This window comes from Pontibacter rufus (assembly GCF_015694705.1).
Lineage (GTDB): Bacteria > Bacteroidota > Bacteroidia > Cytophagales > Hymenobacteraceae > Pontibacter > Pontibacter rufus.
In genome coordinates this window covers 57,672-115,342 of record NZ_JADQDR010000013.1, presented here as the reverse complement: position 1 = coordinate 115,342, position 57,671 = coordinate 57,672, and the positions used below count along the sequence as shown (strand labels likewise).

The following is a 57,671-nucleotide window of genomic DNA, read 5'->3' as shown; positions in this document are numbered from 1 at the left end:
AACTGCAGCAGAGAAAGATAAGACTGGCCGACGGAATCCTGGAAGAAACCTTTGTCAGAAGATTTCAGCAGCGCCGACTTTGTTATCGGGATTACACGAGCGGTGTATCTGTCAGAGAGCGGAAGAATATTTCCCGCAGCATCAATGTATACATCCTGATCTGATCGTATAATTCTGGCGATAGGCCTTGTCTGTTTTACACTTACATGGATATTTCCATCAAGCTCCCGGTATACCTCGGCATCCTTTACAAATTTATGCGCTTCGAGGCGTTTTTCAAGGTTTTTCAGATCTATATTTTGGTTTGGCAGCCCTTCTAAATTCCGGTCGCCCTCCCGGGTCAGCAGGTCCCGTACTTCCTTATCCCCAATAAAGTAATTGTTGTATTCATTATCAATATTTATCGTCACTTTTTCACAGATCTTTTCCTGCTGCCTGGAAGAAGCAAATCCTGCCAAAGCGCCGATTGTAACCAAGCTGCAACCTGCAAAAATTAGAGATTTTATTTTACCGTTCAAGCTCATATCAGGATTTTTCTAAAAAATTTCTAATCGGCTTTACCAGCGTATCAATATCGCCGGCGCCAATCGTAGCCAGCACATCAAAATCGCCGTTTTTAAACAAATTCCCAAGGATTTCCTCTTTGGGCAGCAACTCCTTTACCGGGCAGTTTACCTGGTTCAGGATAAGCGCCGAAGTAACGCCCGGCAGCGGCTTTTCCCGCGCCGGATAAATGTCCAGCAGCACCACCTCATCGGCCTTGTCCAGGCTTTCGGCAAATTCGGCAGCAAAGTCGCGGGTGCGGCTGAACAGGTGCGGCTGAAACAGCACCTTAATCCGCTTGCCCGGATACAAAGCGCGCAAAGACGTCATAAAAGCATCTATTTCTTTCGGGTGATGTGCATAGTCGTCGATGTATACTTTGCCCTTCCCTTCATATACAAACTCAAAGCGGCGCTTTACCCCCGCAAAGGACGCGACACCGGCACTTATACTTGTTGCCGGCACCTTTAGCACCTGCGCGGCAAGTATGGCAGCCAGCGTATTTTCCACGTTATGGAAACCAAGTACCCCCAGGCGCAGCCCAGTAATGTCTCCCAACGGACTCACCGCATCAAACGCAAACCAGCGCCCATGTATGTGCAGTTGCTGCACATGCGCCTGGCCCTGCTGCAGGCCATACCTGATAACGTATACTCCTGCCTGTACCTTATCGGCCAGGCGTGGATCTGTATCTGCCTGCAACAGCAGGTAACCACCCGGCTTGATTTGGCTGATAAATTGCTGATAAGTGCGTAGCATCTCTTCCTGATTGCCATAAATATCCAGATGGTCCGGGTCTGCGGATGTTACGATGGCAATATCCGGAAAGAGCGTCAGGAAAGAGCGGTCATACTCATCCGCTTCCACTACAATTACCTCATGTTCGGTTTCGCCTTTACCAATCAGCAGGTTGGAATTCAGGTTGGCAGCGATACCTCCTAAAAAAGCAGAACAATCTACCCCCGCCTGGTGCAGCAGGTGCGTCACGATGGAAGAGGTTGTGGTTTTGCCATGTGTGCCGGCCACAGCCACGGTATAAGCCGCAGCGGTGATAATGCCCAATACTTCCGAACGCTTCTTTATCGTATAGCCCTGTGCTTTCAGGTAAGCCCACTCCTCGTGATCGGCTGGGATGGCTGGCGTGAGCACCACCAAAGTCTGCTCTTTATGCTGCAGCACCTGTTCCGGAAGTTGTGCCAGGTTGTCTTCATAGTGCACCATAATCCCTTCCTGTTCCAGTGCTTCGGTCAGCGCAGTACGGGTCTTGTCGTAACCCCATACCGGAAAACCTTTCGCCCTGAACCAGCGGGCAATGGCACTCATACCAATGCCGCCGATGCCGAGGAAGTAGATATATGTATAGTCCTCCAGTTTCACCTGATTATCTTTAGTAGCTCGTTCACAATATCGGCGGCGGCATTGGGCCGCGCCATTTTCAGAATATTCCGGCTTAGGCGCTGCTGTTCCTCCGTGTTGCCGGCCAGTTGCAGCACAGCGGGCACCAGTTTTTCGGCAGCCTCAGCATCGCGCACCAGTATAGCCGCCTGCTGCTGCACCAGCGCCAGCGCATTTTTTGTCTGATGATCTTCGGCCACATTCGGTGAAGGCACCAGCACCGCAGGCTTGCCGGCCAGGCACAGCTCTGAAATAGACAAAGCACCCGCCCTGGAAATAACCACATCAGCCATGGCATAGGCCAAATCCATGCGGCTGATAAAGTCCGATACCCGGATTCCGTGCGCTTTATACTTAGCAGCGAATACTTCCGCTTCCGGCAAAAACAGCTTGCCCGTCTGCCAGACCAGGTTATAACCAGTTTGTACCAGCTGCTCCAGCCCAGCGGCTATACTTTGGTTTAATGTTCTGGCACCCAAGCTTCCGCCTATCACCAGGATTGTTTTTTTATCTCCGTTCAGGCTAAAATGCTGCAGCGCCTCTGCCCTTCTGGTATGGCTGTCCATGATGTCGGCGCGTACCGGATTGCCGGTCAGCACCAGTTTCTCAGCCGGAAAAAAAGCTTCCATGTTGGGGTAAGCCACGCAGATTTTGTCCACACGCCTGCCCAATATTTTGTTGGTAATGCCGGCATACGAATTTTGCTCCTGAATCAGGGCCGGAATTTTACGGGCAGTGGCCGCATACAGCAAGGGACCGCTGGCATAGCCGCCCACACCTACCACAGCATCCGGCTTAAACTCTTTGATGATCCGGTGCGCTGCCCGCACGCTGGAAAGCACTTTGAACGGGAACGACAGGTTGTCCAGTGTCAGGCGGCGCTGCAGCCCGCTGATCCACAGGCCCACAATCTTATAACCTGCTTCCGGCACGCGCGTCATCTCCATACGGCCTTGTGCACCCACAAACAGGATCTCCGCCGCCGGGTCCACCACCCTTAGCTGGTTGGCAATGGCCACTGCGGGGTATATGTGCCCGCCGGTGCCGCCCCCGCTGATGATCACGCGATATGGTCTCTGCGGATTAGGCATTTACAGGTTTATTGGCTTGTATTTTATTGGGTACAGTTTCTGTAGCGGCACGTGTAAACTCGGTATCAGCACGGCTCACGCTAAGTATAATCCCGAGCGAAATACCGGTGAAAATAAGCGATGTGCCTCCCATACTTAAAAGCGGCAGCGGCAAACCCGTAATCGGCCCCAGGCCCACGGCTACCCCCATATTGATCAACGCCTGCATCACAAGGCTAAAGCTTACCCCGGCGGATAGGAGCCCGCCAAAAGCCCCGTTGCTTTTACTGACCGTAACCAGGCCCCGGTATAGGAGCGCCAGGTATAAAAACAGCACCACCACGCCTCCGATCAAGCCATACTCCTCCAGAATAATGGCATAGATAAAGTCAGAATAAGGGTGCGGCAGGATGTCGCGCTGATCGCTGTTGCCGGGGCCTTTGCCCACTACCCCGCCTGTGGCGATGGCGATGTAGGACTGCTCCAGTTGAAAGGCCGTTTTAGTTGGATCCATGAAATCTTCCATCCGGCTGACAGCGGTGTCCAGGCGCTGGCCCAGTGTCAAAGCCGTACCGCCAATGATGCCGCCCGCCACAACCACGGCAGCTAAATATTTTACGGGCACCCGGCCGATAAACATCAGCAGCAGGCACGTGATGAAAAGAAGCACCGCAGTAGAGGTGTTTGTCAGCGCAATTAAAGCGCAAATAGCCACTGTCCAGCCGAAAATCGGGATCAGGGTGCGTTTAATATCATGCAGCATCTGCTGCTTTTTAGACAACATGCTGGCCAGGTATGAAATCAGGGCCAATTTGGCTAAATCTGAGGGCTGGAATGTCTGGTTGATAACCGGAATTGTAATCCAGCGCGAGGCTTCGTTGATGTTAGAACCGTAAAAGTAGGTAACGATCAGCAGCGGTGCCGACACCAGCAGTGCCAGCAGCGACAGCTTAGAATAGTAACGGTAATTGATTTTATGGGCGGCCCACATACACCCCAGGCCAAGCAGGATCAGGGATGAATGCTTGAACAGGAAATATTCTGTATTGCCCTCCATTTTTTTGTAGGCAAGTGTGCCTGTAGCAGAATAGACCACCGCCACGCTTATAAGCGAGAAGATGATCACAATACCCCACAGCATCGGATCTCCTTTTAAATTTTCCTGTAACCACTTTTTCATCATCACCTCCGGTAAAACGGGTTTGTTATTCCTGGTTGTTCTTCAGCACTATCTTTTCTACAGCTTCTTTGAATTGCTGCCCCCGGTGTTCGTAATTGTTAAATAAATCGAAGCTGGCACAGGCCGGCGACAACAGCACCACATCTCCAGGCTCTGCCAGCGAGCGGCTCAGGCGCACGGCATACCCGATAGAGGTAGTTTCGGCAATAATGGGCACCACTTTCCCGAAGGCCTGCTGCAGTTTTTCGTTGTCTTTGCCCAGGCAGATGAGCACCTTCACCTTTTCGCGTGCCAGTTCCTGCAGGGTGCTGTAATCGTTGCCTTTGTCCACCCCGCCCGCTATCCAGATAATGGGCTGTTTTATACCTTCCAGCGCATACCACACCGCTTCCACATTGGTGGCTTTGGAGTCGTTGATGTAGGTAACCCCTTTGGCCTCTCCCACGGTTTGCAGGCGGTGATCTGCATTCTGAAACGTCGCCAATGCCTGAGCAATGGCCGCATCGTCTATACTTAGCAACTTGGCCACGGCTACGGCCGCCATGGTGTTGTACTGGTTATGTTTGCCAATCAGGCTCGATTCAGAAATATCGACGTTGCCTTCATAGTAGGGTAAATTCACCTTTACACGTTGCCCCTCCAGCGTTATTTTGGCCTTTTCAGCGCCTTGCAGCGAGAAAGGCACTGCAGTTCCGCCGAAAGCATTGGATTGGAAGGCCTTGCTGATATTTTCATCATCCGCATTATAAATAAAGAAATCAGTACCCGTCATGTTCTGCGCCACACGCAGCTTGGAAGCGGCATACTTGTCCATACTATACTCGTAGCGGTCCAGGTGGTCGGGCGTGATGTTGGTGAGCACGGCAATATGCGCCTTAAACTGGTACATGTTATCCAGCTGAAAGCTGCTAAGCTCCACCACATAATAATCATACTTGTTTTCGATCACCTTCTCCGCCAGGCTCTCGCCTATATTACCTGCCAGCGCCACGTTTATACCTGCCTCGCGCAGCAGGTGATAGGTCAGCAGCGTGGTAGTGGTTTTACCGTTGGTACCGGTGATGCAAATGAATCTGGCATCGGTATACCTGCCGGCAAACTCTATTTCCGAAATAATTGGGATTTCCCGCTTCACAGCCTCCTGTATAACAGGCACTTTGTCCGGGATACCCGGGCTTTTGATGATCTGAGTCGCCTCCAGAATACGTTCAAACGTATGGCCACCTTCTTCAAAAGGAATGGCTGCTGCCTCTAGTTTTGCTTTATATACTTCCTTTATCTGCCCGCCATCCGACACAAACACTTCCAGCCCCTTTGCTTTTGCCAGCAAAGCGGCTCCCACACCACTCTCTCCCGCTCCGAGTACAGCAAGTTTAGTTGTTCGTTTGTCGTTGTTCGTTGTTCGCATTCAGTTATAAACCTTTGAAATATTTGATCAGGCCGTTTAGCATCTGCTTGCAATTTGTAATCTCATTTATTGTCTGGTCAAAAACAGGTTGCTTCACATAACCTTGGTCTGACGCGACATAAAGCTGCGTTTCCAGTTCGTATAAAGATCCTCTGGCTATATAAAATATTTGTATAGAATCTTTGGCATGCTGCCTGCCACAACCTTCTGCTATATTTGATGATACCGACACTGCGGCTCTTCTCATCTGGCTTGTCAAGCCGAAGACTTCATCTTTCGGAAAAGTCCTTGACAGATTATAAATGCTACTGGTGAGACTTCTGCTCTTCTTCCATACATCCAGTTCCTTGTAGTCCATCATCTTTATACTTAATTTCCAAACAACGATTGACGAACAACGAACAACGACCTTACCTCAGCTTCAGCGTTACCAGCGTAAAAATGGCCAGCATGATGCCCACAATCCAGAAGCGGCCTACTATTTTAGACTCGTGGTAGCCCATTTTCTGATAATGATGGTGCAGCGGCGACATTTTAAAGATGCGGCGGCCTTCGCCATACTTCTTGCGCGTATACTTAAAGTAGCTCACCTGCAGCATCACCGACAGGTTCTCGACCAGGAAGATGCCGCATAGTATTGGTATAAGTAATTCTTTTCTTACAATCAGGGCCAACACGGCGATAATGCCGCCAATGGCCAGGCTGCCTGTGTCGCCCATGAATACCTGCGCCGGATACGAGTTATACCACAGGAAGCCAACGCATGCTCCCACAAAAGCCAGACAGAAAATAGCCAGTTCGCCGGAGTTAGGGATAAACATGATATCGAGGTAATCTGCAAAAATGGTGTTACCGGATACGTAGGTAAAGATGGCCAGCGTGGTGCCAATAATCGCCGAAGTGCCTGCTGCAAGGCCATCGATGCCGTCGGTGATGTTGGCTCCGTTAGAAACTGCTGTTATCACCAGAATCACGAACGGAATATAGAGATAGCAGGACCAGTCCTGGAAGAGCGGGCCGGCAAAGGCAAACAGGTTGCAGTAATCCAGCTCGTTGTTTTTGCGAAAAGGGATGGTCGTGATCATCGATTTTACATCCACAAAGTGCTTGGTAGCATTTACAGAGGAAGTGCCGCCATCCGCAAAAATATACTGGCGCACGGTTACATCGTCAGAGAAATACAGCGTGAGGCCTACGATCAGCCCCAATCCAATCTGGCCTAAAATCTTGAAACGGCCGGCCAAACCCTCTTTATTTTTTCTGAATACTTTGATGTAATCATCCAGGAAGCCGATCATCCCCAGCCAGACGGTAGACACGAGCATCAGCTGGATGTATACATTGTCGAGGCGGGCAAAAAGCAGCACCGGCACCAGTATGGCCATCAGAATTATGAGGCCGCCCATCGTAGGAGTTCCTTTCTTCTCCATCTGTCCCTCCAGGCCGAGATCGCGGATGCTCTCGCCTACCTGCTTGCGCTGCAGCACCTTTATCAGCCTGCCGCCAAAAATCATGGCAATCAGCAGCGACAGCAACGTGGCCATACCTGCCCGGAAAGAGATGTATTGAAATACACCGGCTCCCAGAAAGTCGAATTCGCGGTCGAGGTATGTGAAAAGAAAATATAACATTTATTAAAATCGGTTTCCTGTGCTTATCTGCAAATAACTGGTTTATACTTGTGTCTTCTGCTTACTTTCCTAACTGGGTGAACATCTCCTGCAGCACCTGTTTATCATCAAACGGAGACTTCACGCCTTTTACCTCCTGGTATGTTTCGTGTCCTTTGCCGGCGACGAGTATGATATCATCGGGCCCCGCGAGCATGCAGGCAGTCTTAATAGCCTCCTTGCGGTCCAGCACCGAGAGCGTTTTCTTGTAATCCAGGGGCTTCACGCCTTTCTGCATATCCGCAAGTATGGCCTGCGGCTCCTCAAAGCGCGGATTATCCGAGGTAAGTATCACTTTATCGCTGAAACGGCAGGCGATATCAGCCATCAGCGGGCGTTTGGCGGCATCACGGTTGCCCCCGCAGCCCACCAGCGTAATTACTTTCTGGTTCGGGTTGCGGATGTCCTTTATCGTGAGCAGCACGTTCTCCAGGGCATCCGGCGTGTGGGCATAATCCACAATACCTGTTATTTGTTGTGCATCCGAAACGATGTAATCGAAGCGGCCGGCGGCAGAGTTAAGGCTGGAGAGCACTGTCAGCGCCTCTGCCGGATCTTCGCCCAGCAACACCGCCACGCCATAGGTGCCCAGCAGGTTGTAAGCATTAAAAGCGCCAATCAGCTTGCACCAGATCTCGTGCCCGTTTACATCCAGGTGCAGCCCCTGCAGGGTATTCTCGATGATGCGGGCTTTAAACTCTGCCATTTTGCGCAGGGCAAAGTAATGCACACTGGCTTTGGTGTTCTGCACCATCACGGGCCCGCGCTTATCATCGGCGTTGATAAGCGCAAAAGCGCCTTCCGGCAGCATGTCAAAAAAGGATTTTTTGGCTTTGATGTAAGCATCAAAGGTCTGGTGATAATCCAGGTGGTCGTGGGTGATGTTGGTAAATACACCACCGGCAAAAGTCAGGCCCGCTACGCGCTGCTGCACCATGGCATGCGAACTCACCTCCATAAAGCAATAGGTGCAGCCGGCTTTCAGCATCTGCGCCAGCAACGCGTTGAGGGTTACAGCGTCGGGGGTGGTGTGGGTAGCAGGAATCACCTCCTCGTCTATCTGATTTTGCACCGTGGAGAGCAGCCCTGCATGGTAGCCCAGTTCCCGGAACAATTTGTGCAGCAGCGTAACCGAAGTTGTTTTGCCGTTAGTGCCTGTTACGCCGATTAATTGCAGCTTCCGGGATGGATGATTGTAAAAGGCAGAGGCCATTTTACCCAGTGCTTCGCCTGAATTGGGCACCACCACGTAAGTTACATCCGGCGCCAGTTCCGCAGGCAGGGCTTCGCAGACAATTACGGCCGCTTCTGTCGCTATAGCTTTGCTTATGTAATCATGTCCATCGGTCTGCACGCCGCGCACCGCCACAAAAGCCACACCCGCGCGTACCTGGCGCGAATCGAAGGTAATTGCCTCCACTGAGGCGTTTAGCGTACCTCTGGTATCCAGCACTTTTACCTCTTGCAATATGGTTTGCAGCGATTGCATTAGCTTAGAACAATGGTTATTTGTTTTACTTTATCGATGGCAGCGCCCGGTTCCAGCGACTGCTTTTTCACACGCTTGCCCGTACCTTCCACGTTCACCTCGAAATGCTGATTACCCAGTATGTACAAAGCATCGCGCAGCGTGAGGCCGGTTACGTCCGGCACCTGGCCACCCAGTACCGGATTTGGTTTAAAGTTGAGCGATCTTTTCGCTGCTTCTACCTTCACCCATTCCTCATCGGTTCCTTGCGGATGGTTGCTGATGCCAATTTTATTGCATATCAGTGTCAGGTCATCAAAATTTCCGGCTTTCACATCCGGCAGGCTCTCCTTATTCGGAATCATGCGCTCCTGCAATGGTTTGTGCATGGCTAAGTCGCGCGCGTATGCTTTGTCTGCCACCTCCTTGAACACAGGAGCCGCCACATCGCCGCCATACACGTTCACCCCCTGCGGATCATCAATAATCACGATGCAGCTATACTTGGGGTTATCAGCCGGAAAATAGCCTGCAAAGGATGCCGAGTAAGCCCGTACATAGTGGCCGTTCTTCACCTTTTTGGCAGTACCGGTTTTGCCGGCCACTTTATAGTCGGTGCCCAGAATATTCCTTGCCGTGCCCCGCGCTACCACACCTTCCATCATAGCCTTCAGCTTTTTCAGAGTTTCGTCAGAGCATATCTTGTCTACCAGCACGCGTGTCTGAAAAGCCTGGATTACATTATCTGCCTTGCTGATTTCCTTCACGATGATTGGTTGCACCTTTACCCCGTTGTTGGCCACAGCATTATAAAATGCAAGCGTCTGCAAGGGTGATATTTTCAACTCATAGCCGATGCCCATGGAAGTAAGCGTGGTGCCATACCAGGTCCTGTCGCTGGGACTTTTTATAAATGGCCGCGCTTCTCCTTCCATCTGGAACCCCAGCGTGTTATCCAGCCCAAACTTATGCAGGTAATCCACATAGGCCTGCGGGTTGTTGCCAAAGGTCTTCTCCATGAGTTTGGCCACACCGATGTTCGAAGATTTTTCAAAAACCTCCTGCACTGTTATTTTACCGTTGCCGCCATGTTTGGAATCGCTCATGGTGGTGTTTTTGATGCGGTAAACGCCATTTCCCGTGTCCACGGTGTCGGTCAGTTTCAGGTTGTTGTTGGTATACTCAAACATGGCCATCATAGAAGCCAGCTTAAACGTAGAGCCCGGTTCTGTGCGGCCCTGGCTGCCCACGGCATAGTTATAATCCTCGATGTAGCCGCCGGTAGTTTTGCCCAGGTTCACGATAGCTTTTATTTCACCGGTTTTTACTTCCATCAGAATCACACAGCCATGATCGGCATCCGTCTTCTCCAGCGTTTTGTAGAGGGCGTTTTCGGCCACATCCTGCAGGTTGATGTCGATGGTAGTCGTAATGTCATAACCATGCTGCGGCTGCACTTCAGTGCCATCGTAGATAGGTTTGTTGCCGCCGGCCATGCGTTCAAACAGCGCTTCGCCGTCTGTACCGGCCAAGTCGCTATTGAAACTATACTCCAGCCCGGCGCCGTTCTTGTCTTCATTGATAAAGCCGATGGTGCGGTCTGCCAGTATGCCGAATGGCTTAAAGCGTTTCTCTACTTTCTCGAAAATAACGCCGCCCCTGTTCTTGCCTTCCCTGAAGATAGGCCATTTAGCCATTGTTTTCTTCGCCTGGTAATCTATCTGGTGGCTGTTGAGGCGAATGTAGCGCCGGCCGGCGTGGCGGGCATTCTTGATCTTGCGGCGGTAATAATCTTCGGACCTGTCTTTATAGTAGCGTGAGAGCAGCAGCGACAAGGAATCGATGCCGGCATTAAAAACCTCCGCATCGGCTACCGTGGGGTCAAAAGCAACGCGGTAAAATGGCAGCGAGGTGGCCAGTATACTTTCGTTGTCTGAATAAATGTTGCCGCGCGTGGCAAATACCGGCTGGTAATGTATGCGTCTTTCTTTGGAAATCTTCTTCCATTTGGCGCCATCCATAAACTGGATGCGTACCACCTTGTACACGATGGCGCATGCAAAAAGGCAGATAGCCAGAAAAGCTATCCGCACCCGCAGCAGTATGGATTTTTTAATATTCATCTGCCGGCACGTTTACCTGGTAAGGAGGAGAAGAGCTTTCGATTAAGCCGAGCGGCGCCACATTGCGTGCCACCTCCGACTGTTTGCTAGCCTCCATGTATTCAGACTTGAGGGTAGTATAATCTGCGCGCAGATCCTCCGTCTCTACCTTAACTTTGTCAATCTTGCGGATGGTCTTTTCGGCGAAATGGGTGTTGCCGATATAGAAAAGAGTAATACCTGTCAGAAAAAGAACATGCGGCATGTACTTGAGCGGCACGCCCTGCTCAAACAGGAAGTCAATGTTGGCATACTTATCGAGCAGGGAGAATAAACTGATGCCCCTTGGTTTTGGCTGCGGCAATTGCGGCGCTTTTTCCTCAGGCTTCACACGCACCGCATTCTGCCTGGGTGCGCTCGGTTTCTTCGTCATGAGGTTCGTAGCCATGCTTATACTTGTTTTTAGCTGATAAATCAGCTGTTTATTTATCAATCATTCTTTTCTCTTTTCACTGCTACTCTCAGTTTAGCACTTCTGGAGCGGCTGTTGTCCAGCAGTTCCTGTTCTGACGGCACAATGGGTTTGCGCGTAACGGCCTCCAGCGGTTTAAGCTCATTACCAAACAGGTCTTTTTCCACTTCTCCGAAAAATCTGCCTTTGGCAATAAAATTTTTCACCAGCCTGTCTTCCAGCGAGTGGTAGGATATTACCACCAGCCGGCCCCCGGGCTTCAGCACTTCTGTTGCCTGCTCCAGCATTTCCTCCAGCGCCTTCATCTCGTCGTTTACTTCGATGCGGAGCGCCTGAAACACCTGGGCCAGGTATTTGTTTTCTTTGCCTTTCGGCGTACAGGAACTGATGCCCTGCTTAAACTCGCTGATAGTTGCAAAGGGCTGCCGGGCCCGCTTTTCTACTATCGTTCTGGCCAGCGTTTTGGCATTCTTCACTTCGCCATACATCCCGAAAATGCGGTGCAACTGCTCCTCGGAGTATGTTTCCAGCACTTCTTTTGCCGTAATGCCTGCTTCCGGGTTCATGCGCATATCCAGCGGGCCATCAAAACGGGTCGAAAAGCCACGTTCGGGCACATTAAACTGGTGCGACGAAACACCCAGATCTGCCAGCACGGCATCTACCTGCTTTACCCCGTAAAGGCGCAGGTACTTTTTAAGATCGCGGAAATTAGCGCGTACAAACTCAAAATTTGGCCCTGCCAGCCTGGCGGCCTGTTCTGCAGCATCCCGATCCTGGTCAAAACCATACAGCTTACCGCTTGTAAGCCTGCTTAGGATTAAGGCGGAATGGCCGCCGCCGCCAAACGTTACATCCACATACACGCCACCCTGCTTAATAGCCATGGCCTCAACTGACTCCTGCAGCAATACGGGGCGATGATACTCCATTAGATAAGTGGCTCTCCGGCCGGTTTATCACCTAAAAACTTCTGCGCCAGCTGCGAAAAGTCCTGCTGATCCTTTATCAGGAACTCCTCATACTTATCAGGGTTCCATATCTCCACGCGGTTGCCAAGCCCCACTACAATAGCCTCTTTCTCCAGTTCTGCAAAGCGTGCCATTGTCCTTGGCACAATAAAACGACCTGTTCCGTCCAGCTCAATCTCGGTATTACCCCGGAAGAAGTTGCGCTGAAACTGGCGGTATTCTTCGTTAAACTCGTTCAGACTGGCCACTTTGTCGTAAATCACCTTCCACTCAGCTTTCGGATATAACACCAGGCAAGGCTCGAACCCCCGCATCAGCACCACATGATTGCCCGATTCCTCCGGCAGGTTGGTTTTTATCTTTGCAGGTAAAACCAGCCTTCCCTTCGGATCAATCTTGCATTCATATTCGCCTGAGAGGAAATTCATGCTAATGGGCTTTTGTCCGTATGGATTTCGGTGTCTACAAATGTAGCGATTCAGTAAAACTCAGCAACCACAATCTACCACTTTTTACCACTTTGTGGATAAATTATGGTTATCCACTCCACTTATCCACATTATCCACACATCCTGCACTTATTTTTGGGTATAAGTTTTTTTGCTTCTGATTAACTCTTTGCTTATATACGATCCCCTTCAACATTAACACTCTAGCTCCCAGCACCTTACCCTTCACCAGGTATAGTTTACTTCATACCGAGCAGCTAGCTGCCGCGTTTGTGGCATTAAGTGGGAAAAGTGGGGCAAAGTGGCATAATTATCCAGGTATAAGCCCGAAAGTGGCGCAACCTGCCCCCGGATAGCCGTTGCAATGCCTTCTGCATCTTAAACTTCAGGGCAACAAAAAGGGGAGCTTAAAGCTCCCCTGGAAAACCTTGTTTCAGTTTGTATTAAGTAGCAGGACAAAAGACTTCTAGGTTCAAATTATTGACGCTGAACAGCTTGTATCTTCTTCAGATTTCGTTTATACTTTAAATTGATTCCTGCCGCCTGCTAAAACAAAAAGCTTTTATGTACTTTCCTGCAAAAACGGTTCAAAAAGCAGAGTTCCTTATATCTATAAGCAGGTAAATCCAGGGAAGAGAGATTTCAGGAGCACTGAAAACGTAATGCAGAACCATTCCGCCCTCCTTAGAGCCTCCCGTGGCACAAAGCAAACACCAGTACCTACTTCGTTTTATACAATTGCCACCAGGGCAGGTATGGCTTGTCGTGATGCTCGTAATGATAACCGAAGAAGTAGCAGCTCAGGAAAGCCCACAAATGGTTTGTGGCCAGTGTGGTGGATTTGTGTTTGTTGCCGGGTGCATGTTCGCCATGATGCGGCTGGTAAGTACCAAAGTAGAAAAGCTGGAAAGTAGCCAGTATAGCCGGCAGCATCCAGAACAGGATGACGTTCTCTAACGGGAAGTATAACCTGAGCACGTTAAAGCTCACAGCCATCAGCAGCAGTTGCCACCAGGTAATATACTGCTTCAGAAAACTGAAATACCAGGCCACGAAAGAACCGCCATGATAGTCCGGGTCCAGGTTGGTGGCTACGTGGCGGTGGTGCTGGTGGTGGCGGGGCAGCAGCCGCGGATACCAGTTAAATGCAAAAAGCAAAGCCGTTGCCGTTCCTATACTTTTGTTAAGTGCGGGCCTGCCAGGTGCCGCCACGCCATGCATGGCATCATGCGCAGTAATAAAAAGGCCGGTGTAGAGGTGCGTTTGTAGCAGGATGAACAGGTACGTAAGCGGGTTAGCAAAATCCACAGCAAAGACAGACAGCAGGTATACGAGCAATCCCAGCCAGCAGGCAACTATTGCTGCCGCCATTACGATGCCCCTGCTGTCTTTCCTGCTAACCATTTGTTTAATTATTGATTGTCCTTGACCTTCAGACACTTGCAGGAGCTGCGCACGCTGCGAGGTCTTTACGAAGTATACATCCAGCCTTTGCTGAACCAGATTTGTAATTCTGCTCTGTTGGCTACAACTATTGATAATCCTATACCTGAACTTAAACGTCTGTTCCTGGCCTTTATACATTTGCGGTGCGTGCAGTTCCCGCGAAAGTATAAAGATCAGGAACAATCGGCAGTTTAACAATTAGTACGCCTACTTCAGCAGGGCATCACGCACTTCTTCCATCAGCCACATGGGTGTAGAAGTTGCACCACAGATACCTACGCTTTCTCCGTCCTTAAACCACGAGGGCTGCAACTCGCTTACTTTAGAGATAAAATAGGTAGCCGGGTTGGTGGCTTTGCATACTTCGTACAACACCTTGCCATTGGAGGATTTAGTGCCTGACACAAAGATAATTTTATCGAATTTAGCGGCAAACCGGCGGAGCTCCTTATCTCGGTTAGATACCTGTCGGCAAATAGTATCGTTGGGATTTACCTCGTATCCCTTTTCCTCCAGAGCATGTTTTATACGATAAAAGCTGTCGGTGCTTTTCGTAGTCTGGCTGTAGAGTGTAAGTTTAGCCGGAAGGTCGTGCTGCAGCAGTTCGTCCATACTTTCGAATACCACCGCCTGGTTACCAGTCTGGCCCAGCAAACCCAATACCTCCGCATGGCCGTGTTTGCCATAGATAAAAATCTGCTCTTTCTTATCGAAGGAAGCCTTGATGCGGTTCTGTAATTTCAGCACCACGGGGCACGAGGCATCAATCAGGGTCAGGTTGTTTTGCAGGGCTGTCTGGTAGGTATCGGGTGGTTCGCCGTGGGCGCGTATCAGCACGGTTTCGTTTTGCAGGGTGCTAAACTCCTGGTGGTTGATGATGCGCAGGCCACGCTGCTGCAGGCGTTCCACTTCTTCGTCGTTGTGTACAATATCACCCAGACAATACAAATAATCCTGCTCTGCCAGTATATCTTCTGCCATCTGGATGGCATATACCACGCCAAAGCAGAAGCCGGAGTTTGAATCGATGGTAACGCGCAGGCTTTTCATACAACTTATACAACTACAGCCTTATATTGTTTTACAGCTTTCCGTTTGCGCAAAAGCTCATATACCGAGATAGTTAGCAACAACATCAGCATCGAGTAAAAAACATCTTCCGCGGGTATGGTGCCGATGCGCAATCCCAGGTTATAGGTGTTGTTATACCAGACCACAGGCAGGTAAGTAAGCACACCGTTTACCAGCAGGAAAGGCACCAGATGCACCAGGTAAGCGAGGTAAAACCGGCCCAGCAAACGGCTGCCGAAATAACGCAGGTGCACCAGCAGCATGAGGGTGAGCAGCACAAATGTAACAGAGGTATAAAGACGGCCGATATTGAAAACAGCAACCAGCGGCAGCACCAGCATCAGCAAAAAAGTGAAACCCTTGGCGTAAGGCTGCAGCAGATCTTTGGAGACATAAGCATTCAGCACCTCATAGATAAAAACACAGGCATAAGGCACCGTAATAAAGAAAAGAACCTCTTCCAGCGGGAGGTTAAACAGGTATAAACCAACCAGGTAATCTTTGTTAAAGCCCCACACGCCCATATCCGTGAAGAAGGAATCCCATACTATAAAGAAGAGCGCGTTGGCAAGTATGGCCGGGAAGAGCGCCGGCCACTGTTTATAGAACGCCACCTTCCGGTCGAAGGAGAGCAGCACCGGAAACAGGATGGTGAAAATATTAAGGTATAGGTAAATGTACATTACTTTGAAATCGGGATAAGTAAACCGAAGAATTTATAATGACAAATTGCCCCAACTGCTTCTGCCACACCTCGTGTTTCAGTAGCCGCCCGGATACACACAGGAGCTGCGCACGCTGTGTGTCCGGTAATAAATTGGAGGCTGCTCAAAAGACCTCAGGGTGTGCGCAGCCCCCCGCGAGTGTCTGGACAATAAGCACAGTTAAACCGGACAGGCTCACCTCATACTTATTTCCTTGCCTTCAATCTTCTAAATCTTGACGTCCCGCAGGATCTTTTTCTCCTGTGCTGTGCAATGGTCTTTGGAAAGCATAAAATCGCGCATGGTGCGTGCCAGCCCCTCCGACAAGCCCGATTCCGGATATTCCTGCAGGCTCTCAATAATCCGCTTCTTGTCTTCCGCTATATGCCCGCTCAGGTTAAGGTAACGCGGTACATAATGCTCTACGGTGAAGCGCAAAAACCTGATTTCCGACTGTCTGGCATCCAACTTAACAGCTTCCTGAAACATAGCCGAAGCGGTTTGCAGGTGCTTTAACTTGCTGTATGGGTTCCAGACATACTTGGCCATTACCGCCTCCGAGGCCGCCTGGTAAGCCTTCACCAGCGGATCTTTTCCGTTGTAGGCGCTCATCTGCCTGTTAAACTCTTTCGCTGTCGCTTCGTCCAGGCTTGCTTTCTGATACTTAAGCCGCAGCTCGTTTATACTATAGCGGGCTGTATCGCCGGCCCATGTATTTGCTGCTACAAAGAAGCACAAAACCAGTAAAAAAAATTTCGTCATTTAAATTGCGTTAAGCCTGTATCTGAGATAAGAGCCGAGCAGGAGTGCCAGCTTTTTATTGTCAGGTACTCTTACGCGCTCTTTTAAAATGTGGGTGGCCGGCAGGCTCTGTATTTTCCGGAACAGTTTCAGGTAATACACATACGCCAGGTATACACCCATGCGAGCCGTGCGGGGCAACGCCATTATGCCAACATACGCAGCGTCAAAATCATTCATAATGTCGGCCTCTATTGCGGCCTTGCTGTTGTTGTTAAAACTCTGGTAGTCTACCTGCGGGAAGTATACGCGGCCCCGCTCGTCATAGTCGCTGCGCATGTCGCGCAGGAAGTTTACTTTCTGAAAAGCTGCACCCAGGCTGCAGGCAGGTTTCTTCAGGCGCTCAAACATCGCTTCATCACCCTCACAGAAAACTTTCAGGCACATCAGCCCCACCACTTCAGCCGACCCGTAAATATATTCGCTGTATAGCGAGCAGTCGTATACCTGATCATCCAGATCCATCTCCATACTTTCCAGGAAAGCCTCGATATAGCAAATGTCAATGCTGTATTCTTTTACCACACACTGGAAAGCGTGCAGAACAGGATTCAGGCTGATGCCGCTTTCAATTGCTTCAAAGGTCTGGTGCTTGAAGTCGGCCAGCAGTTTGCGCTTGTCATAAGCGTGAAAAGTGTCTACAATCTCATCAGCGCAGCGCACAAAGCCATAGATAGCGTAAATGGGCGCATGAAATTTCTGATGCAGCGTTTTGATGCCCAGCGTAAAGGAGGTGCTGTAAGCCTGTGTGATAACTTTGCTGCATTTAAGACACGTTTCTCTGAATAATTCCATGCATGATTCGGTTTGGACATTTATACGTTTGCTGCAACCGGCGCAGCATATTCCTTCTCAATTTCTCTGGCTACCACCTGCCCTGAAATAAGCGATGGAGGAACGCCCGGCCCGGGCACCGTAAGCTGGCCGGTATAAAACAGGTTGCTGACTTTCCTGCTCTTCAAGCTCGGTTTCAGCAGTGCCGTTTGCAGAAGCGTATTGGCCAAACCATAGGCATTGCCTTTAAACGCGTTGTAATCTTTTATAAAGTCCTGGTGGGCGTAGGTCCGCTTGTATATTACATTGTTCCGGATTTCCTGTTTCGTGAGGTGCTCCAACCGATCCATGACCAGGTTATAGTAGTGTTCGCGAGTTTCTTCGGTATCTTCTAATCCGGGGGCAACAGGCATCAGTATAAACAGGTTTTCGCTGCCTTCCGGCGCTACGGCAGGGTCTGTAACAGAGGGCGCGCATACATAAAACAGCGGCTTGGCAGGCCATTTGGGATCAGCATAAATTTCGCGGGCATGCGGCCCGAAAGGTTCATCAAAAAACAGGTTGTGATGTTGCAGGTTTTGCAGGCGCTTGCTCACGCCCAGGTAAAAAATCAGCGACGAAGGCGCCATCACCCGTTTATCCCAGTAAGTATCGGAGTAACTCCGGTATTCGCCCGTTAACAGCTTTTTTTCCACATGATGATAATCTGCGCTGCCCACCACCACATCTGCTTCAAAAGAGCCGCTTGCCGTCACCACATGGCGTGCCATACCTTCCTGCACCTCTATCTGCTTTACTTCCTGGTTGTACAGAAATTTCACCCCTTTTTCTTCAGCCAGCTGCACCATTCCTTCCACAATCTTATACATACCGCCCATGGGGTACCAGGTGCCCAAGCTAATGTCGGCGTAGTTCATCAGGCTGTAAAGCGCCGGGGTATTTTCGGGCAAAGCGCCTAAAAACAGAATCGGAAACTCCATCAGCTTGATAATTCTTTCATGCTTAAAAAAGCGGCGGATGTGTTTGTGAAAAGACTGGAACACATCCATGCGCAGCACATCCAGCAGCAGCTTCGGGCTCATAAACTCCGTAAGCGAGCGGCCCGGCTTGTACACCAGTTTGTTTATGCCTACTTCATACTTGTAAGCGGCCTGCTCCAGAAACTTATCGAGCTGCTGTGCGCTGCCGGGTTCCATGCTTTCGAAGAGCTGCCGCAATTCATCCATAGATGCCGGCACCTGCATCAAGTCATCCTCACCAAATACAATCGTATAAGAGGGGTCTAAACGCTCCAGTTGAAAATAATCAGACGTGGATTTGCCGAAACGGTTAAAGTATGATTCAAACACATCGGGCATCCAGTACCAGCTCGGGCCCATGTCGAACGTAAAACCTGCTTCTGCAAAGCTCCTGGCCCGCCCGCCTGGTGTGGCGTTCTTTTCCAGAACCGTTACGTCATAGCCTTTATCAGCAAGGCACGTTGCTGCCGACAAGCCGGAAAAACCTGAGCCGATTACGATTACTTTGGTTGGCGCCATCGCGGAAGTTAGTGATTTCAGGCTAAAAAGCTAAGCTTCCTGCTGGTATACTTTCAGCATTTGCTTGAGCTCTTTGCGGGCTATGTGAATGCGGTTCTTCACGGTGCCAATCGGGATTTGCAGTTTATCGGCAATCTCCAGGTACTTATACCCCACATAGTACATCATAAAAGGCGTGCGGTGCTCTTCGTTCAGCTGCGCAATAGCTTTGTTGATGTCGCTCATCACAAAGGTAGCGGTGCCTTTGTTCTGGGTGATGTAGTTTTCGTCGGTATTAAGGTACTGCAGGTACTCGGCACTGTCGATGTTGCTGCTGCGCTTGGTAATTTTGTTGTAGTTGTTGATGAAGGTGTTGCGCATAATCGTGTATAACCAGGCCTTGATGTTGGTGCCCGATTTAAATTTGTCACGATTATTTAATGCCTTCAGAAGCGTTTCCTGCACCAGGTCTTTGGCATCATCAGCATCGCGGGTCAGTTTCATGGCAACCGGCCGCAGCGACTGCGACACCCCCTGTACAAGATTAGTAAATTCTATAGCAGTCATTTTGTTTATAGTTTTAGGTAAAACCATAAACAAATATACGAGTCAAAAAATAAAAAATCTTATTTTGTAGAATAATTTTACAGAAGTATTCAACAAAACAGACAAACAGCAGAATCTGCTCTGTAAACGGTATGTTTAAGCCTGTCTATAACAACAAACTTCAGCCCGGTTGCCTGCCTGATATAGGAAGTTACTCAATTGCGGGTATGGCTGCCCTGCTTAAACATAGCTGTAAAGTTGCGCATACAATCCAGGCGCTGCACATTATCCGGAAAAACCAGGAAATCATACTGTACCTGAAAACCATAAACATAAACCCGGCAGTCAGCAAATCGGGTGGAAAGTCTGTTGATGTAATGCTGCACCTGATCCCGTTCCGGAGCCGAGGTCATCACGGTGCAGATATAATCAGGCTTACACTGCTCATACGTAAGTTCCAAATCCTCAAAGGGCAGGTTCTGGCTCAAATATATTACGTGCAGGTTGTGCAGCCGGATAACATAATTCATGTACAGCAGTGCCAGCTCGTGCAGTTCGCCTTCAGGCAGGTACAGCAGGTAGGTGGGAGCTCCCTGTTGCTTGCGCACCACCTGGCCATCTATGGCTACAATTATCTTCTGCCGGATTAAGTTGCTCACAAAGTGTTCGTGCGCCGGGCTGATATTTCCGGTTTGCCACAAAACACCAATTTTATTCAGAAAGGGATAAATCACTTCGTGCATCATCTCCTCAAAGCCCATCTGCAAGGTTGCCGTTGACAGCGCCTTGTCGAATTTATCCTCGTCCATATCTACCATAGCCGACACCAGCAAACTGATATGGTGGGAACAGGCACAGGGAGTTTCGCAGAGTTGCTGCACCATCTGCTGTATTTGCTCGGGCGCCATGCAGGCAATTTTCGAGATCTTGTAGCCGCGCTCATTCAGCAACGAAATATTGAGCAGGCTTTTGAGGTCTTCATCGCTGTAATAGCGGATATTGGTACACGTTCGTTGCGGGCAAAGAATGTTATAGCGCTGTTCCCACACACGTATGGTATGTGCCTTGATACCCGATAATTGTTCCAGTTCCTTAATGGTATATTGCGCCACCTTTTTGCTGCTTTTTTACAATATTATTTGCTGCTGTAAAATACTTTTTAGACACCCATAACATCCCAAACGATTCGGAGCCATACTTGCCCTGGGTTTTGTGATGCATCTTGTGCCCCATGTTTAATGCTTTAAGATAAACATTAGACGTTTTGCCGAAGAGTTTTATTCTGCGGTGAATGAACACGTCATGAATCAGAAAGTATAATACGCCATAAAGCGTAATACCGGCCCCTATCCAGAACCTGTAATCAATCGGCTCGCTGCCAAAAACAAAGAAGAGCATCGCCAATGTGCCATAATAGGCAAAAAACAGGTCATTCAGCTCAAAAACATGGTTGTGGTGCGTATGGTGCGACTTGTGCAGAAACCACAGAAACCCATGCAGCACATACTTGTGCATGGCCCAGGCCACACCTTCCATCACCACAAAAGCCAACAACATAATTCCCACGCCTATCAGCATATGCAAGAAACAGCAAGGTTAACAAAAAGTTTAGATTATTAAACAGAATTTACCAGACCTGGGGCACCTTATTCAGAAATGCTGCAATGCCGCGACGGCAATCTTCGCTGCCGCGGGCTACGGCATTCATCTCCGAAGCATAGGTTAAACCATCTTCCAGGCTCATTTCCTGCACGCGGGCAATCATCTCCTTGGTGACCTCCATCGACTGACGCGAGTTTTCGGTGCAAAGTTTTTGGGCAAAGGCCAAAACATGGCCTTCCAGTTCTTCGGCGGGAACCACAAAGTTCACAAGCCCATAGCGCTCTGCTTCCGCTGCCGAAATCAAATCGCCGGTCAGCAGCAACTGCTTGGCCCTGGCCTCCCCTATTTTGCGCAGCAGAAACACTTTTACAATGGCAGGTATAAATCCGATTTTAACTTCGGTATAACCAAACTTCGCCTCCGGCACGGCAAAGCCGATATCGCAGATAGCAGCCAGCCCGCAGCCGCCCGCAATGGCATGGCCGTGCACCTGGGCAATCACTACTTTCTTTAAAGTATAAATGAGCCGGAAAAGCTCCATTAAATGCGTAGAGTCGAGCAGGTTCTCGTGGTAATCGTTTTCCTGCAGTTGCTGAATGTATTCTAAATCGGCGCCGGCACAAAATACTTTGCCTTCGGCCCGCAGCACAATTACTTTACAAGTCTCATCGTCCTCGGCATAAGCAAAAGCGCGTTTAAGTTCCGATACCAGCTCATAATTCAGAGCATTTCGTTTTTCAGGCCGGGCCAGGGTGATGTAGCCTATGCGGTCCTGCACGTGGTATTTCACGTAGGCAGTGGCCTGTGTCTGGGTTGGGTTATATATAGTAGCCATGTTGGTAATTTTAATATAGATACGCTATACATCAGATAGCTGGTTTTCAAATTTACGATTCGTGAGCAGAACGCTGATTTAAAATGTAGCAAATAACGCACCATTGTGAATCAGGATTTACAGGATATAAGGATGAACAGGATTATACTTCTGGAATTTCGTGCCGCTGATGCTGGGGCATACGGGTGAGTTACAGGCTTTATCAAGTATACTCAGAAAAGGAACGGCACAGTGTTCGCTGGTGCGAGCTTGCAGCTCGTACTTACTTCAAGCCTGTTTGATAATATGGTACGAGCTGCAAGCTCGCACCAGCGGGTGAGTTGTGAACAGCTTACATGTATGTTCTCTTAAAATCCTGTCCATCCCCTCATCCTGCAAATCCTGATTCAGACGAACCCCGCAACCACACACCACCACTCCTCGTTTCTATATTAAATTTGCTAACGAACGTTAGGTTGCTTATATTTGTTGGTATACTATGGAAGAAGTCGTATTGAGCCGCAAACAACAAATCGAGACCACCGCCACGAGCCTTTTTAAAGCAAAGGGCTTTTCAGCTACGTCGATGCGTGACCTGGCCAATGCGCTGGGCATTGAGGCAGCCAGTATTTACTCGCACATCAAATCGAAAGAGGAGATTTTACAGCGGGTGTGCTTCCGGATGGCGACTGAGTTTTTTGAGGCCCTGGATGCCGCCGAAACACCGGATGCTTCTGCCACCGAAAAGCTGCAGGGAGCCATTAAGGCACACGTACGGGTGCTAACGCAGAACACGGCGGCCTCCGCCGTATTCCTGCACGAGTGGCGCCACCTGAGCGACCCTTTTCACAGCACCTTTCTAGCCATGCGCGACAAGTATGAAGCACGCTTCCGGGAGATTATCCGGGAAGGTATTGGAACCGGAGAATTTACGGTGCCCGACGAAAAATTTGCAGCGCTCACCATACTTTCGAGCCTGAATTGGATCCATACCTGGTACAAGCCGGAAGGCAAAATGACACCAACAGAAATTGCCGATAACCTGGCAACGATGCTCCTGAACGGACTGAAGCAAACTTAATACACGCCCAAACCAACTAACTAATCGCCGGGCCGCCACCTACGGCCCGGCACTTTTACTGAACCTTTAAACTATAAATAATATGTACGGAGGAGGAAACGTTTTCGAAGCTACCAAATTCGACGATTTGCAGACAGAAGACCCTGCCAAACTCGCTGAATTTGAGGCGCGCATCGCCCGTGGCGAAAAAATCGAGCCAACCGACTGGATGCCGCAATTATACCGCAAGCAACTCATTCGCATGATTGAGCAGCACGCGCATTCCGAAATTATCGGCGCGCTGCCGGAAGGCACCTGGATTACGCGCGCACCTGGTTTCCGCCGCAAAATGGCGCAAATGGCCAAAGTGCAGGACGAGGTTGGACACGCGCAGTTGCTGTACTCCGCTGCCGAAACACTGGGCAAATCGCGCGAGCAGATGCTGACCGACCTTATCAATGGCAAATCGAAATACTCCAACGTATTCAACTATCCGGCTTTTACCTGGGCCGACTCTAACATTATTTCCTGGCTGATTGATGCGGGCGCGATTGTAAACCAGATGGCGAACGCCAAGGGCAGCTATGGTCCTTATTCGCGTGCTTTGGAAAGAATTTGCGCCGAAGAAGCTTTCCACCTGAAGTATGGCCACGACGCCGTGGTGCACCTGGCAACTGGCACACCGAAGCAGCGAGAAATGGTGCAGGCAGCGCTAAACCGCTGGTGGCCTCCAATCATGACTTTCTTCGGACCGTCGGATAAGATGAGCACCCACACCGAGACGCTGATGCGCTGGAAAGTAAAAATGGCCTCTAACGACGATTGCCGCCAGCAGTTCCTGGACATGTATGTGCCTAAGATATGGGAGCTCGGCCTGACTGTGCCAGACCCGAACCTGAAGAAAAATGCGGAAACCGGCCAATGGGAATACACCGAACCAGACTGGGATGAGTTTAAACGCGTGATAAACGGCGACGGCCCTTGCAACGCCGAGCGCCTGGCTGTGCGTCGCACCGCCGAAGAACGCGGCGCTTGGGTACGTCACGCCCTCCTCAACCCCAAAGCAAAATACGTTCGTCCACTGGCATAGCCGGTGGCAAATTAAAAATTCAAAATTATGAATTAGAAATTGATTTGGAGTGAGAACAGAACCTGAGCCACCCATTTCTAATTTCTAATTTTTAATTCATAATTAAGAAAACATGAGCCTGAAGTCATTAGACCCAAGAGTAACCCGACTGCATTTGCCGGATGGCGAGGTGCCTCCAATGGAAGAAAAGCCTGCGCTGGACCAGTTCGAAACCTACGAAGCTTTCCATCAGAAAAAAGAAAGTACTCCTCATGCTTATGCGGGCCCGGTACATGCACCCAACGAGGATGTGGCTTTCCTTTTTGCGAAGGAGCAGTATAGCCGCCGTTTCCCGTGCGTAAGCCTGTGGGTGGTGCGCACCGAAAATATACAGGTAACACCCTATGCCAACGATGGCGAGAATGTGTACGATATACTGCGGGTGGAGGCACCTGCAACGCAAAGCGAACAGCCGGAGCCTTACGAAATCTTTCATCTGAAGAAACGCGGCAAAGCACACACGCATGTAGGCCGCGTGGTGGCTACCTCTTATCAGGAAGCCCTGCAGGAAGCAAAAAACCAGTTCGGTGATAAAGCTCCTATCGTGAATGTATGGGTGGTAAAGTCGAAAGATGTGCTGCAGTCTGCCGAAGACGACAAGGACATGTGGGCTACCACACCCGATAAAAAGTACCGCGAAGCCATTGCTTATAAAGTGATGGACAAAATCACGAAGTATAAAGAAGAAAACAAAAACACCCCTGCCTGATGAACGAGTTAGCCCTGAAAGACCTGTTATACAAATTGGCCGACGACCAGCTCATACTTGGCCATCGCAACTCCGAGTGGACCGGCTTCGGCCCCATTCTGGAAGAGGATATTGCTTTCTCCTCAATGGCGCAGGACAAAATAGGCCATAGCCTGGCCTTTTATACGTTGCTGCACGAGCTCGGCGAAGCCGACCCGGACACAGTTGCTTTTACCCGTAATGCCGGCCAGTTCCATAATAACCAGTTGGTAGAGTTGCCTAACGGCGAGTATGATTTCAGTTTGATACGCCATTTCCTGTACGACAATGCCGAAATCATCCGCTTTGAGATGCTGAGTAATTCCAGCTATGAACCCATTGCCAAAGTTGCTACCAAGCTGAAAGGCGAAGTAAAATACCACGTGCTGCACGCCAACACCTGGATTAAGAACCTGGGTTCGTCTACCGAGGAAGCTATCCTGCGTCTGCAGTCGTCGCTGAATGAGGCCTTGCCTTATGCCCTGGGTATGTTCGAGAAATCTAAGTATGAACAGGAACTGATAGAAGCCGGTGTGTACGGTGGCGAGGAAGCAGTAAAGGCCGAATGGCTGCAACGCATACAGGCCGTGCTGGAAAAAACAGAGCTAAAACTGCCGGACCTTGCAAGTATAGAACCGAAATTCGGCGGCCGTTACGGCGAGCACACCGAGCACCTGCAACCGCTCCTGGACGAAATGGCCGAAGTGTTTAAGATTGACCCGACAGCTGAGTGGTAGGTTTTAGACGTTAGATGATAGACGTTAGACATAAGACTTTTTGATAAATATTTCTGGCGCGAGTTTTCAAACTCGTGTCTTTTGACGGTGTGAAGTCTCCGACTTCACTGAGGCTGAAGGCCTCAAGTTGATAACCGCGAACAAGTTGCAGGAATTGTTCTCTACAGGCGCATGCTTGTAATCCATGCCCGAATACCAAAGAATTAATTGTAAAAGTCGTGCTACCTGATACGAGATACGTGATACGTCCAAAAATATGCTAACCAAAGAACACATACTATCGCTCCTGGAAGAGGTGAAAGACCCGGAAATACCGGTGCTCTCGCTGGTAGATTTGGGTGTGATTACGGACGTGGAGATTACAGAGGATAACCACGTAACCGTGAACATGACGCCGACCTTTGCCGGCTGCCCGGCCATGGACTACATGAAAAAGGACGTAGAGCGCACCCTCGAAAAGCACGGCATCAACCATCATACCGTTCGAATGAGCTTCGATAAGCCTTGGGACAGCAACAAAATTTCCGATAAAGGCCGCCAGCATTTAAAAGAGTTCGAGCTGGCCCCACCACCCAAGTATAACATGGTGCTGGATTTGGATATTCTGGAATACGCTACCTGCCCCAACTGCAACAGTACCAACACCACACTCCGAACACCCTTCGGCCCCACCCTCTGCCGCGCCATGCACTACTGCAACGATTGCAAGCAGATGTTCGAGCAGTTTAAGCCGCTGTAAAGAGACGTTAGATTTTAGACATTAGATGCTAGACAAATAAAAAGAGGCCTTTTCAAATATTTGAAAGGGCCTCTTTTTATTTCCTTTATACTTAGCAAAATTTACTGTTTATACATTCTGTCATCCTGAAAGGATCTTGTGAATTACTTACTATTCATTCACGAGATCCTTTCAGGATGACAGAGCAGAGAGACTCTATTACCCTTTCCGGTAAGGAAGCAAGTTTATACTTCCTATAACTTCTCCATCTCCTCCTGCACAAAATCAGCCAGGCTCTTGATGTACTCCGTGCTGAAATCGAATTTGATGCCGGCGGCGGCGTAAACTTCGCCAATGGAGACGGTATAGCCTAGGCTCAACGCGCGTTTGTAGGCCGCCAGCCCTTCGGTAGGGTTTTCCTTGTAGTTCTTCCAGACGGCGATGGCTCCGAGCTGCGCCATGGCGTATTCGATGTAATAGAACGGCACTTCGTAAATGTGCAGTTGCTTCTGCCACAGGAAGGGTTTATACTTCTCCAGACCGCTCCAGCTTACTTCTTTGTGGTTAAAGGTCTCGAAAATATCTACCCAGGCTTTGTGGCGCTCGTCCTGTGTTTGCTCCGGGTGCTCGTAAATCCAGTGCTGAAACTTATCGACAGTGGCCACCCACGGGAATGTTTCGAGCACGCTTTCGAGGTGCGTTTTCTTGGCGCGGCGCAGCTCGTCTTCGTTGTCAAAGAAAGTATCCCAGTAGTCCATCGAAATCAGCTCCATCGACATCGAAGCCAACTCCGCTACTTCGGATGGTGGGTGCTTAAAGGCATTCAGGCTCATTTCGCGGGTCAGGAAGGAGTGCACAGCGTGCCCGCCTTCGTGCAGCATCGTAATCACATCGCGCAGGCTGGAGGTGGCATTCATAAAAATGAATGGCACGCCAATCTCATCGAGCGGGTAATTATAACCACCCGGTGCTTTCCCTTTCCTCGATTCCAAATCCAGGTGGCCCATTTCGCGCATGGTAGCCAGGCAGTCGCCCAGGAACGTGTCGAGTTTATAAAATACCTGCACAGTTTTCTCCAGCAATTCTTCCCCGGACTTAAACGGCTCCAGCGGCGCTTTGCCGGAAGTATCTACGTCCAAATCCCAGGGGCGGAGTTCATCCAGGCCTAACTTCTCCTGGCGCTCCTCGTCGATTTTGGTGAGCAGCGGCACGATGGTTTCTTTAATGGATTTATGAAAATCGAACGTGTCCTGTGGGGTATAATCAAAGCGGCCAAGGGCGGCAAACATGTAATCCCGGAAATTGGCAAAGCCAGCATTCTGCGACACCTGATTGCGTAGTTTCAGCAATTCATCAAACAGGTGGTCCAGTTTTTCATGGTCCTCGAAGCGGCGCTCCTGGATGGCACGCCAAGCTTCTTCGCGCACGGCGCGGTCGTTGCGCTTCAGGCGGTCGGCAGCGCGTTGCAGGGTTACTTCCTCGCCATCCAGCGTCACGGTCATGGCACCGGTAATAGCGGCGTACTGCTGCTGTTTGGTGCTAATTTCGGTGTTGAGCGGAATATTTTCTTCTCTGAAAATCTCGAGTGCACGATCTACCCCGCGCAGGTATATTTTATACTTGTCCTGGTCTATACTGCCAATGTAAGGAGAGCTCATCAGCTTCTGGTTCAGCTCATGATCAAACGGCGCAATGTTGGGTTCTATCTCGGAAATAAAATATTGGAAAGCCTGTGTTATGTCTTCATTCTGCGTATCGCAGGTCATGCGGATGTAGCGCCAGCCCAGGTCTTCCGACAGCACACTTTCCAGTTCGCTGCGATCAGCCATCCATTTTTCCAGCTCCTGCACCGAGTTAATTTCCCGGCTCTTTAGCTCCTCAAAGTATGGCTGTATGGTTTGCCAGGTATCCACTCTAAAATCTTCGGAAAGGTATATGCGCCGCCTGCGCTCAGGTATTGTTATTGTAGTTGAGGATGAGTTCATTGTCATAACTTATATTATTATAGTGCAAGGTACGCAGTTCTCCTGAAAGTACAAAATTAAGTGTATCTACCTTAAATTATGGTGCTCTTATACGTCATCCTTATAAAATTCAGCCAATTTCGATGACTACGTTGCCGGTCAGCGGATGGCCTACGCAGTTCAGTACATAGCCTTCGTCCAGTTCGGCATCAGAAAGGCCTTCACGCTCATCCAGGTGCACTTTGCCACTCAGGCACTTGCCGCGACAGGCAGTGCAAAGCCCTGCCTGGCAGGAATAAGGCAGGTCAATATCCTGCTCCAGTCCTGCCTCCAGTATGGTCTGGTCTGGTTCAACCACCACGCTATACTCCGCGCCTTCGTAAATGATAGTTACCGTTTGCGTCACAATTTCATCTTCGTCGGTAGCGCTTACGGCCCCGTGATGATCATCCTGTTGCTGCTCTGTAAGTTTGTTACTCACAAAGCTCTCCCGGAAAATACGCTCTGCAGGCACGTGCAGCACGTTCAACGCTTTGCGTACCTCGTCCATCATACCTTCGGGGCCGCACATAAAGTATAGCACGTTGGTTGTTTTGGCCAGTTGTAGGCGTTCCAGAATTTTGATAATAATACTCTGGTTCATGCGGCCGCGGTACTCGCAGTGGTATTTTGGCTGGCTGTAAATATACTCCACGCGGAAGCGGCCTTCATGCTGCGCCTGCAGTGGCTCCAATTGCTGCTTAAAAATAACAGAATCCTCATCGCGGTTGCCGTAGAGCAGGGTCACTTTGCTGCCGGGCTCCTCGCGCAGCACCGCTTTAAGTATAGACATAAGCGGTGTGATGCCACTTCCTGCCCCAAAAAGTATTATATTGCGCTGGTTGTCGGGCGCGCAGGTCAGGCAGAAGTTGCCGAGCGGCTCCATCACTTTTATCTCGTCGCCTACTTTTACGTGATCCAGCAGGTAGCCCGAAACCACGCCGCCCGCCACGCGTTTGATGGTTACAGCCAGCCGGGGAGCCTCATGAGGCGTGCTGCTCAGGGAATAAGAACGGCGTACTTCTTTGCCTTCAAAAGGTAAGATAAGCGTCAGAAACTGGCCTGGTTTATATGTAATATGTTTTTTTTCAGGATGCTCGAAGTGGAGGGTTATCGCATCTGAGGTTTCGCGGGTGATGTCCACTACCCTCAGATTAAAGTATGGGCTACTCATTATTTTTTATTCTTTTTGAACCGTTTGGTTTTTATTTTTTAACATGTTTCGGGCCTGAAAGTTACAACAAACCTGCCTGTTGCCAGAAAGTTTCGCCTAAAAGATGACGCATTGCTATATTTTCTACGTATTACCTAAAAACTTTGCAATATTAGTTGTAGCGGATATAAAAAAAGGCAAATTACCATGCACTTTGCAACCGCTTATACCCTTGTATTGCAACATCATTATCAAAAATCACATGCTCTACAAACTCACACTAAAAAACTCTGAAAAAACCGTAGTAGTGGACGACCGCACCTACGAGTACATTCAAAACAGCGCTTACCTGCAGCAGATCGAATTTCTGAAGCACCTGCGCATCCACTCCAACGGCTATGCCTTTTTCCAGAAGAACTGGCCCCTGCGGGACGGCAAGTACCGCAACGAAACCATTTATCTGCACAAAATGATTGGCGAGCAGCTGCTGGCCAAGCCCGAAAGCGACATCAGGCTTTACGTGCACTTTAAAAACGGCAACAAGCTGGATTGCCGCCGCGAAAACCTGGAATGGGCGCCACTCTGCAAAATTGTGCGCAACACCACCAAAACAGAGAATAAGCTGGGTGTGCGCGGCGTGCACAAAGAGGCGCAGAAGTACCGCGCCATTATCCACCATAACAAGCAGCGCATTAACCTGGGCACCTTCGAAACCTTGCAGGAAGCAGCACTTGCTTACAGCAAAAAATCCGAAGAGCTTTTCGGTAAAACCAAGAGTTTACGCACGCTGTCCAGGTTTGCAGAGGAAGTAGTTTCCTGACAGTTTTTATACCTGCCTGCGCGGCAAACCCTCCGCGTTCGTTTTTATGGATGACTCAAAAAAACTTAGTGCCATACTAAGGCGGCACGCGCATGCCTTTGCCCCCGTATTTGATGCTGACCTGAATGCCGATACTGTTTGCCGGCTCGATTTTACAGAAAGCAACCGGTTGTTGCAAACTGTAGACCTGCGCAATACCGAAGCCTTTTACCAGGCGGTACAGCAGTTGCTACAGCAGCAGGGTGCCCGCATTGGCGTAGGCGGCTACCTTGAAAACCGCTTTATTTACCGCCGCAGCCCGCATTTTAACATACAGGCCGAGAGCCGGAATTTACATTTGGGCATTGATGTATGGATTGAGGCCGGCACGCCTGTATACACGCCGCTGGCTGCTACCGTGCACAGCTTTCAGGATAATGCAAACTTCGGCGACTATGGCCCGACAATTATACTTGCGCACGAACTTGAAGGCATTACTTTCTATACTTTATATGGCCATCTGACGCGCACCTCACTGGATGGGCTGCATGTAGGCAAGCATTTCAGCAAAGGCGAGCAGATAGCGGAAGTGGGCCCCTATCCTGAAAACGGCGACTGGCCGCCACACCTCCATTTCCAGGTAATACAATCCATGGACGGCAAGTATGGCGACTTTCCTGGCGTAGCCACGTTGGCTGAAAGAGAGAAGTATGAACTGCTGTGCCCCAATCCGAATCTGATTTTGCAAAGCCGCCATTTGCCGGGGTAGTTGGTAATGTTAATTTGGAGTAGCCTTTAAAGACAGGAAGAACCTCACAGGAATGTGGGCTTATCTGTTTTATACTTGTCTGAAAATATAGGTCTTAATCAAACTTAATCGCCTTGACCGGCTTAATCCTTGCTACAGTAGCCGCAGGTATGAGTATGGCCAACATCGTGAGCAGCAGCGTAACTACGTTCAGCAGTACAATCATACCGAAGTTCCAACTGATGGGCACCGTGTCCATGTAGTAGTTTTCGGGGTCGAGGGGTATGATTTTGAAGTAGTACTGGATGGCGCAGAAGAGCAGGCCGATCAGGTTGCCCCAGAACATGCCTTTCAGCGTCAGGTTAAGGCCGCGGAAATAAAACACCTTCCGGATTTGTGCATCTGTGGCGCCAACTGCTTTCAGCACGCCAATCATGTTGATGCGCTCAATAATCATGATGAACACCGTAGACACCATGTTGAACGTAGCCACAAAAATGATGAGCACCAGGAAAATGATTACATTCTTTTGCAGCAGCTTTAGCCAGTCGAACAGCTGTGCATGGCGGTCTGTTATTTTCTCCAGTTGTAAATCATAGTGCATCTGATCAAACACCTGGTCTGCTACCTGGTCTATCTGGTTATAGTCTTTCAGCACGATCTCTACGCCACCCACCAGCGTGTCGGGCCAGTTGTTGAGTTGCCGTATCAGCCGGATGTCGCCTATCACAAACACCTCGTCAAACTCCTCCAGCCCGGTTTTGTAAATACCTTCTATTTTGAGCTTGCGCGCGCGCGGCGGATTCTGGATAAAGTAAAAAACAGCCTCGTCGCCCACCTTTAGTTGCAACTTGTCGGCAATGGTGCGGCTCACCAGTACCTCCTGCGAAGCTGCCGAATCCGGAAATGAAATCAGGCTGCCGGCCACCAGATTCTGCTGCATCGCCTGTAGATCATAGTCCGCATCCACGCCTTTCAGCACCACGCCCAGCACCTCCTCTTTGGTTTTGATGATAGCCGTTTTGCGCGCGAAGGCCTGAATTTCTTTTATGCCTGAAATAGAATCCGTGATGCCGATGTCTTTGCTGATGGGTGCGCCTTCGAGGGAGTTGTTGGTATCGTACTTGCTCACCTGCAGGTGCGCGCCGAAGCTAAAAATCTTATTCCGGATCTCGCTGCGGAAGCCTTCCAGGATGGCAAACGACACAATCATGATGGCAATGCCTGCTGCTATGCTGATAATTGCTATTTTTGTAACCGACGACGTAAACGAGCCGGCCTGCACTTCAGAAATCTTTTCGGATATATACTTGGAGATGTTCACGCACCTGGTTTTAAACAGCCTTAAAGATAGGTATGAATTTTGACTTCTTCCTTATTATCACGGCGCAGCCTGTAGTTACACCTTATATGTGCTAAAGCAGCCAGACAAAAATACACAGACGTACTTGCTGTATTTCAGTTAGAACATTAATGAATTGGTACATTTACTTATGATGATACAGCCCATACTTATACTTTATACTTCAGCGCTGCTTGCCTTTAACGGCTGCACGCCCAAACCTACGCCGGCCGCTGCTGATGCAACCACGCAAACGGTTGTACCTCCGGCTCAGGCACAGCCTTTAAAAACGGGTGCTGAGCAACTGGATCTATACCTGCCGGTGCTGCAGGGAAAGCGCGTGGGGCTTATCGTTAATCAAACTTCTATGGTGGGCCAGACGCACCTGGTTGATACTTTACTGAGCCGCGGCGTACAGGTTGCCACCATTTTTGCGCCCGAGCATGGTTTCAGAGGCCAGGCCGATGCCGGCGCGCACATCAAAGACGCCAAAGACCAGAAAACAGGATTGCCTATTATTTCGCTCTACGGCAGCAACACCAAGCCCACGCCGGAGCAAATGAAAGGAATCGATGTGCTGGTGTTTGATGTGCAGGATGTAGGTACGCGCTTTTATACCTACAGCAGCACCATGCATTATGCCATGGAAGCCGCCGCAGAAAACAACAAGCCTATTCTGATACTCGACCGCCCCAATCCCAACGGCAATTATGTAGATGGACCAGTGCTGGAACCGGCGCTGAAGTCGTTTGTGGGGATGAACCCGATTCCGATTGTACATGGCCTGACACTAGGCGAACTGGCCAAAATGATAAATGGCGAGAAGTGGCTGGCAGGTGGCCGCCAGGCAAACCTGACAGTGATCCCGGTGGCAAATTATACGCATCAAACGGCTTATACTTTGCCCGTAACGCCCTCTCCAAATTTGCCCAACATGCAGTCCATTATACTTTACCCATCATTGTGCCTGTTCGAGGGAACGACGGTGAGCGTGGGCCGCGGCACGCCTACGCCTTTTCAGGTAATTGGCAGCCCCTATTATACAAAGAAAGACTTTTCTTTTACGCCGCAAAGTATGCCCGGCGCTGCCAGCCCGCCGCACAAAGGCGAAGTTTGCTATGGCCTTGATTTAACGCAGCCTACCGATGCACAGCCTTTCACCCTGGCTTACCTGCTGGAAATGTATCAGAACTCTACCCAGAAAGACAAGTTCTTCAACAACTTTTTTGAGAAACTGGCAGGCACACCCGAGCTGCGGAAACAAATTATAGCGGGCAAAACCGAAGCCGAAATCAGAGCCAGTTGGGAGCCGGCGCTTACCAACTACAAGCAACTCCGCAGGCAGTATCTGCTTTACCCCGATTCTGAATAAATCGTATCACGTAGCACGACTACAGCTTGTATAGAATTTATACCTAAACGGGCAGCAGACTTAATTTAATACCAGATTGTACATGACCAAAGATTTACGCATTGTATTTATGGGAACGCCCGATTTTGCGGTGCCTACCCTGCAAATACTCGTGGAACACAAGTATAACGTAGTGGCCGTTATTACCGCGCCGGATAAACCCGCTGGACGGGGCCAAAAAATGCAGCAGTCGCCGGTGAAGGCGTATGCGGTGCAGGAGGGTATTCCGGTGCTGCAGCCCACCAATCTTAAATCCGATGCTTTCCTGGACGAGCTGCGCAGCTATCAGGCCAGCCTGCAAATTATCGTAGCTTTCCGGATGCTGCCGGAGGTGGTTTGGGCAATGCCGGAACTGGGCTCCTTCAATATCCACGGCTCGCTGCTGCCGCAATACCGTGGGGCTGCGCCCATCAACTGGGCCATCATCAACGGCGAAAAAGAAACGGGCGTAACGTCTTTCTTTTTAAAACACGAGATTGATACCGGCGATCTGCTTTTCCAGTCCCACGTGCCAATCCTGGCGGAAGATGATTTTGGCTCGGTGTATGAAAAGCTGAAGTATGAAGGCGCAAAACTGGCCCTGCGCACGGTGCAGGCCATTGAGCACGATGAGGTGCAACCACTACCGCAAGCGGTAACCGGCAACGTCAAACACGCTCCTAAAATATACAAGGAAACCTGCGAAATCAACTGGAACCAGCCGGCTGAACAAGTACGGAATTTTATTCGCGGCTTAAGCCCCTACCCCACCGCCTGGGCGCGCATCGGCGATAAAACCTTTAAGATTTTTAAAGCGGAAGTTTTGGAGAATACAGCCTATACTTTAGCACCCGGGCAGATCAAGACCGATAACAAGACTTTCCTGCACGTGCAAACAGCAGCCGGCGCTATTGCTATACTTGATTTGCAGATGGAAGGCAAAAAGCGCATGCCGCTGCAGGATTTGCTGCGCGGGTATACTTTTAATGGTTAAATAACTGTTCTGGCTATTCGTTTTATGCTTGTATAGTATGATTGTGATTTATGAAGTATGGGTGCCATTTTGAAACACATAGCTCAAGTCACCGCTGCGCTGAACACTTGCGCCAGATCAGGACAAGCATAACAATTTAACCATTTAACCGTTGAGCTCATCAGCACATTAAAGAATCAGCACATCAAAACCATGATCGCTATTGTAGTTGCCACCGACGAAAACAACGTTATCGGGAAAGATAACCAGCTTATCTGGCACCTGCCCGCCGACCTGAAGCATTTTAAGCAAATCACGATGGGGCACCCGATGCTGATGGGCCGCAAAACATTTGAATCTATCGGCAAACCGCTGCCCGGCCGCACTTCCATCATTATCACCACGCAACAGGATTATACTGCGGAAGGCTGCATCGTGGTGCACACCATACAGGAAGCTATCGATAAAGCGCTGGCACTGGATGAACAGGTATACATAATAGGAGGAGCCGAAATCTACAAACAAGCGCTTCCGTTGGTAGATACAGTTTACCTGACAAAACTTCATCATACTTTTGACGGCGATACCTACTTCCCTGAATTAAAAGAAGCTGAATGGCAGATGGTGTCCGAAGAAAAGCATGCCCCTGACGAGAAAAACAAGTATAGCTACAGTTTCATTGAACTGAGACGAAAATAGTTTTGTGAGTTGAGAGTTAAAGGCTCAAACTTCAAGTTTTAACATACAACTTCCGGCTATCTCAAAATGTACAACTTACCGTAACCGTTTTTAAAGGATTTGTCGCCGGCAGTATAGCGGTGCTTCATATCTTCGTCTATCCGGCTCATTACCACGCGGTAGAGGTATACGCCGTTGGCCAGTTTGTCGCCATACATGTCGGTGCCGTCCCAGGCATATGCTGTTTTGTTGTTGCCGATGCGCAGCGGCCCCATTTCCTCCTTCATAATTTCTTTCACTACTTTGCCCGTTACCGTCATCACCTGAATTTTCATGTGCTCGGGAATGGTACTGCCTGTTAGGGTAAAAATAAACTGTGTTTTGGTTGAGAACGGATTCGGGAACGGGTAAAAGTTGGTAATGCTCGCCTCGCTTATCACCTCAAAGCTGATGCGGTACGGCGAAATCCCTGAAGCCTTTCCAGACACGTCACGTGCGCGCACTTCTATGGTATACCTGCCATCAGCCAGTTTTTCGGGCTTATACTCCAGCCTGAAATCATTTTTCTCATCGGCTGGGTAAAAGCGCACCTGCTGCGGGTTGTTGGCCAACGAAATTTCCTGCTGCTGCCCATCGGGGTCAATCAGAATAACAGACATGGCTGCCGGGTCCTGCAGAAACACCTGTCGGTTTTCATCTTTTAGCACAATGCTGATCAAAGGGCTCGGCGACACCAGCTCGCCGTCCAGGATGTGCACGCCATCAAAAGCCACATCCATAATCGGGTGCAACTTCGACTTCACTTTAAAAGGTACTTCGTAGATGTTGTTGAAATACTGCTGTTCCGGCTGCACGCGCGGGTTCACAAACAGGCTGAGTTTATAATTGCCATCCAGCGAAAGCGTGGGCATGATATAGTTAAAAGTTACTGTTTCATTAGCACCGGCCTGTTTTATTTTAAACCGTGAGGTTGTTGTCTGCCGGCTGTCGCCCGTCAGCGTTACGTTCACGGTCAGCGAATCGGGGAAGGCGGTGTTGGTGATGTTCTGAAAAGCCATTGGCAGGTTTATACTTCCCTGTCCTGCCTGCTCCGTCAGCATTTGTTCGCTCACTTTCACCAAATCAGGGCGGATGACGCCTTCGGGCGCCGGCTCGTAGTATACCAGCCACTCCTTCAGCTGTGGCGCAGTGCGTGCAACGGAGTCTGATACAAAGGCCTTCAGCTTCAGGTTGGGATAAGTTTGCGCATCTATGGCAGCAAGGCTGTACGCTTTTGCATCTGCCTTATCCACCAGCAACTGCTCATAGCCGGCAGTATCTATACCCAATATGCTCAGCTTATACTTGTCGCTGCCATTGGCTTCGATGTTGTGGTATAATGTTTCCCAGCGCAGGGCGGGGCCGATAACGGATGAAGTAATCGTACCGGCCTGCTGCGTCGAACGCAGCGTTACTTTCAGAGAAACAGGCTGCGCGGTAGGCAGGGTGGCGTTGTCGGCAGTGGCCGTGAGTTCCTGTGCTGTTCCGGGTGCCGTGCCTTTCTGGCCTACCAGCGCATACGGGTAGCCGTTCTTCAACTCGTCCATCAGTCCGGAGCCTATACTTTTAAAAGCATTTTTAAGTTCGGCTGAAAAGCTTTCGAAAGGCACTTTGTTAATACTGATAGCGGCAACATAATAACCTTCAGGCACCGCTTCGAGGTAGGCTTTTAATCTGGCCTGGCTGGCGGCTGTGGTTAAATTTATAAATTCGTAGAGTTCGGGCACATGAGAGCAGAAGTCCGTGGGGTAAATGCCTTTCGCCGTGTTCAGCGTTTTGTTATCAATAGCAACCAAGTACAGCTTGGGCGTAGCGCTTGTCGGATCGCCACACCATTCTTCCAGCAAAGGCCTGCCATTCACCGACAATCCATAAGGCGGATCTGTAAATCTCATATCTCCGCCAACTGTTCTGACAGTAACTTCGGCCACTACCGGGCTAAATTCCCATTGGATGTGCTCTTTTCCCGTCTGGTTGATTTTTTCTGTCTGCACCTCTCTAAACTGCCCGGCATGGCTCTGCGACCACCCGCTTTTGCCTCCGTTGATGAACCGGAAAGAGCTGGCAGCCCATATGGTATCTTCATTGGCAGCGTAATGCTGAAAGCGGGCTCTCCAGTAAAATACTGTGCTGTCGTTATTGCTCCCCACCTGCGGCAGGTTTACTTCCCAGGCCGGCAAAAGCGTATTTTCAACTATGCCTGTCTGCCTTACCGGGCTGGTGAAGGCAATTGTAGTATCTATCTCAAAGTAATATCCCTGCTGGTTGAGCTGCGCCTGCGTAGCCTGCGCCACCAGCTTTACCTGCCTTGTATTTACAATGCCGTATGTTGCCGGGCGCAGTGCTACTAAACCGCTTGCCGGGAAATAATGCTGGAAATGCCCGATGTTGTTGTCTTCGTTAAATTCGTCAACCATGCCGGGGGTGTCGAGGTATACATCAAACGTATTCATCCCCAGCGCAACAATTCCCTTGTTGCGCATTGGAATCTCGATCGTGCCTTTCTTAAGTATAGGCTTTACTTTGATGGAATCAAATACGAGCACGGTATTGTCGGCAAGTGTGCGCTTTACCTGCACGTGCACTGAATCAGGAATGGCTTTGCCGAGGTTATCGGTTTCCAGAACAAGGTTAAACTTTTCGGATGCTGCTGTTACTGTAGAAGCGTCTTCGTTAACCACCTTTAGTTCGGTTCCGCTAAACAGATAATCGGGCTTTGCGGGTGTATAAAGTGTTAAAGCCGGGTCGCCCTGCAACACCATTTCCATCACCATCGCCTTTGCTACATCGCTGGTAGTCGATTTCAGTACCCGGCTAATTGTTTCCTGCTGCACGAGGCCAAGCGGTTTGCCATAAAAGGCGGAGTCCTGAAAGGCAGTGGCATAAAAAATACTGGAATACATGTTCAGGAAATTCGGGTAGCCGGCATCCACATGGGCAATCATCGCTACCGCGCCTTTGTCTGCGGTCAGCAGCCAGTCCTCGCCAAAAGAAACGTTGTTCGGCACAAAAGCGTCGCCGGCGCTGCACCCGTTCATCAGCATAACCGGGTATTTGCCTTTATTTTTGTACCCGTTGATAGGAGCAGATGCAAAACCAATGTCCAGATCTGTGATGCCGGGCGCACTGTGCCCGAAAAAAGTAATCAGCGATACGCCATTGTTTACTTCATCCGCCACATTTACGGTTTCCACTACCTCGCTCACATTCTGTCTGTACTTTTCGATGACGGTGGCTCCCAGTAAAGGCCCTTCAGCTATCTCCCTGTATCCACGCAGATAGGCCGCTATCTGGTTGATTTCGCCAGTTGTTTTTCCGCCACCCAACTGCAGTATGTTTTTCCGCCACGGCGCTACCGGCGAAAGAGCTTCGTATTCTTTTACCTTGTTTAAATAATTAATAATCTGCTCGGGGCTGGTAGCGGCCAGGCGGCCCGTGGGCACCTGCGGCACGTAGGAGTTGTTCCTGAAATCGGCTGTAAAAAAAATGTCGGAAGATGGCGAGATGCCGGTGGGCACCAGATCAAGTTCATGTACTTTCGGGTTACGGGCACCTACCTGGTAGAAGCTGAATTTCCCATTTACGGATCGGTAAGTATCCGAGGCATAAGCGAGCCCTTTACCAAGTATAAACAGCTGCCTGGCGCGCGGCGACGTATCTATAAACGCCATCATGTGCCGGACAGCATTGGAAGAGAACTCCCCGTAATGAAACTGATCCACAATCTGATCCATAGGCATGAGGAGCGTGTCGTAACCGCCGCCGGCAGCGGAGGCCCGGTAAGCAGCATATGCAACTGGTGCTGGCAGGCCCGAACCCGCAGCAGGCTTCATCAGCCGTTTGTTGGTGATGATGATATAATTGTGTGCTTCCGGCGCAATTTTCCTGAACTTTATCTCGTCTTTAGATCCGGCGGGCCTGAAAGGTTTGAGGGTATTGGCAAGCAATATTTTGCGCGTGGCAGTACCGCTGTTGATCACAAATCCCTTGCCTGTTCCTGCTGCATATCCTTCTATTCTTACAGGATTATAGGCATCCGTTACATCATAAGCTACCACGGTAGCGGGCAGGTTGCTGTACGCATAGTATGGCGTATCAGACCTGGTTGAATCTGTATAGAAGAACATGCTGTTGCCGGTAAATACCGTTTGCTGAGGATAGGTGACCACGCCGTATGAAAAGCTGATAGAGTTGCCTTGTGTAGAAGTAGGCAGCGGCACTATCTGTAAGGTAATCTTGCCCTGTGCGTTAATTTCTGAGAATGTAATGGGCTGGGTATCTCTTCCAAAGCTAAAGGGATCATACTTGTAAGTTCCCAGTTTCCTGTATCCTCCGGCAGATGCGACGTTTACATCTAAAGTATGATTCTCATTGTAGGCGCCTACCGTAACGAAAGTAACAAATGGCTGCGGCCCCGTCAGTTCCATATTCGTGATACCTGAAATGGTATAGGTGCGGGAATTTTTAGAGTAATTCGACATATAACCCTCCCCTTCATCCATCCAGGGCAACCGGCTTTCGCCATAATTTTTGCCATAGTTATACCTGTCGGTGTTTACATACAGGGCCTTTTGCAGTTGATAGGGCTCGGGCGTGCGGCCTTCTGCTACAGGATTAACTTCCTGCATGCGTTTGCCCCCGGCAGGGTTCACGGTCAGGAAATAAGCCGCTGTATCGGTGTATAAGCTGTAAAGCTGGTGTATCTGATGTTCCGGGTTTTTATACAACTCCCGATCCAGGGCGCCGTCGTTGCGCTCGCCATAAAACTCCAGATAATCCTGTACATCCAGTTTGCCATCCGCTTCTCCGGCTACATAAACCGCCACTTGCCTGCCTCTGCGGAAAAGCTGCAGGTGCTGCGGATTGATGCCCGAAAGCCCCAGGCTGTCCAGATAACCATAACTCAGGCGGTGCAGGCCGCTGTTGGCTACTTTTATTTTATAGTAGGATTGGGAATAGTTAATCCATTCGTTGCCGTAACTGCCCTGGGCCTGTGCGCTCCACGCCGCAAATCCGCTCAGGAACAGAAGTATAGCTACCCAAACCCGCCTGTAATCTGAAATAGTATGCATGAGCCGTTTGTACTGGACAGATTTAGTTGAAGGAATAACCCAGCGACACGATAACGGACGAAGCGCCATTGCCGGAGATAGTATTGCTTTCTTTACCACTTACCCGCGAAAGGGCCAGATCCACGTTGAAACCATTGGTTAAAATACCCACGCCAAAGTTCGGCTGCAGGCGCCTGGTGGTACCCCCATCAAAGTTTATGGTTTCCTGGTAGTTGTTGAGGCCGCCGCGCACGAAAACGGTGTTGGCATAAGCCAGTTCCAGACCGGCATGCGGGTCTACCGACACTACCTCCGATTTTAGCAGCACATTGCGCTTGCCATCAAAAGTAAAATCGATGTCGGTGGCGAGCAGCGCGGAGAATTTATCGGTGAAGTGAAAAGTTTTGCCCACACCCAGCACCACGCGCGGCAGCGTAAGTTCGGCGGTGCTTTCGGGCAGGCCGTTGCCGGTTTGCTGATAGGCTTCCTCCAAGGCTTCTACATTGTGTGTCCAGGCGGTAAAGGTGGTAGTGATGTCTTTGGCCATAATGCCGAACTGCCAACTGCCGCGTTCCAGCTGTGCGCCGGCATCGATGCCGAAGCCATAAGCATTGGCAAACTCGCCTACGTTTCTATAAATAATTTTGGCGCTTGCACCCAGACGCAGGCCCTGCACCAGGTTGCTGCGGCGGGCGTACGAGATCAGCATGGCATAATCTGCTACCGAAAAAAAACGGATGCTGTCGTACTGAATGTAGCCATACTCGTTTTGCAGGCGGCGCGTGTCGGCAATATCATCCACGCCCAAACGGATAACTGAAACAGAGAGCGCACTTGAGGAATCCAGCGGCATGGCAAAACTGGCAAAATCGTTTTTGGCGATACCGGCAAACAGTTCTGAGTGCATCAGCCCTATGTTATACTTATAACCGAGGCGAAGCAGGCCGGCTGGGTTCCAGTATCCGGCTGTGGCATCATCAGCAATTGCCGACTGCACGTTGCCCATGCCCAGCGCCCGTGCCCCCACGCCGATGTTCAGAAACTCGTTGCTATACTTGGGCGTGACTACCTGCGCGGAAACAGCGGACCAGCTTAGCAGCAGACATACTGCAACCACACAGCCAATCAAGAATTTAATCATACTATAGAAATAAAAACTTTTTCATACTTAAAAACCAGTATTGCACTTTATCCGGCTGCTCTATTCAACAAAGTCCAGTCTAAAGTCCTCTTTAAACATCATACACAGTGTTTTACCAGCTTTCAGGACAATTGTATCTTGTCCAAAAATAAGGAATTATCATTATAATCCTGCTGTGCTGATAACCATTAGAAAAAAGTTTCGTAATTATTTTCAATAGTACCTTGCTTTACATAGTACCTTATAATATATTTGCCTCAACATTATAACGGAATCATCATGAAAGTAGAAAACACACAAGTGCAGATGCGGAAGGGAATTCTGGAGTTCTGCATCCTGGAGATTATCTCGCGTGGTGAAGTATATGCGTCCGACATGTTGGAGGAGCTAACAGCAGCCAAAATGATTGTTGTGGAGGGTACGCTCTACCCCCTGCTCACCCGCCTTAAGAACGCGTCGCTTCTCGAATACAACTGGGTAGAGTCTTCCTCCGGTCCGCCGCGAAAGTATTATAAGCTTACTGATACTGGCATCGTCTTCTTAGAACAGCTCCGGGAAACATGGCGCGAACTGGTTGCCTCTACTGAACATATCATCCTAAACAAGAAACGCTAAGTAATTATGAAAAAGAATATAAGCATCAACTTGCAAGGCATCATCTTCCATATAGAAGAGGATGGATATGAGCAGCTTAGCCGTTACCTTGCCTCTATCAGAACCTACTTCTCCAACTATGAAGGGCACGAAGAAATTATAGCCGATATCGAATACCGTATTGCAGAGATTTTCTCCGCGCGGCTGGTGCCCGGCAAGCAGGTTATTTCTCTGGAAGATGTACAATACCTGATTGCTCGCATGGGCGATGTAACCGATTTTGAAGTACTCGACCCCATGGATGATGATATTCCTTATACCACAACAGCCACAGCAGGCGCCGGCACCCGAACAGAAAGCCATACTTACACAGGCCCTAAAAAGCTGTACCGCGATATTACCCACAAAGTAATTGCCGGTGTTTGTGCAGGCATAGCCAACTACCTGAACGTAGACCCGGTTTGGATGCGGCTGTTCTTTATCTTCCTGGTGGCTATTGCGCCGCTCACAGCTGGTATATCGGTGGCTTTTATTGTTATCGTCTATATCATCCTCTGGATTTCGATGCCTCCTAATGATTTGCTGCCCGAAACCACTGTTAAAAAGCTGTTCCGCGATCCCGAGGACAAGAAGCTGGCCGGCGTTTGTGCCGGTATAGCCAAATACTTCGGCGTAGATGTGGCTGTAATCCGCATTATATTTCTGGCCCTTATTTTTGCCGGTGGCTTTGGCCTGATTGCTTACATCGTGCTGTGGATAGCTGTGCCTGAAGCTGTTACGCTTACCGAACGCATGCAGATGCAGGGCGACCCGGTAACGCTGGCGGGTATAGAAAAAACGCTGAAAGACAACCTGAACATGAAGGACAGCAACGGCCAGGAAAGCACACTTGCCAGGGTTATACTCCTGCCTGTACGCCTGATTTCCCAGATTTTCAGTTGGTTGGGCAGAGCACTGGGCCCTATACTTGCCTTCCTGATTACGTTAATCAGAATCGGGGCAGGCGTGTTTTTACTGGTGCTTGCCATCGGGCTCACCATTGCCCTGCTCACGACTCTGTTTTATACCTTAGGGTGGATTGCTGAACCTCAGAATATTTCTTTTGGCGATTATCCGGCCTCCGTGTTTCTGGAGGGGTTTCCCCGGCTCGGCTTGGTGGCAGGCTTCTTTGTAGGCATTATTCCCTTGATTCTGCTGATGTTCCTGGGCATTGGTTTACTGACAAAACGTTTCTTTCTGCGCGCCATAGTGGGCTGGTCGATGTTCGGCTTATGGTTGGTAAGCGTATTTATATTGATTCTCTGCATCGCTTCGTATGCCGGTAATTTTAAGCGCTCCGGCGAAGTTATCACAAACAGAATTATACCTGTGAGCAATTACGAAACGCTGACGCTGGATGCCTACGATATCAACACCGATTATGACAACATATATGTGGATGTGCGTGAAGCTGACGGAGACAATGTAGAGATCATCCAGAATGTAGAAGCCAAAGGCCGGACTGAGGCGCAGGCGCAGGCCAATGCCCGCATGATAACTTACCGCGTGGTGCAGAAAGACTCCGTACTCCGCTTCGACAACGGCTATGAATTTAAGCCGGGCGCTGCCTACCGTGATCAGGATTTGGAAATAAAGCTCCTGCTGCCGAAAAACAAGAAGCTGCGGCTGACAGAAGACTTTGTGAACATGCTGCCCGGCGCCACTTTCGACCAGGACTACAGCCACGAGAAGATTGCGCGTAACACCTGGCAGGTAAAAGGCGATATGCTGACCTGCCTCACCTGCGCCACCGACACACTCGACACGGAGAATGACAATAACCGGAATGACGATGATTTTAACATCAACATGGATGTAGATGCCTTTAGCGATGGCGAAAGCGTGCTGCTGGATGAGAGCGCGTACAGCGAAAACGTCCGGAACTTCAACTATAGCAACTTCGAGCACATCAGCATCGGCGGCCCTTACCACGTGCAGCTAACGCAGGGCGGTAACTACAGCGTGCGGGTGCACGCCAGCAACGAGGAAATGGACAAAATGGAAATAAAGCAGAATGGCAACGAGCTGGTTATAAGCTACGAAGACAATACCATTAACCTGTTCGACGATCGGGAGCCTATCCTTATTCAGATTACCGCGCCAAACATCAACGAAATAGACCTGAGCGGCGCCATTAAAGCCGACGTAAACGGCATCACCAGCAACAACCTGGATGTGAGCCTGACGGGAGCAACCAAAGCAGCATTTAATGTACGCACCCAAAACCTCAAAGCTGATATTACCGGTGCATCAGCCAGCAGATTTGTGGGCCATACGGATGTATTTGATTTAAATGCAGCCGGCGCATGCAGCATAGATGCAGGACAGATGTCGGCCACGCAAGTAGAGGTTGATGCCGCTGGTATGACTGTAGTTGAGGTATACGTTACCTCTGAATTACGAGCCGAAGCTTCCGGTGCCAGCCAGATAAAGTATGATGGCAATCCTGGTATTACCCGCATCAACGCTAACGGCGCCAGCAAGGTAGAACATAAGTAATAATCTAAACCGGTTTATACTTCGATGTTTGTCAAAGTATAAATTAAATTAAGCAAAATGGAAGCGGGCTGAACCATAGTTATTACCGTTCGGGCCGCTTCCAAAAATCTGCCGCTATTAGTACAAAATAAAACTATATAAGAACCAACATGCTTTTTATCTTAGGCAAAGTAAGCAGTTCTAAAAAGATACCCGCTGTTGTGCCTGCATGTGAGCCAAGGCGCTGGATAGAGAAGCCCACTGGCACAGACACTCGCGGGAGCTGAACACGCCGCAAGGTCTTTGGAACAAATGTTCCTTAAGTATAAGCCACACCACAAGCGAGGGCATGAGTTTAATAAAATAGTTGTTTGTTTAGTTGTTTGATGAGTGAACCTGGCGAAGCCCCATTTCCTTTCCTTTCTGCAGCAGGAAGGTATGGGCTTCGTCAAACTCATTTTTGACCTTGCCTTCCAGTATCGCTTCTGTTAGCATTTCTTTCAGCTCGCCTACAGTTTTAGAAGGTTTGAGCCCGAACGTATCCATGATCACCTCACCTGTTATTACCGGCTGGAAGTTGCGCAGCTTATCACTTTCTTCTACTTCTACCAGGCGTTTCTCTACTTTATCGAAGTTCTGCAGGTAGCGCTTTACTTTGGTGTCATTTTTAGAGGTAATATCGGCACGGCAGAGGGCCATCAGGGCATCCACATCATCGCCCGCCTCAAATAAAAGCCTGCGGATAGCCGAATCTGTTACGGTATCTTTCACCAGTGCAATAGGGCGCAGGTGCAGGCGCACCAGCTTCTGCACAAATTTCATGTGCTCATTCAGGGGCAGTTTCAGGGCGGCAAACAGTTTGGGCACCATGCGCGCGCCGCGGTCCTCATGCCCATGAAACGTCCAGCCTACTTTTGGGGAATAGCGCTTGGTATCCGGCTTGGCGATGTCGTGGAGTATCGCCGCCCAGCGCAGCCACAGGTCTTCCGAAACCTCGGCCACATTGTCGAGCACCTGCAGGGTATGGTAAAAATTATCTTTATGCGCGTTGCCGTTTATAGTTTCCACGCCCTGCAGTTCCACCATTTTCGGGAAGATGAGGTGCAGCAAACCCGATACATACAGCAGCTTAAATCCGTAACTTGGCGTAGGCGAAAGTATAATTTTATTCAGTTCATCCGTAATCCGCTCCTGCGATACAATTTTGATGCGTTCTTTATTATCGATAATCGCGTCAAAGGTGTCCGGGTGAATGTCAAAGCCGAGTTGCGAAGCAAAACGGATGGCGCGCATCATCCGCAAAGGGTCATCGGAAAACGTGATGCCGGGCGCCAGTGGCGTGCGTATAATTTTACGCTTCATGTCTTTAAGGCCGTCAAATTCATCTATCAGCGCGCCATAGTTGTGTTCATTCAGGCTGATAGCCAGGGCATTAATGGTAAAATCGCGGCGTTTGAGGTCGTCGTCCAGCGTACCCTGCTCCACTTCCGGCTTGCGCGAGTGCTCACGGTACGATTCTTTCCGGGCGCCTACAAACTCTACCTCCCACTCCCCGGCCCGCAGCATGGCTGTCCCAAAGTTTTTGAAAACGGTAACCTTTGGCTTGTTCGGCAATAACTGCGAAGCCATACCTGCCAGGGCAATGCCATCACCCACACATACCACGTCAATGTCTTTGGAAGGCCGCTTCAGCACCAAATCGCGTACAAAGCCGCCAATTACATAGGCATCAGTCCCCAGCGCGGCGGCAGCTTCAGCTATAACGGCAAAAATCGGGTGCTCAGGTAATTGTACTTTGTCCATCTTTAGAATCAAACCCCGGGCTACAGTGGCGCCGCCCGAGGTGCAAAAATAAGGGAATAAATCGAAACGATGATGTAGGGCCATGTCGCGGCCTGTCCCTATGACCGCAATACGGTTTGTGTACCGTCCGGCTCTATTTTAACGATACGGGAAGGTTTTGCCTCTACTTTTTCCTCCTGACGCCAGCGCACCACATGATCTACACGCTGTTTTATACTTTCGGAGACATCGGCAAAGGAAACTGCTGCCGGTTTGCCGCTCACATTGGCCGAGGTAGAAATAATGGGCCTGCCAAACTGGCGAATCAGCTTGTGGCAAAATTCATCATCCGTAATCCGGATGGCTACGGTGCCGTCATCGGCAATTACTTCCTGCGGCAGGTTCTGCGCCCCCGGAAGCACATAGGTGGTTGGCCGTTCCTGTTGCGCCGGCAGTTTTTCAAAACCTTCCGGCAACTCCTTCACATAATGCCGCAGCATATCTGTATCCGCCACCAGTACAATCATCGTCTTCGATTCGGGCCGCTCCTTTATCTCAAATATCTTCCGGACAGCCTTTGCATTTTCCGCATCGCAGCCAAGCCCCCACACCGTATCGGTGGGATATAGTATCACATTGCCCATCAGCAACTCTTCCTCAGCCGCCTGTATTTCTTTCAGAAACTGGTTCATATTTTTATGTTAAGGTTGTTCGTTGATCGTTGTTAGTTAATCGTAGAACTCCGGATAACAGATAACGATTAACGCATAACGACCTACCGTATCTCCTGCGTCAGTTCTATCAGCACGCCGTTGGCGCTTTTGGGGTGCACGAAACATACCAGCTTGTTGTCGGCTCCTTTTTTAGGTGTTTCGTTTAGCAGCGTAAAACCTTCCTGCTGCAGGCGGGCCATTTCCGCTGTAATATCTTCTACTTCAAAAGCGATGTGATGGATGCCCTCACCGCGTTTCTCAATAAATTTACTGATGGCGCTGTTGGGAGTAGTGCCTTCCAGCAGTTCTATTTTAGAACCGCCTACTTTAAAAAATGAGGTATTTACGCCCTCTGATGCTACTTGTTCTGACTTATACGGCTCCGTGCCCAGCAGCTTTGTGTATAAACTATTTGCCTCACTGCAGTTTCTGACAGCAATTCCGATATGTTCTATATTCAGCATTTTTAATTTGTAATTAGTCTAAGTAACCTTTTTTATGTAAATTTGCATGATTTCAAAACTAATAATTTATACAGACTGTTACTAAAACAGGACGAAAGAGATAAATAAAACAGTGCTATGCTAACACTACCTATATACCTGGATAACAACGCTACTACACCCCTGGACCCACGCGTGCTGGAGGCCATGCTGCCATACATGACTAAAATGTTTGGCAATGCTGCTTCCCGCAACCACGCATTCGGCTGGCAGGCAGAAGAAGCCGTTGATTATGCCCGCGACCAGATTGCGGCGCTGATTAATTGTTCTCCAAAAGAAATCATCTTTACCTCCGGCGCTACAGAGTCTGACAACCTGGCTATCAAAGGTGTGTATGAGATGTATGCCTCCAAGGGCAACCACATTATCACCGCCACTACCGAGCACAAGGCGGTACTGGATACCTGCAAGCACATCGAAAAGATTGGCGGCAAGGTAACGTACCTGCACGTAGATGACAAAGGCCTGATTGACCTGAAGCAACTGGAAGAAGCTATCACGGATAAGACTATCCTGATTTCTATCATGTATGCCAACAATGAGGTGGGTGTTATTCAGCCGGTTCGTGAGATTTCTGCTATCGCCAAAAAGCACGGCATTTTGTTCTTTACTGACGGCACGCAGGCTGTTGGTAAGATTCCGGTAGACGTTGAGGCAGACGGCATCGACATCATGGCCTTCTCGGCGCATAAAATGTATGGCCCCAAAGGTGTTGGTGCCCTGTATGTGCGCCGCAAGAACCCGCGTGTAAAAGTTACGGCCCAGATGGACGGCGGCGGACACGAGCGCGGGATGCGTTCCGGAACCCTGAACGTACCCGGCATTGTTGGTTTAGGCAAGGCTGCCGAACTGGCTAAGCAGGAAATGGAAGCAGATACTGCCCGTATCTCGGCCATGCGCGACCGCCTGGAACGTGAATTGCTGACCATTGAGGAATCTTATGTGAATGGCTCTACTGAACATCGCTTGCCTCATGTATCGAATATTTCGTTTAAGTATGTAGAGGGCGAAGGTTTGATGATGGGCGTGAAAGACCTGGCCGTATCGTCCGGTTCGGCCTGTACGTCAGCTTCCCTGGAGCCTTCTTACGTGCTGAAAGCTTTAGGCTTAAGTGATGATTTGGCGCATTCTTCGCTGCGTTTCGGACTGAGCCGCTTCACAACAGAAGAAGAAATCAACTACGCCATCGACCACGTAAAAGAGGCTGTATCGAAGCTGCGCGAAATGTCGCCGCTGTGGGAGATGTACAAAGAAGGCATCGACCTGAACTCTATTGAGTGGGCAGAACACTAAAATCTATTAAGAATTAGAAACCGCGAACGGTAGCGAAACCAAATCATGCTTCGTAGGTTCTAATTCAATTCGGAATTCTTAATTAATAATTCGTAATTAAAAAAGCTATGGCTTATTCAGATAAAGTAATCGACCATTATAACAACCCGCGCAACGTGGGTACGCTTGATAAGGCAAAAACCAACGTGGGTACTGGTTTAGTAGGTGCTCCGGAATGTGGCGACGTGATGCGCCTGCAGATTGAAGTAGACGAAAACCAGATCATCACCGATGCCAAGTTCAAGACTTTCGGCTGTGGTTCTGCTATCGCTTCTTCTTCTCTGGCAACAGAATGGCTGAAAGGCAAATCTGTTGACGAAGCACTCACTATCGACAACATGGATATTGTGGAAGAACTGGCTTTGCCGCCTGTAAAAATTCACTGCTCTGTGCTGGCTGAAGATGCGATTAAAGGCGCTATTAACGACTATAGAGTGAAGAACGGTTTGCCGGAACTGCAACTGCCAAAGTCTCACCACTAAGCCGCCGGCTTGATGGTGTCATCGACAGCGGTGCATCCGGAAAGTGCGCGCCAGCAGCAGATAGAGAGTTCCTTAAGTATAAGGGGCGGCAGCCTGTTGTTCGGGTGAGTTCAGGAAGATTGAGCACAAAGTGCGCCTCGACCTGCTAACGGTAAATCCGTGGCATCACCAGTCTTTCCTGTTTCATTTGGCGACAGGATATGATCGGGTGGAAGCGCTCCGCAAAATGCTGGCGTATGTGCAGAATTTCCGTGACAAGGAAAGCCCATACACGGTGCAATGGATGGCGCGTATTGAGAAGGACCTGAATACTTCTTACTTCCGGGCACATACCATGTATGAGACGCCCGACAAATTATACTATGGCCGGGACATGAACACCATCACCGTTTTTAGCGTGGTGCTGAATCCTGTCTCCTAAATTATAAGTATCATGATTACAGTATCAGACAAAGCAAAAGAAAAAGTTGTGAAGCTGAAGCAGGACGCGCAGCTCGACGATTCGTTTCGTTTGCGTGCCTCTGTGGCAGGCGGCGGTTGCTCCGGTCTTTCTTACAACCTGGACTTCGATGATGAAGTGAAGCCCATGGATCAGGAGTTTGAGGACAAAGGCGTGAAAGTGGTGGTTGATATGAAAAGCTTTTTATACTTAGCCGGCACCGAACTCGACTTTTCCGACGGACTGAACGGCAAAGGCTTCTTTTTCAACAACCCCAATGCCACCCGCACCTGCGGCTGCGGCGACAGTTTCTCGGTGTAACAATCAGCACCAGATATAAAAAAGAGGAGGGCAGCTAAAGTATAGCTGCCCTCCTCTTTTTTATACTTATAAATCCTTCTGGCTGTTCTGTTTTGTGCTGCTCTTGGTTAATTAACGCCGCTGCATCGCACAAACCCTACAAAATAGTATAAGTGCGGCCCGCTTTCCCCCTCATATATACCTCGCTCACAGCTACTCCCTGACAAAGCGGCTGGTAATCCGCTGCCCGTTTTCATCCAGCAACATCAGCATGTATATTCCGCGTTGCAGGCCGCTTACATCAACTACCTGCCGCCCCATGTTGCCAGACAATGCTTGCTGTAATACCTGCCGGCCTTTTGCGTCTACCACCATTGCCAGCCGCTGCTGGCTTTGTCCTTCCCAGGCAATGTTCAGCAGTTCTGAGGTGACGGTTGGATATACTTTTACGATGTTTCTGCCAGGGGCCCTGGTAACAGCTACAACGGCTGAGTAAGTATAGGTGCCATCTTCATCCACTTGCTTTAGCCTGTAGTAAGCAGTACCGGTTACCGGCTCTTCATCCAGAAAAGTATAATTGTTGCGGAGCGACGTAGTTCCGTTTCCCTGTACGCGGCCTATACTTTTAAATCCGCTCTCCTCCGTGCCCCGTTCCACCAGAAAGAAATCATTTTGTTCTTCGGAAGCGGTTTGCCACGCTATCTTCACCGCATCGCCCGATGATTCGGCTGTAAATTCAACAAGTTCTACCGGCAGCACATCAGGGCTGTTTATACTCCAGGCCAGGCTAAATTCGTCGATCGCCAGTCCGTGGTCAGCTTCCAGTTCGTCGGCATCCCTCCAGCGTAGCATCACATAAGCACCGTCAGGTATACTCACAGGGATAGAAGCCGACACAAGCCGTCTGTTTTCGGCAGCGTTGCCATTAAGGGCGCCTCCTGTTGTTTTAAATTTAGGGCCTTTAAAGTTGAGATCAGGATAAGCCGTCCAGTTCTTGTCGGAGCCCGGCGACAGGTCAAAAGCAGCAGCGTCGGTGCTGATGGCGTAGTAAAAAGCAATCTGGTGCTCACCGGCTGTGCTGTTAGAGATGCGCCACTGCTCGCCGTAAAAGCTAATATCAAGTTGCTGGATAGTGTCGCCTGTGTTGTTCTGCAGCAACAAACCGTAGGCAAACTCTCCTGCCTTCAGAGAACTGATGGAGCCCAGCGCACGATCTGCAGCACCGGACGAACCATAGCTATACAGGCCGCCCGTATTGCTGTTGCCTGCATTGGCTGTTAATGTGCTGCTGGGTATAGTCCGCTGCACGTACCAGCCGGGCATGTAAGCAGTACCATCCTCCCAGGCTGCTGTGCCGGACGATGGCAATACATTAAAATCCTGTGCGTAGGTTGTTTTATACTTACTCATACTTACCTGCGCAGTTGCCATGTTCGCAACCATAAGTATAGCCATACAAAAACAGGCAGAGCACATCTGCACCGAAGAAGTAAAATTTGTTTTCATGTATAAGTCGGGCTTGGTATCTACCTTTAAGAATAGCATTAACACTACTTAATCTTGGATAGATATCAGAACAAACTTAAGGTATAGCAACAAAGTTCAATTTATTCTTTAAATTCATTAAAATCAGAACAAAGCGTCCGCCATACTCTGAGCGATACTTTAAAAAGCAATCCGGGTGGAGGGGCTACACGGAAGCAAGGCACTTTTTATTTGCGATGGAAACTATCGAAAACAAAAAACCGGCTCCTGATATAGGAGCCGGTTCTGTATTGTAAGAAAGATGTGTTTTATACTTAGTAAGCGCGGCCTACTTTATTTTCCATAAAGTTCATGAAGGCGCGGTTTACTACGCCCGTGCCGCCCGGTGTGGGGTAGTTGCCGGTAAAATACCAGTCGCCTTTGTGGTTGGGGCAGGCCAGGTGCAAATCTTCTATGGTCTGGTAAATAACTTCGACCTCGGCATTTACCTCCGGCGCTTTTACAATTTCCGCTACTTTGTCGGCTAGCTCGTAATGGGTGAACATGTCGTAGAGTTCCTGCACAAAGTTGGTTTGCTGAAAGGCAGGTGTGCCCACGGCAGCCATACATTTATCGTAAACATCATCTATCTTGTTAGACAGGCCTCTGTCGCTTAATAAGCCTAGTAGCGCCCTGAATGCCACAAATTCCTTCATTCTCGACATATCAATGCCATAGCAGTCGGGGTAGCGGATTTGGGGAGCACAGGAAACGATAATGATTTTTTTCGGCTCCAGCTTGTCCAGCATCTTGATGATGCTTTTTTCCAGCGTGGTGCCACGTACGATAGAGTCGTCCAGCACGACTACTGTATCCACGCCTTTCTTCACTACTTCGTAGGTGGTATCGTATACGTGCGTCACCAAGTCGTCGCGGTGGTCGTTATCGGTGATAAACGTACGCAGTTTCGCATCTTTAATGACGAGCTTTTCGGCCCGCGGCTTAAACTGCAGGATTTCATCCAGTTCCTCTTCAGTCAGGTTCTGGTTAAGTATGGCCTGCTTGCGGTATTTACGCAAATATTGTTCTATACCTTTCATCATACCCAGCCACGAACTTTCAGCCGTATTGGGGATATAAGAGAAAACGGTGTCCTTCAGGTTATAGTCGATTGCTTCCAGAATCTGGGGGCACAGCAGTTTGCCCATGTTTTTGCGCTCCTCATAAATCTCCGGGTCGTTGCCCCTGGAGAAGTAGATGCGCTCAAAGCTGCAGGAAAGTTTTTCACGCGGCTCCACCACCTCTTTCATCGACGGGTTGCCGGCTTTGTCCACTATCAGCGCATGGCCGGGGGTAATTTCCTTTATCTGGCTGTAGTCAATATCAAAAGCTGTTTTGATAGCTGGTTTTTCAGAAGCAATTACCACCACTTCGTCGTCCACATAATAATAGGCCGGGCGGATGCCATTCGGATCGCGCACCACAAAGGAAGCGCCGTAGCCGGTGAGACCCGCCATGGCGTAGCCGCCGTCAAAATCCTTGCAGGCGCGTTTCAGCACGCGTTGCAAATCGAGGTTTTCCTCAATGAGGGAGGTTATTTCTACATTCGTATGATCGTGTTTGTAGTATCCGAACAAGGCTTGGTTCTCTTCATCCAGGAAGTGGCCTATCTTTTCCAGCACCGTAGTGGTGTCGGTTTTATGTTTCGGATGCTGGCCCAACTCCACCAGTTTCTGGAACTGCTCGTCCACATTGGTCATGTTGAAGTTACCGGCCACGGCCAGGCTGCGGCTGCGCCAGTTGTTCTCGCGCACCATGGGGTGGCAATTGTCTACGCTGTTGACACCGTGTGTGCCGTAGCGCAGGTGGCCCAGGTATACATCACCCAAAAAAGGCATGTTGTTCCAAATCCAGTTTATGTCCTGCGCCTCCTCCGGGTTGTTTTGCTTCAGGTGCTGGTATTCTTTGCCAATTTTACCGAAGATGCTGTCAATGGCGCGCGTTTTCACGGAGCGGAAGCGGCTGATGTACTCCATACCCGGGCCGGCATTTATCTTGATACTGGCCACGCCAGCCCCGTCCTGCCCGCGGTTGTGCTGCTTCTGCATGAGCAGGAACAGCTTGTTAATGCCATACATGGGGGTGCCATACTTCTCGGCATAATAACTGATTGGTTTGCGGAGCCTGATTAAGGCAATACCACATTCGTGCTTTATTGAATCGCTCATGTATGTTTTATAGTGTCTGCGTCAGTAATTGTTCTATCCAGGTCAGCAGCAGGTCAGGTTTAAAAAACAGAACCAGCAGTGCCAGGGCGAACAGTCCCAGCAGCAGTTTATCCGACAATGAAATAACTAATTTTTCGTCAGTTTGATTCCCTTTAAAGAAAAGGTAGAACGGTATTTTGATATAATAAAACAACGCCACGCCTGTCAGCAGAATCCCGGTCACCAGCAATGCCAGCAGCAGGCTGTTTTGTGTTAACGTATACGCCTCCCATACATTGCTAAAGATAAGCAGTTTGCCCACAAAACCGGCCAGCGGCGGCAGCCCCGTGAGTGAGAGCAAGTATAGCAGTGCCAGCACGCCCAGGTATGGATACAGGCGGCCAAGCCCGGAGAAATCCGCCAGCTTTTCTACCTTGAAAGCATCTTCGGCGATTTGCAGAAACAGGAAAATGCCGAAGTTCATAAACAGCAGCACCGTCAGGTAAAAAAGTATACTTGAAGTATAATCTGTGCCGAAAGCAAGCAAACCTGTCAGCAAAAAGCCGGCGTGCGACACGGAAGAATACGCCATCAGGCGGCGCGGCGTCTGTTGCCAGAGTGCCGTAAAATTACCAACAGCCAAGGTAGCCAGGGCCGCAATGCCGAGAAAAAGCTGCACATCCCGGAACGCCAGCGCATCCGTAAACGGAGCGACAAAGCGGAGGATAACTACGATGCCGGCCATTTTGGGACCGGTAGAGAACAGCGCTACTACCGGCATGGGCGCACCCTGGTATACATCGGGCGCCCAGAAATGAAAGGGCACCGCGGAAATTTTGAAGAAAAAGCCGGCAAACACCAGTATGGCCGCTACCGTTACCAACAGCGTGTCTGCCCGCAGCAAAGCCAGCGCAAAGCCCTCCGATGTATAATGCAGGGAGCCGGTCAATCCGTAGAAAAACGACATACCGTACAGCATCACACCCGCCGACAGCGTTCCGTACAGCACATACTTCAGGCCGGCTTCTACAGCGCGTTTTTCTTCTTTTAGAGTGAGCGTGAGGATGTAGGAGGCAATGGACACGGTTTCAATCGCCAGGAAAACCATCAGTAAATTTACCGACTTGGCCATCAGGTTGAGGCCCAGCACCAGCATCAGGATAAGCGCGTAATACTCGCCACGCCCCTGTCTCAGATTTTCCAGCGCTTTGTTCTGCAGCGAGAGCAGCACTGTAAAAATGCCGGCCGCACTGAAAAGGACTCCGGCGTAACGTGCCAGCCCGTCAGAAAGCAGCATGTCCAGAAAGGATTCTTTACCGGAAGAATAGCCGCCATAAACTTGTATCAGCAATGCGGCAAATAAGCCCGTAAGCGCCAGCCAGGGCAGCAGCTGTTTTATACTTCGGGATTTGAAAAGGTCCAAAGTAACGAGCAGCAGGAAGAAAAACGCCAACAGCAACTCAGGCAGCAGCACGCCTGCCCCCGCTTTGATGGTGCTGATGGTGTCGGATAAGTATGCTGCCTGTTCGTTCACTTAATGTTTACGCAAGTATAAATTTCAGCTTTTTAGGAGCTATCGCTGCTTCAGATTTATTTTGCCTGAATCAGGTAATGGCTATCCGCTTCTACTATTATCTATCTTATCAAAGAAGACAACACCAACTCCAGTTGTTCCTGCCCGTTTTGTAAGGTCAGCTGTGTCATACCTGTCACCGCTACACTGATTTTATCCAGTAACAGGTTTGGTAAAATACCAAATAACAGCGCCAGCACCGCCAGCGGCGCCAGCATCAGGTACTCCCGAAAGTTTAGGTCGGTGATAGTGGCTTTGGCGCGCAGCTCCGGGAAAATCCAGTATTTGCCGAAGAACATGCGCTGCAGCGCCCACAGGTAATAAGCGGCCGACAACAACAAACCAAATACCGCCACCACTGTCAGCCAGCGCGGCAGCATACCCGTGGCTTCCGGCGCGCTGAAGCCGCCCAGGAGTACCAGCAACTCCGAGATAAAACCGGAGAAACCCGGCAACCCCAGCGAGGCGAAAAAAGCAATTATCACAAAGGTGGTATAAGCCGGCATTACTTTGGCCAGCCCCCTGAAATTCTGTATCGCGCGGTCGTGCGCCCGGTCGTAAATCACGCCGACTACCAGGAAGAGCATGGCGGAAATGATGCCGTGGCTGAACATCATATACACCGCGCCGTTTACGCCTTCGGTGGTAAGCGAAGCCAGGCCCAGCAGCACAAAACCCATGTGCGACACCGAAGAGTAGGCAACAAGCTTTTTGAGGTCGTTCATCGCCAGCGCATTCAGGGCACCATAGATGATGGACAGCACGCCCAGGCCGCCTACAAGTATAGAAAAGTAAGCGCCTGCATCCGGGAAAATGGGGTATACTATACGAATCAGGCCGTAGCCGCCCACTTTTAGAAGTATAGCCGCCAGCAAAACCGAAACCGGTGTGGGTGCCTCTACGTGCGCGTCCGGCAGCCAGGTATGCACAGGCACCGAAGGCACTTTGATGGCAAATCCGGCAAACAACAGCAGGAATGCAATAAACCGTATCGGCAAATACCACAGTTCCACCCCCGACAGCACATGCAGCAGGCTGCCCGGTATAAAGTTGGCAGGCTCCATCATCGCCGGAATACTGAAGGTGCGCACCATATCGGCACTGCTAACCATGTTCTGCTGCAACATTTGCTGCACCTGTAAAATGGCGTTCGGCGCCGCAGTTCCTCCTGCGCCTATCAATCCTAACTGCACCGCCGTGGCCTGCGGGTCAATCACGGAAGTATAAAGCCCAATCATCACAATCAGGATAAACAGGGACCCGACCAAGGTATAAATGAAGAATTTAATGGCAGCATACTCGCGTTTCGGGCCGCCCCACAGACCGATAAGGAAGTACATGGGCAGCAGCATGAACTCGAAAAAGAGATAGAACAGGAAGAAATCGAGTGCCAGAAAGCAACCTGTAACGCTGGTGAGCAGCAGCAGGTAGAGCAGAAAATAACCCTTTACGTTTTTGGTAATGGTCCACGAGGAGATAACGCCGATAACGCCAATAATGCCGGTAAGCAGCACCATGCTGATGCTGATGCCGTCCACACCCACAAAATAATCTATCTGGAAACGACCCAATGTGCCGAGCGAAAAGCCAATCCAGTGCAGCTTCTCCACAAACTGGTAACCCTGCTGACCGTTGGCAAAAGCGCTGCCATCAAACCGGAAGTATAAAAGTATAGCCAGCACCATCTGCACCAGCGTACCCAGCAGCGTAACCGCCTTGATTGCCTTCTGCCGGCGCACCGGCAGCAACAGCACAACGAGCGCGGCCAGCAAAGGCGTAAAAATAAGGCTGCTAAGTATAAAGTTCATCTATTTTTCAGACGTTAGTATCCGGACGCCAGGCGCCGGACTTTTGTCGTTGCTTGTTAAATGGCTGTATGATTTAAATCCCGCTGTTTCGGATTACAAACCAGAAAGTGCAGGGGAGGCATTAGCCATAATCAGCACCTTTTCAAATTTCCACATTTTCAAATTCCCAAATCCTCAGCGCGAAATTAATCATCAAAACAGGACAATGTATAGTATAATCAAAATAAATCCGAAAAGCGAGTAGGCGTAGTACGACTGCACTTTGC

Annotated in this window: 52 protein-coding genes (2 of these 52 cut by a window edge); 17 read left to right on the top strand and 35 right to left on the bottom strand. The window is 49.7% G+C overall.

Translation table 11 applies throughout. The features are described from left to right. The 13 genes from I2I11_RS19100 to I2I11_RS19040 all read right to left on the bottom strand — a co-directional run. On the bottom strand, window positions 1-524 hold the 5' portion of the coding sequence (locus I2I11_RS19100) for a cell division protein FtsQ/DivIB (RefSeq protein WP_196269347.1). It extends 238 nt beyond the left edge of the window; only the first 524 of its 762 coding nucleotides appear in the window; its start codon is at window positions 522-524; the stop codon falls past the left edge of the window. A gap of 1 nt (window position 525) precedes the next feature. Continuing rightward, window positions 526-1,920: a UDP-N-acetylmuramate--L-alanine ligase gene (gene murC, locus I2I11_RS19095; RefSeq protein ID WP_196269346.1), complete on the bottom strand. Its 1,395-nt coding sequence runs from the start codon at window positions 1,918-1,920 to the stop codon at window positions 526-528. Next, the gene (murG, locus tag I2I11_RS19090) at window positions 1,917-3,029 is read right to left on the bottom strand and encodes an undecaprenyldiphospho-muramoylpentapeptide beta-N-acetylglucosaminyltransferase (RefSeq protein ID WP_196269345.1); all 1,113 of its coding nucleotides are present in this window, start codon (window positions 3,027-3,029) and stop codon (window positions 1,917-1,919) included. The genes murC and murG overlap by 4 nt, the downstream gene beginning before the upstream one ends. Further along, on the bottom strand, window positions 3,022-4,191 hold the full coding sequence (locus I2I11_RS19085) for an FtsW/RodA/SpoVE family cell cycle protein (protein WP_196269344.1): 1,170 nt from the start codon (window positions 4,189-4,191) through the stop codon (window positions 3,022-3,024). Before I2I11_RS19085 ends, murG begins: the two co-directional genes overlap by 8 nt. A 22-nt stretch (window positions 4,192-4,213) precedes the next feature. Further along, on the bottom strand, window positions 4,214-5,596 hold the full coding sequence (murD, locus tag I2I11_RS19080; protein ID WP_196269343.1) for a UDP-N-acetylmuramoyl-L-alanine--D-glutamate ligase: 1,383 nt from the start codon (window positions 5,594-5,596) through the stop codon (window positions 4,214-4,216). 4 nt (window positions 5,597-5,600) lie between these two features. Beyond that, entirely contained in the window at window positions 5,601-5,957 is a 357-nt protein-coding gene (locus tag I2I11_RS19075; RefSeq protein WP_230680421.1) for a four helix bundle protein, read from the bottom strand. A gap of 49 nt (window positions 5,958-6,006) precedes the next feature. Continuing rightward, on the bottom strand, window positions 6,007-7,227 hold the full coding sequence (gene mraY, locus I2I11_RS19070) for a phospho-N-acetylmuramoyl-pentapeptide-transferase (RefSeq protein WP_196269342.1): 1,221 nt from the start codon (window positions 7,225-7,227) through the stop codon (window positions 6,007-6,009). A gap of 61 nt (window positions 7,228-7,288) precedes the next feature. Then, window positions 7,289-8,755, bottom strand: a complete 1,467-nt coding sequence (locus tag I2I11_RS19065) for a UDP-N-acetylmuramoyl-L-alanyl-D-glutamate--2,6-diaminopimelate ligase (protein ID WP_196269341.1) — start codon at window positions 8,753-8,755, stop codon at window positions 7,289-7,291. Next, the gene (locus I2I11_RS19060) at window positions 8,755-10,857 is read right to left on the bottom strand and encodes a penicillin-binding protein (RefSeq protein ID WP_196269340.1); all 2,103 of its coding nucleotides are present in this window, start codon (window positions 10,855-10,857) and stop codon (window positions 8,755-8,757) included. The genes I2I11_RS19065 and I2I11_RS19060 overlap by 1 nt, the downstream gene beginning before the upstream one ends. Further along, entirely contained in the window at window positions 10,847-11,284 is a 438-nt protein-coding gene (locus I2I11_RS19055; RefSeq protein WP_196269339.1) for an FtsL-like putative cell division protein, read from the bottom strand. The genes I2I11_RS19060 and I2I11_RS19055 overlap by 11 nt, the downstream gene beginning before the upstream one ends. Before the next feature lie 41 nt (window positions 11,285-11,325). Beyond that, on the bottom strand, window positions 11,326-12,240 hold the full coding sequence (rsmH, locus tag I2I11_RS19050; RefSeq protein WP_196269338.1) for a 16S rRNA (cytosine(1402)-N(4))-methyltransferase RsmH: 915 nt from the start codon (window positions 12,238-12,240) through the stop codon (window positions 11,326-11,328). Next, window positions 12,240-12,707: a division/cell wall cluster transcriptional repressor MraZ gene (gene mraZ, locus I2I11_RS19045; RefSeq protein WP_196269337.1), complete on the bottom strand. Its 468-nt coding sequence runs from the start codon at window positions 12,705-12,707 to the stop codon at window positions 12,240-12,242. Before mraZ ends, rsmH begins: the two co-directional genes overlap by 1 nt. A gap of 741 nt (window positions 12,708-13,448) precedes the next feature. Further along, window positions 13,449-14,132, bottom strand: coding sequence for a fatty acid desaturase (locus tag I2I11_RS19040; RefSeq protein ID WP_196269336.1), 684 nt, complete (start codon window positions 14,130-14,132; stop codon window positions 13,449-13,451). Window positions 14,133-14,153: 21 nt separating this feature from the next. Between I2I11_RS19040 and I2I11_RS19035 the strand changes: the two genes are divergently transcribed. Next, window positions 14,154-14,369, top strand: a complete 216-nt coding sequence (locus I2I11_RS19035) for a hypothetical protein (RefSeq protein WP_196269335.1) — start codon at window positions 14,154-14,156, stop codon at window positions 14,367-14,369. A 12-nt stretch (window positions 14,370-14,381) separates the two neighbouring features. Here the strand turns inward: I2I11_RS19035 and I2I11_RS19030 are convergent, their stop codons facing one another. The 9 genes from I2I11_RS19030 to I2I11_RS18990 form a co-directional block, all read right to left on the bottom strand. Then, a complete protein-coding gene (locus tag I2I11_RS19030) occupies window positions 14,382-15,224 on the bottom strand; it encodes a 4-hydroxy-3-methylbut-2-enyl diphosphate reductase (RefSeq protein WP_196269334.1) in 843 nt (280 codons plus the stop codon). Window positions 15,225-15,229: 5 nt separating this feature from the next. Next, entirely contained in the window at window positions 15,230-15,928 is a 699-nt protein-coding gene (locus I2I11_RS19025) for a lycopene cyclase domain-containing protein (RefSeq protein ID WP_196269333.1), read from the bottom strand. Between the two features lie 249 nt (window positions 15,929-16,177). Then, a complete protein-coding gene (locus I2I11_RS19020) occupies window positions 16,178-16,711 on the bottom strand; it encodes a hypothetical protein (RefSeq protein ID WP_196269332.1) in 534 nt (177 codons plus the stop codon). Continuing rightward, complete coding sequence (locus I2I11_RS19015) at window positions 16,712-17,545, bottom strand: phytoene/squalene synthase family protein (protein WP_196269331.1); 834 nt, start codon at window positions 17,543-17,545, stop codon at window positions 16,712-16,714. It abuts the gene before it with no gap. A 20-nt stretch (window positions 17,546-17,565) separates the two neighbouring features. Continuing rightward, the gene (locus I2I11_RS19010) at window positions 17,566-19,062 is read right to left on the bottom strand and encodes a phytoene desaturase family protein (protein ID WP_196269330.1); all 1,497 of its coding nucleotides are present in this window, start codon (window positions 19,060-19,062) and stop codon (window positions 17,566-17,568) included. Window positions 19,063-19,092: 30 nt separating this feature from the next. Next, window positions 19,093-19,608: an RNA polymerase sigma factor gene (locus I2I11_RS19005; RefSeq protein WP_196269329.1), complete on the bottom strand. Its 516-nt coding sequence runs from the start codon at window positions 19,606-19,608 to the stop codon at window positions 19,093-19,095. 194 nt (window positions 19,609-19,802) lie between these two features. Next, complete coding sequence (locus I2I11_RS19000) at window positions 19,803-20,699, bottom strand: MerR family transcriptional regulator (RefSeq protein ID WP_196269328.1); 897 nt, start codon at window positions 20,697-20,699, stop codon at window positions 19,803-19,805. After that, window positions 20,680-21,165, bottom strand: coding sequence for a sterol desaturase family protein (locus I2I11_RS18995; RefSeq protein ID WP_196269381.1), 486 nt, complete (start codon window positions 21,163-21,165; stop codon window positions 20,680-20,682). The genes I2I11_RS19000 and I2I11_RS18995 overlap by 20 nt, the downstream gene beginning before the upstream one ends. Window positions 21,166-21,214: 49 nt before the next feature. Then, a complete protein-coding gene (locus I2I11_RS18990) occupies window positions 21,215-22,024 on the bottom strand; it encodes an enoyl-CoA hydratase/isomerase family protein (RefSeq protein WP_196269327.1) in 810 nt (269 codons plus the stop codon). Between the two features lie 478 nt (window positions 22,025-22,502). Here I2I11_RS18990 and I2I11_RS18985 point away from each other — a divergent pair, with 478 nt between their 5' ends. The 5 genes from I2I11_RS18985 (at window position 22,503) to paaD (ending at window position 26,395) form a co-directional block, all read left to right on the top strand. After that, window positions 22,503-23,084 (top strand): TetR/AcrR family transcriptional regulator, encoded by a 582-nt coding sequence (locus tag I2I11_RS18985; protein ID WP_196269326.1) that lies wholly within the window; start codon window positions 22,503-22,505, stop codon window positions 23,082-23,084. 82 nt (window positions 23,085-23,166) lie between these two features. Next, window positions 23,167-24,153 (top strand): 1,2-phenylacetyl-CoA epoxidase subunit PaaA, encoded by a 987-nt coding sequence (gene paaA / locus I2I11_RS18980; RefSeq protein WP_196269325.1) that lies wholly within the window; start codon window positions 23,167-23,169, stop codon window positions 24,151-24,153. Window positions 24,154-24,265: 112 nt separating this feature from the next. After that, the gene (locus tag I2I11_RS18975) at window positions 24,266-24,901 is read left to right on the top strand and encodes a phenylacetic acid degradation b (RefSeq protein WP_196269324.1); all 636 of its coding nucleotides are present in this window, start codon (window positions 24,266-24,268) and stop codon (window positions 24,899-24,901) included. After that, window positions 24,901-25,656 (top strand): 1,2-phenylacetyl-CoA epoxidase subunit PaaC, encoded by a 756-nt coding sequence (paaC, locus tag I2I11_RS18970; protein WP_196269323.1) that lies wholly within the window; start codon window positions 24,901-24,903, stop codon window positions 25,654-25,656. The genes I2I11_RS18975 and paaC overlap by 1 nt, the downstream gene beginning before the upstream one ends. 256 nt (window positions 25,657-25,912) lie before the next feature. Continuing rightward, window positions 25,913-26,395, top strand: coding sequence for a 1,2-phenylacetyl-CoA epoxidase subunit PaaD (gene paaD, locus I2I11_RS18965; protein WP_196269322.1), 483 nt, complete (start codon window positions 25,913-25,915; stop codon window positions 26,393-26,395). A 233-nt stretch (window positions 26,396-26,628) separates the two neighbouring features. Here paaD and I2I11_RS18960 read toward each other — a convergent pair whose 3' ends face one another. Both I2I11_RS18960 and I2I11_RS18955 read right to left on the bottom strand, forming a co-directional pair. Then, a complete protein-coding gene (locus tag I2I11_RS18960) occupies window positions 26,629-28,365 on the bottom strand; it encodes a M3 family oligoendopeptidase (RefSeq protein ID WP_196269321.1) in 1,737 nt (578 codons plus the stop codon). Window positions 28,366-28,468: 103 nt separating this feature from the next. After that, window positions 28,469-29,551 (bottom strand): ferredoxin--NADP reductase, encoded by a 1,083-nt coding sequence (locus I2I11_RS18955; protein ID WP_196269320.1) that lies wholly within the window; start codon window positions 29,549-29,551, stop codon window positions 28,469-28,471. A gap of 241 nt (window positions 29,552-29,792) precedes the next feature. Between I2I11_RS18955 and I2I11_RS18950 the strand changes: the two genes are divergently transcribed. Beyond that, a complete protein-coding gene (locus I2I11_RS18950) occupies window positions 29,793-30,350 on the top strand; it encodes an HNH endonuclease (RefSeq protein WP_196269319.1) in 558 nt (185 codons plus the stop codon). A 46-nt stretch (window positions 30,351-30,396) separates the two neighbouring features. Next, window positions 30,397-31,098, top strand: coding sequence for a peptidoglycan DD-metalloendopeptidase family protein (locus I2I11_RS18945; RefSeq protein WP_196269318.1), 702 nt, complete (start codon window positions 30,397-30,399; stop codon window positions 31,096-31,098). Window positions 31,099-31,192: 94 nt separating this feature from the next. Here the strand turns inward: I2I11_RS18945 and I2I11_RS18940 are convergent, their stop codons facing one another. Next, entirely contained in the window at window positions 31,193-32,401 is a 1,209-nt protein-coding gene (locus I2I11_RS18940) for an ABC transporter permease (protein WP_196269317.1), read from the bottom strand. Between the two features lie 172 nt (window positions 32,402-32,573). Between I2I11_RS18940 and I2I11_RS18935 the strand changes: the two genes are divergently transcribed. The 3 genes from I2I11_RS18935 (at window position 32,574) to I2I11_RS18925 (ending at window position 35,481) form a co-directional block, all read left to right on the top strand. Continuing rightward, a complete protein-coding gene (locus tag I2I11_RS18935) occupies window positions 32,574-33,791 on the top strand; it encodes an exo-beta-N-acetylmuramidase NamZ family protein (RefSeq protein WP_196269380.1) in 1,218 nt (405 codons plus the stop codon). Window positions 33,792-33,873: 82 nt separating this feature from the next. Continuing rightward, window positions 33,874-34,803: a methionyl-tRNA formyltransferase gene (gene fmt / locus I2I11_RS18930; protein WP_196269316.1), complete on the top strand. Its 930-nt coding sequence runs from the start codon at window positions 33,874-33,876 to the stop codon at window positions 34,801-34,803. A gap of 192 nt (window positions 34,804-34,995) precedes the next feature. Next, entirely contained in the window at window positions 34,996-35,481 is a 486-nt protein-coding gene (locus I2I11_RS18925; protein WP_196269315.1) for a dihydrofolate reductase, read from the top strand. 56 nt (window positions 35,482-35,537) lie between these two features. On the opposite strand, the gene porU2 is transcribed toward I2I11_RS18925, so the two are convergent. Beyond that, window positions 35,538-40,571, bottom strand: coding sequence for a putative type IX secretion system sortase PorU2 (porU2, locus tag I2I11_RS18920; protein ID WP_196269314.1), 5,034 nt, complete (start codon window positions 40,569-40,571; stop codon window positions 35,538-35,540). A gap of 22 nt (window positions 40,572-40,593) precedes the next feature. Next, a complete protein-coding gene (locus I2I11_RS18915) occupies window positions 40,594-41,691 on the bottom strand; it encodes a putative type IX sorting system protein PorV2 (RefSeq protein ID WP_196269313.1) in 1,098 nt (365 codons plus the stop codon). Between the two features lie 279 nt (window positions 41,692-41,970). Here I2I11_RS18915 and I2I11_RS18910 point away from each other — a divergent pair, with 279 nt between their 5' ends. Continuing rightward, on the top strand, window positions 41,971-42,306 hold the full coding sequence (locus I2I11_RS18910) for a PadR family transcriptional regulator (protein WP_196269379.1): 336 nt from the start codon (window positions 41,971-41,973) through the stop codon (window positions 42,304-42,306). Between the two features lie 6 nt (window positions 42,307-42,312). Next, window positions 42,313-44,823 (top strand): PspC domain-containing protein, encoded by a 2,511-nt coding sequence (locus I2I11_RS18905; protein WP_196269312.1) that lies wholly within the window; start codon window positions 42,313-42,315, stop codon window positions 44,821-44,823. A 354-nt stretch (window positions 44,824-45,177) separates the two neighbouring features. Here the strand turns inward: I2I11_RS18905 and I2I11_RS18900 are convergent, their stop codons facing one another. From I2I11_RS18900 to mce, 3 genes are all read right to left on the bottom strand, one after another. Next, complete coding sequence (locus I2I11_RS18900) at window positions 45,178-46,605, bottom strand: CCA tRNA nucleotidyltransferase (RefSeq protein WP_196269378.1); 1,428 nt, start codon at window positions 46,603-46,605, stop codon at window positions 45,178-45,180. 98 nt (window positions 46,606-46,703) lie between these two features. After that, the gene (locus I2I11_RS18895; RefSeq protein WP_196269311.1) at window positions 46,704-47,276 is read right to left on the bottom strand and encodes an L-threonylcarbamoyladenylate synthase; all 573 of its coding nucleotides are present in this window, start codon (window positions 47,274-47,276) and stop codon (window positions 46,704-46,706) included. 83 nt (window positions 47,277-47,359) lie between these two features. Further along, a complete protein-coding gene (gene mce, locus I2I11_RS18890; protein ID WP_196269310.1) occupies window positions 47,360-47,761 on the bottom strand; it encodes a methylmalonyl-CoA epimerase in 402 nt (133 codons plus the stop codon). A 117-nt stretch (window positions 47,762-47,878) separates the two neighbouring features. Between mce and I2I11_RS18885 the strand changes: the two genes are divergently transcribed. From I2I11_RS18885 to I2I11_RS18870, 4 genes are all read left to right on the top strand, one after another. Then, window positions 47,879-49,093 (top strand): IscS subfamily cysteine desulfurase, encoded by a 1,215-nt coding sequence (locus tag I2I11_RS18885; RefSeq protein ID WP_196269309.1) that lies wholly within the window; start codon window positions 47,879-47,881, stop codon window positions 49,091-49,093. Window positions 49,094-49,200: 107 nt separating this feature from the next. Continuing rightward, complete coding sequence (gene iscU, locus I2I11_RS18880) at window positions 49,201-49,614, top strand: Fe-S cluster assembly scaffold IscU (protein ID WP_196269308.1); 414 nt, start codon at window positions 49,201-49,203, stop codon at window positions 49,612-49,614. Between the two features lie 130 nt (window positions 49,615-49,744). Next, window positions 49,745-50,035, top strand: a complete 291-nt coding sequence (locus I2I11_RS21340) for a hypothetical protein (protein WP_370583017.1) — start codon at window positions 49,745-49,747, stop codon at window positions 50,033-50,035. Window positions 50,036-50,047: 12 nt separating this feature from the next. Beyond that, on the top strand, window positions 50,048-50,374 hold the full coding sequence (locus I2I11_RS18870) for a HesB/IscA family protein (protein WP_196269307.1): 327 nt from the start codon (window positions 50,048-50,050) through the stop codon (window positions 50,372-50,374). A 192-nt stretch (window positions 50,375-50,566) separates the two neighbouring features. On the opposite strand, the gene I2I11_RS18865 is transcribed toward I2I11_RS18870, so the two are convergent. From I2I11_RS18865 to nuoL, 5 genes are all read right to left on the bottom strand, one after another. Then, window positions 50,567-51,859: a T9SS type A sorting domain-containing protein gene (locus I2I11_RS18865; RefSeq protein WP_196269306.1), complete on the bottom strand. Its 1,293-nt coding sequence runs from the start codon at window positions 51,857-51,859 to the stop codon at window positions 50,567-50,569. A gap of 293 nt (window positions 51,860-52,152) precedes the next feature. Beyond that, window positions 52,153-54,045, bottom strand: coding sequence for an amidophosphoribosyltransferase (locus I2I11_RS18860; RefSeq protein ID WP_196269305.1), 1,893 nt, complete (start codon window positions 54,043-54,045; stop codon window positions 52,153-52,155). Window positions 54,046-54,052: 7 nt separating this feature from the next. Continuing rightward, window positions 54,053-55,558, bottom strand: a complete 1,506-nt coding sequence (locus tag I2I11_RS18855; RefSeq protein ID WP_196269304.1) for an NADH-quinone oxidoreductase subunit N — start codon at window positions 55,556-55,558, stop codon at window positions 54,053-54,055. A 101-nt stretch (window positions 55,559-55,659) separates the two neighbouring features. Beyond that, window positions 55,660-57,405 (bottom strand): complex I subunit 4 family protein, encoded by a 1,746-nt coding sequence (locus tag I2I11_RS18850; RefSeq protein ID WP_196269303.1) that lies wholly within the window; start codon window positions 57,403-57,405, stop codon window positions 55,660-55,662. 192 nt (window positions 57,406-57,597) lie between these two features. Then, window positions 57,598-57,671 carry the 3' portion of an NADH-quinone oxidoreductase subunit L gene (nuoL, locus tag I2I11_RS18845; protein ID WP_196269302.1) on the bottom strand. It continues 2,107 nt past the right edge of the window, so 74 of the gene's 2,181 nt are visible here — the last part of the coding sequence; its start codon lies off the right edge, out of view; its stop codon occupies window positions 57,598-57,600.

Coding starts and splice junctions, on each gene's coding strand:
- murG (WP_196269345.1), bottom strand. CDS start 3,029: ATGCCTAATCCGCAGAGACCATATCGCGTGATCATCAGCGGGGGCGGC.
- I2I11_RS19085 (WP_196269344.1), bottom strand. CDS start 4,191: ATGATGAAAAAGTGGTTACAGGAAAATTTAAAAGGAGATCCGATGCTG.
- murD (WP_196269343.1), bottom strand. CDS start 5,596: ATGCGAACAACGAACAACGACAAACGAACAACTAAACTTGCTGTACTC.
- I2I11_RS19075 (WP_230680421.1), bottom strand. CDS start 5,957: ATGATGGACTACAAGGAACTGGATGTATGGAAGAAGAGCAGAAGTCTC.
- mraY (WP_196269342.1), bottom strand. CDS start 7,227: ATGTTATATTTTCTTTTCACATACCTCGACCGCGAATTCGACTTTCTG.
- I2I11_RS19065 (WP_196269341.1), bottom strand. CDS start 8,755: ATGCAATCGCTGCAAACCATATTGCAAGAGGTAAAAGTGCTGGATACC.
- I2I11_RS19060 (WP_196269340.1), bottom strand. CDS start 10,857: ATGAATATTAAAAAATCCATACTGCTGCGGGTGCGGATAGCTTTTCTG.
- I2I11_RS19055 (WP_196269339.1), bottom strand. CDS start 11,284: ATGGCTACGAACCTCATGACGAAGAAACCGAGCGCACCCAGGCAGAAT.
- rsmH (WP_196269338.1), bottom strand. CDS start 12,240: ATGGAGTATCATCGCCCCGTATTGCTGCAGGAGTCAGTTGAGGCCATG.
- mraZ (WP_196269337.1), bottom strand. CDS start 12,707: ATGAATTTCCTCTCAGGCGAATATGAATGCAAGATTGATCCGAAGGGA.
- I2I11_RS19040 (WP_196269336.1), bottom strand. CDS start 14,132: ATGGTTAGCAGGAAAGACAGCAGGGGCATCGTAATGGCGGCAGCAATA.
- I2I11_RS19030 (WP_196269334.1), bottom strand. CDS start 15,224: ATGAAAAGCCTGCGCGTTACCATCGATTCAAACTCCGGCTTCTGCTTT.
- I2I11_RS19025 (WP_196269333.1), bottom strand. CDS start 15,928: ATGTACATTTACCTATACCTTAATATTTTCACCATCCTGTTTCCGGTG.
- I2I11_RS19020 (WP_196269332.1), bottom strand. CDS start 16,711: ATGACGAAATTTTTTTTACTGGTTTTGTGCTTCTTTGTAGCAGCAAAT.
- I2I11_RS19015 (WP_196269331.1), bottom strand. CDS start 17,545: ATGGAATTATTCAGAGAAACGTGTCTTAAATGCAGCAAAGTTATCACA.
- I2I11_RS19010 (WP_196269330.1), bottom strand. CDS start 19,062: ATGGCGCCAACCAAAGTAATCGTAATCGGCTCAGGTTTTTCCGGCTTG.
- I2I11_RS19005 (WP_196269329.1), bottom strand. CDS start 19,608: ATGACTGCTATAGAATTTACTAATCTTGTACAGGGGGTGTCGCAGTCG.
- I2I11_RS18995 (WP_196269381.1), bottom strand. CDS start 21,165: ATGCTGATAGGCGTGGGAATTATGTTGTTGGCTTTTGTGGTGATGGAA.
- I2I11_RS18990 (WP_196269327.1), bottom strand. CDS start 22,024: ATGGCTACTATATATAACCCAACCCAGACACAGGCCACTGCCTACGTG.
- I2I11_RS18985 (WP_196269326.1), top strand. CDS start 22,503: ATGGAAGAAGTCGTATTGAGCCGCAAACAACAAATCGAGACCACCGCC.
- paaA (WP_196269325.1), top strand. CDS start 23,167: ATGTACGGAGGAGGAAACGTTTTCGAAGCTACCAAATTCGACGATTTG.
- I2I11_RS18975 (WP_196269324.1), top strand. CDS start 24,266: ATGAGCCTGAAGTCATTAGACCCAAGAGTAACCCGACTGCATTTGCCG.
- paaC (WP_196269323.1), top strand. CDS start 24,901: ATGAACGAGTTAGCCCTGAAAGACCTGTTATACAAATTGGCCGACGAC.
- paaD (WP_196269322.1), top strand. CDS start 25,913: ATGCTAACCAAAGAACACATACTATCGCTCCTGGAAGAGGTGAAAGAC.
- I2I11_RS18960 (WP_196269321.1), bottom strand. CDS start 28,365: ATGACAATGAACTCATCCTCAACTACAATAACAATACCTGAGCGCAGG.
- I2I11_RS18955 (WP_196269320.1), bottom strand. CDS start 29,551: ATGAGTAGCCCATACTTTAATCTGAGGGTAGTGGACATCACCCGCGAA.
- I2I11_RS18950 (WP_196269319.1), top strand. CDS start 29,793: ATGCTCTACAAACTCACACTAAAAAACTCTGAAAAAACCGTAGTAGTG.
- I2I11_RS18945 (WP_196269318.1), top strand. CDS start 30,397: ATGGATGACTCAAAAAAACTTAGTGCCATACTAAGGCGGCACGCGCAT.
- I2I11_RS18935 (WP_196269380.1), top strand. CDS start 32,574: ATGATACAGCCCATACTTATACTTTATACTTCAGCGCTGCTTGCCTTT.
- fmt (WP_196269316.1), top strand. CDS start 33,874: ATGACCAAAGATTTACGCATTGTATTTATGGGAACGCCCGATTTTGCG.
- I2I11_RS18925 (WP_196269315.1), top strand. CDS start 34,996: ATGATCGCTATTGTAGTTGCCACCGACGAAAACAACGTTATCGGGAAA.
- porU2 (WP_196269314.1), bottom strand. CDS start 40,571: ATGCATACTATTTCAGATTACAGGCGGGTTTGGGTAGCTATACTTCTG.
- I2I11_RS18915 (WP_196269313.1), bottom strand. CDS start 41,691: ATGATTAAATTCTTGATTGGCTGTGTGGTTGCAGTATGTCTGCTGCTA.
- I2I11_RS18910 (WP_196269379.1), top strand. CDS start 41,971: ATGAAAGTAGAAAACACACAAGTGCAGATGCGGAAGGGAATTCTGGAG.
- I2I11_RS18905 (WP_196269312.1), top strand. CDS start 42,313: ATGAAAAAGAATATAAGCATCAACTTGCAAGGCATCATCTTCCATATA.
- I2I11_RS18900 (WP_196269378.1), bottom strand. CDS start 46,605: ATGGACAAAGTACAATTACCTGAGCACCCGATTTTTGCCGTTATAGCT.
- I2I11_RS18895 (WP_196269311.1), bottom strand. CDS start 47,276: ATGAACCAGTTTCTGAAAGAAATACAGGCGGCTGAGGAAGAGTTGCTG.
- mce (WP_196269310.1), bottom strand. CDS start 47,761: ATGCTGAATATAGAACATATCGGAATTGCTGTCAGAAACTGCAGTGAG.
- I2I11_RS18885 (WP_196269309.1), top strand. CDS start 47,879: ATGCTAACACTACCTATATACCTGGATAACAACGCTACTACACCCCTG.
- iscU (WP_196269308.1), top strand. CDS start 49,201: ATGGCTTATTCAGATAAAGTAATCGACCATTATAACAACCCGCGCAAC.
- I2I11_RS18870 (WP_196269307.1), top strand. CDS start 50,048: ATGATTACAGTATCAGACAAAGCAAAAGAAAAAGTTGTGAAGCTGAAG.
- I2I11_RS18865 (WP_196269306.1), bottom strand. CDS start 51,859: ATGAAAACAAATTTTACTTCTTCGGTGCAGATGTGCTCTGCCTGTTTT.
- I2I11_RS18860 (WP_196269305.1), bottom strand. CDS start 54,045: ATGAGCGATTCAATAAAGCACGAATGTGGTATTGCCTTAATCAGGCTC.
- I2I11_RS18850 (WP_196269303.1), bottom strand. CDS start 57,405: ATGAACTTTATACTTAGCAGCCTTATTTTTACGCCTTTGCTGGCCGCG.